Source organism: Vibrio splendidus, from assembly GCF_001557875.1.
Classification (GTDB): domain Bacteria; phylum Pseudomonadota; class Gammaproteobacteria; order Enterobacterales; family Vibrionaceae; genus Vibrio; species Vibrio splendidus_F.
Map to the genome: position 1 here is coordinate 173,014 of NZ_LNRF01000008.1, position 52,047 is coordinate 225,060.

The 52,047-nt window shown below is 41.2% G+C and carries 40 protein-coding genes and 3 pseudogenes (1 of these 43 only partly in view); 12 read left to right on the forward strand and 31 right to left on the reverse strand.

Annotation, left to right across the window (positions count from 1 at the left end; all coding sequences use genetic code 11):
• From ATB74_RS17760 to ATB74_RS17770, 3 genes are all read right to left on the reverse strand, one after another.
• Positions 1 to 2,434: the 5' portion of an ABC transporter permease gene (locus tag ATB74_RS17760; protein WP_060982753.1), read on the reverse strand. 20 nt of this gene lie to the left of the window's left edge; 2,434 of the gene's 2,454 nt are visible here — the first part of the coding sequence; it begins with the start codon at positions 2,432 to 2,434; its stop codon lies beyond the left edge, outside the window.
• The gene (locus ATB74_RS17765) at positions 2,415 to 3,086 is read right to left on the reverse strand and encodes an ABC transporter ATP-binding protein (protein WP_017060385.1); all 672 of its coding nucleotides are present in this window, start codon (positions 3,084 to 3,086) and stop codon (positions 2,415 to 2,417) included. Before ATB74_RS17765 ends, ATB74_RS17760 begins: the two co-directional genes overlap by 20 nt.
• Positions 3,087 to 3,208: 122 nt before the next feature.
• A complete protein-coding gene (locus ATB74_RS17770; RefSeq protein ID WP_060982754.1) occupies positions 3,209 to 4,582 on the reverse strand; it encodes an MATE family efflux transporter in 1,374 nt (457 codons plus the stop codon).
• 533 nt (positions 4,583 to 5,115) lie between these two features.
• On the opposite strand from ATB74_RS17770, the gene ATB74_RS17775 reads away from it, so the two are divergent.
• Both ATB74_RS17775 and ATB74_RS17780 read left to right on the forward strand, forming a co-directional pair.
• The gene (locus ATB74_RS17775; protein WP_061019303.1) at positions 5,116 to 6,531 is read left to right on the forward strand and encodes a cytochrome c peroxidase; all 1,416 of its coding nucleotides are present in this window, start codon (positions 5,116 to 5,118) and stop codon (positions 6,529 to 6,531) included.
• Positions 6,532 to 6,713: 182 nt separating this feature from the next.
• Entirely contained in the window at positions 6,714 to 8,144 is a 1,431-nt protein-coding gene (locus ATB74_RS17780) for a DUF2867 domain-containing protein (RefSeq protein WP_061019304.1), read from the forward strand.
• A 258-nt stretch (positions 8,145 to 8,402) separates the two neighbouring features.
• On the opposite strand, the gene ATB74_RS17785 is transcribed toward ATB74_RS17780, so the two are convergent.
• The 3 genes from ATB74_RS17785 to rsuA all read right to left on the reverse strand — a co-directional run bounded on the left by ATB74_RS17785 (position 8,403) and on the right by rsuA (position 11,151).
• Positions 8,403 to 9,062 (reverse strand): DUF2913 family protein, encoded by a 660-nt coding sequence (locus ATB74_RS17785; protein ID WP_010441495.1) that lies wholly within the window; start codon positions 9,060 to 9,062, stop codon positions 8,403 to 8,405.
• Positions 9,062 to 10,357: a Bcr/CflA family multidrug efflux MFS transporter gene (locus ATB74_RS17790; RefSeq protein ID WP_432215308.1), complete on the reverse strand. Its 1,296-nt coding sequence runs from the start codon at positions 10,355 to 10,357 to the stop codon at positions 9,062 to 9,064. The genes ATB74_RS17785 and ATB74_RS17790 overlap by 1 nt, the downstream gene beginning before the upstream one ends.
• Positions 10,358 to 10,455: 98 nt before the next feature.
• On the reverse strand, positions 10,456 to 11,151 hold the full coding sequence (gene rsuA, locus ATB74_RS17795; protein ID WP_017060380.1) for a 16S rRNA pseudouridine(516) synthase RsuA: 696 nt from the start codon (positions 11,149 to 11,151) through the stop codon (positions 10,456 to 10,458).
• Positions 11,152 to 11,248: 97 nt separating this feature from the next.
• On the opposite strand from rsuA, the gene ATB74_RS17800 reads away from it, so the two are divergent.
• From ATB74_RS17800 to ATB74_RS17815, 4 genes are all read left to right on the forward strand, one after another.
• Entirely contained in the window at positions 11,249 to 12,991 is a 1,743-nt protein-coding gene (locus ATB74_RS17800; RefSeq protein WP_061019305.1) for a DEAD/DEAH box helicase, read from the forward strand.
• A 161-nt stretch (positions 12,992 to 13,152) separates the two neighbouring features.
• Positions 13,153 to 13,551, forward strand: coding sequence for a PepSY domain-containing protein (locus tag ATB74_RS17805; protein WP_061019306.1), 399 nt, complete (start codon positions 13,153 to 13,155; stop codon positions 13,549 to 13,551).
• A 27-nt stretch (positions 13,552 to 13,578) separates the two neighbouring features.
• Complete coding sequence (locus tag ATB74_RS17810) at positions 13,579 to 14,238, forward strand: response regulator transcription factor (protein ID WP_017060377.1); 660 nt, start codon at positions 13,579 to 13,581, stop codon at positions 14,236 to 14,238.
• A gap of 160 nt (positions 14,239 to 14,398) precedes the next feature.
• Positions 14,399 to 15,745 (forward strand): ATP-binding protein, encoded by a 1,347-nt coding sequence (locus tag ATB74_RS17815; protein WP_061019307.1) that lies wholly within the window; start codon positions 14,399 to 14,401, stop codon positions 15,743 to 15,745.
• 77 nt (positions 15,746 to 15,822) lie between these two features.
• Here ATB74_RS17815 and ATB74_RS17820 read toward each other — a convergent pair whose 3' ends face one another.
• Positions 15,823 to 17,130: an LssY C-terminal domain-containing protein gene (locus tag ATB74_RS17820; RefSeq protein WP_061019308.1), complete on the reverse strand. Its 1,308-nt coding sequence runs from the start codon at positions 17,128 to 17,130 to the stop codon at positions 15,823 to 15,825.
• A gap of 14 nt (positions 17,131 to 17,144) precedes the next feature.
• Positions 17,145 to 17,873, reverse strand: a complete 729-nt coding sequence (locus ATB74_RS17825; protein ID WP_060982761.1) for a glycosyltransferase family 2 protein — start codon at positions 17,871 to 17,873, stop codon at positions 17,145 to 17,147.
• Between the two features lie 367 nt (positions 17,874 to 18,240).
• Between ATB74_RS17825 and rplY the strand changes: the two genes are divergently transcribed.
• Positions 18,241 to 18,519 (forward strand): 50S ribosomal protein L25, encoded by a 279-nt coding sequence (rplY, locus tag ATB74_RS17830; RefSeq protein ID WP_048658383.1) that lies wholly within the window; start codon positions 18,241 to 18,243, stop codon positions 18,517 to 18,519.
• A gap of 1,183 nt (positions 18,520 to 19,702) precedes the next feature.
• Here rplY and ATB74_RS17835 read toward each other — a convergent pair.
• The 5 genes and pseudogenes from ATB74_RS17835 to ATB74_RS17850 all read right to left on the reverse strand — a co-directional run bounded on the left by ATB74_RS17835 (position 19,703) and on the right by ATB74_RS17850 (position 26,997).
• A pseudogene (locus ATB74_RS17835) lies at positions 19,703 to 20,041 on the reverse strand (hypothetical protein).
• Positions 20,042 to 20,132: 91 nt separating this feature from the next.
• A pseudogene (locus tag ATB74_RS24150) lies at positions 20,133 to 20,231 on the reverse strand (IS5/IS1182 family transposase); the annotation flags it as partial.
• Between the two features lie 556 nt (positions 20,232 to 20,787).
• A complete protein-coding gene (locus ATB74_RS17840; protein WP_061019309.1) occupies positions 20,788 to 21,855 on the reverse strand; it encodes a hypothetical protein in 1,068 nt (355 codons plus the stop codon).
• 113 nt (positions 21,856 to 21,968) lie between these two features.
• Positions 21,969 to 23,204, reverse strand: coding sequence for an RHS repeat-associated core domain-containing protein (locus ATB74_RS17845; RefSeq protein WP_061019332.1), 1,236 nt, complete (start codon positions 23,202 to 23,204; stop codon positions 21,969 to 21,971).
• Between the two features lie 10 nt (positions 23,205 to 23,214).
• Positions 23,215 to 26,997, reverse strand: coding sequence for an RHS repeat protein (locus tag ATB74_RS17850; protein ID WP_061019310.1), 3,783 nt, complete (start codon positions 26,995 to 26,997; stop codon positions 23,215 to 23,217).
• A 462-nt stretch (positions 26,998 to 27,459) separates the two neighbouring features.
• On the opposite strand from ATB74_RS17850, the gene ATB74_RS24155 reads away from it, so the two are divergent.
• Complete coding sequence (locus tag ATB74_RS24155; protein WP_151407716.1) at positions 27,460 to 27,648, forward strand: helix-turn-helix domain-containing protein; 189 nt, start codon at positions 27,460 to 27,462, stop codon at positions 27,646 to 27,648.
• A 1,086-nt stretch (positions 27,649 to 28,734) separates the two neighbouring features.
• Here ATB74_RS24155 and ATB74_RS17855 read toward each other — a convergent pair.
• From ATB74_RS17855 to ATB74_RS17875, 5 genes are all read right to left on the reverse strand, one after another.
• Positions 28,735 to 29,853 carry an FAD-dependent monooxygenase gene (locus ATB74_RS17855; RefSeq protein ID WP_061019311.1) on the reverse strand — a complete coding sequence of 373 codons (1,119 nt, stop codon included), beginning with the start codon at positions 29,851 to 29,853 and terminating at the stop codon, positions 28,735 to 28,737.
• A 795-nt stretch (positions 29,854 to 30,648) separates the two neighbouring features.
• Positions 30,649 to 31,845, reverse strand: a complete 1,197-nt coding sequence (locus tag ATB74_RS17860; RefSeq protein WP_061019312.1) for an EAL domain-containing response regulator — start codon at positions 31,843 to 31,845, stop codon at positions 30,649 to 30,651.
• Positions 31,838 to 32,698, reverse strand: coding sequence for a helix-turn-helix transcriptional regulator (locus ATB74_RS17865; protein WP_061019313.1), 861 nt, complete (start codon positions 32,696 to 32,698; stop codon positions 31,838 to 31,840). Before ATB74_RS17865 ends, ATB74_RS17860 begins: the two co-directional genes overlap by 8 nt.
• A 259-nt stretch (positions 32,699 to 32,957) precedes the next feature.
• Positions 32,958 to 35,276 (reverse strand): ATP-binding protein, encoded by a 2,319-nt coding sequence (locus ATB74_RS17870; RefSeq protein WP_061019314.1) that lies wholly within the window; start codon positions 35,274 to 35,276, stop codon positions 32,958 to 32,960.
• A 16-nt stretch (positions 35,277 to 35,292) separates the two neighbouring features.
• Positions 35,293 to 35,601 (reverse strand): Hpt domain-containing protein, encoded by a 309-nt coding sequence (locus ATB74_RS17875; RefSeq protein WP_061019315.1) that lies wholly within the window; start codon positions 35,599 to 35,601, stop codon positions 35,293 to 35,295.
• 192 nt (positions 35,602 to 35,793) lie between these two features.
• Between ATB74_RS17875 and ATB74_RS17880 the strand changes: the two genes are divergently transcribed.
• The 3 genes from ATB74_RS17880 to ATB74_RS17890 all read left to right on the forward strand — a co-directional run bounded on the left by ATB74_RS17880 (position 35,794) and on the right by ATB74_RS17890 (position 37,367).
• Entirely contained in the window at positions 35,794 to 36,387 is a 594-nt protein-coding gene (locus ATB74_RS17880; protein WP_279626303.1) for a TfoX/Sxy family DNA transformation protein, read from the forward strand.
• Between the two features lie 322 nt (positions 36,388 to 36,709).
• Positions 36,710 to 36,952, forward strand: coding sequence for a hypothetical protein (locus ATB74_RS17885; RefSeq protein WP_061019317.1), 243 nt, complete (start codon positions 36,710 to 36,712; stop codon positions 36,950 to 36,952).
• 121 nt (positions 36,953 to 37,073) lie between these two features.
• On the forward strand, positions 37,074 to 37,367 hold the full coding sequence (locus ATB74_RS17890) for a winged helix-turn-helix domain-containing protein (protein ID WP_061019333.1): 294 nt from the start codon (positions 37,074 to 37,076) through the stop codon (positions 37,365 to 37,367).
• 31 nt (positions 37,368 to 37,398) lie between these two features.
• Here ATB74_RS17890 and ATB74_RS17895 read toward each other — a convergent pair whose 3' ends face one another.
• Entirely contained in the window at positions 37,399 to 37,656 is a 258-nt protein-coding gene (locus tag ATB74_RS17895) for a hypothetical protein (protein WP_228614421.1), read from the reverse strand.
• Positions 37,657 to 37,866: 210 nt separating this feature from the next.
• Here ATB74_RS17895 and ATB74_RS17900 point away from each other — a divergent pair, with 210 nt between their 5' ends.
• A complete protein-coding gene (locus ATB74_RS17900; RefSeq protein ID WP_244270926.1) occupies positions 37,867 to 39,009 on the forward strand; it encodes an RNA-directed DNA polymerase in 1,143 nt (380 codons plus the stop codon).
• A 24-nt stretch (positions 39,010 to 39,033) separates the two neighbouring features.
• Here the strand turns inward: ATB74_RS17900 and ATB74_RS24160 are convergent, their stop codons facing one another.
• The 12 genes and pseudogenes from ATB74_RS24160 to ATB74_RS17955 form a co-directional block, all read right to left on the reverse strand.
• A complete protein-coding gene (locus tag ATB74_RS24160; RefSeq protein WP_155645154.1) occupies positions 39,034 to 39,174 on the reverse strand; it encodes a hypothetical protein in 141 nt (46 codons plus the stop codon).
• A gap of 192 nt (positions 39,175 to 39,366) precedes the next feature.
• Positions 39,367 to 39,858: a hypothetical protein gene (locus ATB74_RS17905; protein ID WP_061019318.1), complete on the reverse strand. Its 492-nt coding sequence runs from the start codon at positions 39,856 to 39,858 to the stop codon at positions 39,367 to 39,369.
• Between the two features lie 95 nt (positions 39,859 to 39,953).
• Positions 39,954 to 42,533 (reverse strand): Ig-like domain-containing protein, encoded by a 2,580-nt coding sequence (locus ATB74_RS17910; RefSeq protein ID WP_061019319.1) that lies wholly within the window; start codon positions 42,531 to 42,533, stop codon positions 39,954 to 39,956.
• A 201-nt stretch (positions 42,534 to 42,734) separates the two neighbouring features.
• Positions 42,735 to 43,403, reverse strand: coding sequence for a hypothetical protein (locus ATB74_RS17915; RefSeq protein ID WP_155645155.1), 669 nt, complete (start codon positions 43,401 to 43,403; stop codon positions 42,735 to 42,737).
• Between the two features lie 442 nt (positions 43,404 to 43,845).
• Positions 43,846 to 44,877 (reverse strand): OmpA family protein, encoded by a 1,032-nt coding sequence (locus ATB74_RS17920; protein WP_061019321.1) that lies wholly within the window; start codon positions 44,875 to 44,877, stop codon positions 43,846 to 43,848.
• 196 nt (positions 44,878 to 45,073) lie between these two features.
• A complete protein-coding gene (locus ATB74_RS17925; RefSeq protein ID WP_061019322.1) occupies positions 45,074 to 45,871 on the reverse strand; it encodes a LysM peptidoglycan-binding domain-containing protein in 798 nt (265 codons plus the stop codon).
• 1 nt (position 45,872) lies between these two features.
• Positions 45,873 to 46,904: a hypothetical protein gene (locus ATB74_RS17930; RefSeq protein WP_061019323.1), complete on the reverse strand. Its 1,032-nt coding sequence runs from the start codon at positions 46,902 to 46,904 to the stop codon at positions 45,873 to 45,875.
• Positions 46,904 to 47,626 carry a hypothetical protein gene (locus ATB74_RS17935; RefSeq protein ID WP_061019324.1) on the reverse strand — a complete coding sequence of 241 codons (723 nt, stop codon included), beginning with the start codon at positions 47,624 to 47,626 and terminating at the stop codon, positions 46,904 to 46,906. Before ATB74_RS17935 ends, ATB74_RS17930 begins: the two co-directional genes overlap by 1 nt.
• Positions 47,627 to 47,636: 10 nt before the next feature.
• Entirely contained in the window at positions 47,637 to 50,387 is a 2,751-nt protein-coding gene (locus ATB74_RS17940; RefSeq protein ID WP_081090142.1) for a TcfC E-set like domain-containing protein, read from the reverse strand.
• Complete coding sequence (locus tag ATB74_RS17945) at positions 50,387 to 50,902, reverse strand: hypothetical protein (RefSeq protein ID WP_061019325.1); 516 nt, start codon at positions 50,900 to 50,902, stop codon at positions 50,387 to 50,389. The genes ATB74_RS17940 and ATB74_RS17945 overlap by 1 nt, the downstream gene beginning before the upstream one ends.
• 69 nt (positions 50,903 to 50,971) lie before the next feature.
• Positions 50,972 to 51,490: a hypothetical protein gene (locus tag ATB74_RS17950; protein WP_061019326.1), complete on the reverse strand. Its 519-nt coding sequence runs from the start codon at positions 51,488 to 51,490 to the stop codon at positions 50,972 to 50,974.
• A gap of 384 nt (positions 51,491 to 51,874) precedes the next feature.
• Positions 51,875 to 52,047 (reverse strand): annotated as a pseudogene (locus ATB74_RS17955) (IS5/IS1182 family transposase); the annotation flags it as partial.

Below are 52,047 nucleotides of genomic sequence, written 5' to 3' on the forward strand. Positions count from 1 at the left end.
ATTTCATCGGGGTGTTCCGAATCATTCTCATCACTGGCAAAGCACCAGCCAACATCAATGCAGCCATGGCCCATGCAAATGTCTGTAAATAGTCCCAAGGAATCACTTGTAACTCGAGAGACCAGCCAAAAGACTGCTTAATAACGATATCAACAATCAAGCTTGCTAACGCTAAACCGAGCGGAATCGCAATCAAGGAGGAAATAAGCCCAAATACAAACAACTGTAAGCTACCTGTCAGAATCAGCTCTTTCGCCGATACACCTAAACAGCGCTGCAGCGAGATATGCCTTTGTCGAGACACTTCACCAGCAACGGTTGCAAAGAAGATACCAAAGACTGCGATAACCAAGGTAATGTTACCCAACGTATCAGCGATCGCGAACGTTCTATCAAACACACGCATTGCTTGACTGTGAATATTGTTGTTATCAAAAACTCGCTCAGAACCAAGCCTGAATACACTTTCCAGTCGGCTGCGAAGTCCTACTGAATTAACATCATCTTTGAGTATAACGCCAAGGCCCACATTGCCGCGCCCTGCAAATCCATACAGCCAGTTTCGATGTGACATCATGACCTGATGGTAAGGGTTCCCATAATCGTAATAAACACCGACAACCTGCCAACCGGAACCAAGGTTGTCATAAAGGTCAATGTAGTCGCCTGGGCGAATCCCCAACTTAAGAGACATCGACTCACTGATCAACACACCTTTCGAGTGATGTAAGTGATACCAATAATTCGGAATACCTAATTTGATGGTCAACGCTTCTAGTTCACCTTCAGAAGGACCAGTACTGACCACTTGAATACTACCCACTGGAGAAGCTACGTCTTTCTCCCAACGCCACCAAACTGAGTCCACTTCTGGTTGGTCTGACAGCCAGTTACTCATGCGAGCAGCGGCATTGTTGGTTGGGTAGATGTAAAGATCTGCAGCCAAACGCTGTGTTAGCCATTTATCAGTGGTATCCCTAAAGCTACCGACCATGGTTTCTACACCAATGTTTGCTGTCAGCGCCAGCATAAACGCCATTGTTGCTACGCCACGGTAGCTCATACTTGACGCAGCATCAGCAAAGAACCAGCGAGCACGAACCCAGCGCAATGAATAAGAGAGGCTATTAAATAGCTTCCACATCAAGAATGGCGTAAACAGAGCCACACTGACGAGCATCAACGCGATAATCGCAAAACCAGACTCTTGAGTCTGAGGGGCTTGATACACAGCGACAGCTGCAACCAAGAAGCCACACCCAATCAATGCTTGCCATGTGAATTCTGTACCCGCAAAACGCATCAAAGATAATCGAGAGGTCAAACGAATAGGTTGTGATCTAAGCAAACGAACCAGCGGCCAAGCACACGCTAAGAATGCACCAAGTAGTGCCATTAACAAGCTGTAACCGCTCCATCGCCAATTCCAGTCAATCGTTAAACCAACATTGGCATCATATAGGTCACCTAAGCTTGAAGATACTGCCGGTAACAATTGATTAGCCAACATGACACCGAATACATTACCGCAGATCCAGCTCAGTACTACCAATAGCAACAATTCTAAACAAAGCGCTTTCGCCAGTTGCCAGCCCGATACACCTGTTTGTCTTAAGATTCCGACTAACGGTTGGCGCTGAATAAACGACAGCGACATCGCTTGATAGAAAATAAACAAGCCAACCACAAACGACAGCATACCCATCGCTTTAAGATTTAAGTGAAAAGCACTGGTTAGCGACTCGAGTTCCGCTTTAGAACTGCGGGTGATCGTCAACCCATTCGGCAACATATTTTTTAGACGCTCAAATTTCTCAGTAGACATGTCTGAGCAAGCAATCACTGAAAGTCCTGCACTGCGTTTAAGCATGCGGAGCAAGGAAATATCTGCTATTAATCTGGTGCCATTAATCAGGTTGTTTTGATCGACAACCACAGGACCAAGCTCAGAGCCATCCATCAGAGGAATGTAATCACCGTTGTTCCACTCCATGTGTTCAGCGAGATCATCACTTACAAGGATTGGATATGGCGGTTTCATGAGGTTTAAAGTGGTGAGATCTTTTAACGCAATACCCGGCTGCAACTGAAGCATAGAAACAGGGTCTATGCCGATAAGCATGAAGTTCGCGCCGTTTTCATCAGTGATACGATGGTGGTCAAAAGGAGAGCACTGTTGAAAGCCTTCACGGCGAAGCTGGATATAAAAACCTTGTGGAATCTTATTAGCGTTGTGTTTTGGTCGAATACGGTAAGGAAGAGGATTCGAAAAGAGTTTTTCGCCATGTGCATAGCTTTGCTTGGCGTGTTGATTGATAGCAGTAACACCAACCAAAAGTGATACGCCGAGGGTTAAACCAAGCCATACCAAAATAATCTGCAGTGGGTAACGTCGATAGTGACCGAGTAGTGCCTTAACTACGGGCCATAACATGCAGTTGCCCTCCTTGTAGACGGATCCTGCCATCCATGTGCAGTGCTACTTTTTCACTGTGTGTCACCAGCAACAAGGTACATTCTAATTGGCGAGCCAAAGAGGTCAGCAAACGCATTACAGCTTCTGCATTACGCTCATCTAAACTACCGGTCGGCTCATCGGCCAGCAATATTTTTGGTTCCATATACAGCGCACGCGCAATTGCCGCACGTTGTTGTTGGCCACCAGACGCTTCTTCAGGGTAGCGGCCAAGCAAAGGCATAAGGTCTAAAGCAGAAAGAATCTGCCTCCAGAGGCCTTTGTCTTCAGGTAAGCCTTTTAACTGACGGCAAAAACGGATGTTATCGGCAATATTTAGCGTTGGCAGCAAGTTGAACTGCTGAAAAATATGGCCAATGTTGTTTCTACGATAAGCAGTGCGATCACGCTCGGTTGAGTCGTGCATATTGAAGTGAGGGAAAGCGATTTCACCTGAATCCGCTAGGTCTAAACCCGCGATAAGGTTCAGTAAAGTACTTTTACCTGATCCGCTTTCTCCCATTAATGCTAGCTGGTCACCTTGGTTTAATGTTAATTCAGCACCTTGCAAAACAGGGTGAAACTCCCCCCCATCGACATAGCCTTTACATAGGTCTGACAGCTTTAACATTAAACAGCTCGCATTAGTTAGAATTTGGAAGGAGAATCTACACTAATTCCCTGTTAGGAGGAAGTATTTTGAAAGATAGATCACACACCAATGATAAAGTGACGTGATTGGTGCGCCCTACTTCAACTTCCTATCAAGTTTTTAATCCATTTTCTTGTTTTCATGCGATAGAGCGACCCGCCCCACTTAATCACTTCTTCAGTTAGGAAAAGCAGATATACCCACTCAGGTGGAAACTTAAGATAAATAGCAGCAATGGCCGCCAGTGGAATGCCAATCACCCACTGAGCAATCAAGTCTTGATAGAGGCAGAACTTCACATCACCGCCCGCTCTCAACACACCAACAATCACAGTCAACGGCACAGAGCGAATAATAATACCTACACTCAGAATCAGAATAAACTTTTCTGAGAGGGCTCTGGTTTCTTCAGTCAATGCGCTAAAGGCATTGAGTATTGGCGTTTGAACGAAGTAGAGAAAAACGGCCACTACGATACTGGTTAAGAAACACAAAATCGTTAAGCCTAGCGCTTGATAGTAAACCGCTTCATTGTTTTTCGCGCCAAGTTGATTACCCACCAGAACCGCTGCCGCGTTCGAAAGGCCAATCAATAAACTCAATGAGATAGATTCAACTGGCGTCATTACTGAAAGTGCAGCTAAACCTTGAACGCCCGATTGTCCCATGATCGCGTGGTAAGCAAACAACCCACCCGCCCATGCTAAGAAGTTAAACGTGGTCGGCAGAGACAACTTCAAAAAGCGAACCACCTTTTCGATCGAAGCTGCCGCTTTAATATCGCAGAACTTAAAAGCTAATAAATGCTTAGAGAAATAGAGATAACCAAACAAAGTCGCGACTTCAATTGCACCACTCAGCACCGTTGCAATTGCTGCGCCTTTGATTCCAAGCGCTGGAAAACCCAAGTTACCGAAAATCAGCACCCAGTTTAAGAATACATTAGACAGGATACCGATACCGCTGAAGAAGGTGCTTAGCCCTGGTTTGTGCATCGCTCTCAAACCCACAGCCATACTGCTTACGCACGATACCGCTAACATGCTAAATGAGGTAATTACGATGTATTCAACGCCTAGGTTGATGACCTCTTGAGAGTCGGTAGTCACGCCCATAATTTGTGTAGGAAATGAAACGAAAAATGCAATGGTCAGTAACGCAAATAGGGTCGAAACCAGCCACGTCAGTGCGGTGCTTTCTCTCACACCTTGCCTGTTACCCGCTCCCCAATATTGAGCAGTAAGAAGAGCGCCGCCGGTGGTGACACCCACCAGCATAATGGTCGTCACGAACATCGCTCGGCTCGCAACACCCACAGCCGCAATGTCTGCTTCGCCAAGTTGGCCCAACATCAACACATCCACTAAGCCTCGGCTTGAAAACATAATGCTCTGCAAAGCAATAGGCAAAGCAATCGCAATAAGCCTGCGAACAAAATCACCTCGAGTATGATGAATAATTGAAGAGAGCAACATAGAGATACCTAAACGGAACGTATTGATGAATAAAGGAAAATATCCCACCATTATATCAACGTTCGGTTTTTAACCATACATAAATAACACGGTGAACATGAATTCCCGCATAGCATCCTAATTTATGCATCATTTACTTGTTCAAATGTCAAAACTCGATTAGCCAGACAATAGTGACGTCACCTTGGTCCTTGCTCCCTTGCTAGCCGAACTAGCAAAGTACATTCACTCAGCCGCTCTCTCGAACAAAGCGAAAATCATCAAGTCAGCATTATTAATACGGGTGCACATATCAAAAAACACATTTGCCGCATAGACAGGTAAATTGATTGAAATCAAAGTTAGTAGCGATCGGCATCCTGTTGTATTTGTTGCCATTTTTAACAAACCAATATAACCACATGAATTAAATGGCTTTATTTCGTTAAATTATTCTCCATCTAGTTATTCGATTAATATTGATTCCTTTTTGTCATTTCATAAAGTTTCTTAAATTCAATAACTTCCTAGCCAATTCACTAGGGAGTTAAAAAATGAATAATAAAAAAATAATATTTAGTTTAGTTGGTTTAGGGATATTGGCTTATTTAGGCTCGGTGTATTGGGTCGACAAAAATGACCAAAAACTGGCCGAGCAAAACTTGGCGCAATTCTCATCACTCGATGAGTCATCTCTTGATTATCAAGCGATGAAAGTACTTACAGATAAGGGATGCAGTTATTGCCATACAGGCGACAGCGAGATGCCTTTTTATGCGAACTGGCCAATCGCTAAAAACCTGATGGATAAAGACCTTCAATCTGGTATGAGACACTTTGAAATTACTCAGTTGTTCAATGGGGTACAAGGTAAAGAACCGATATCTGAAGTGGCATTAGCTCGTATCGAAAAAGTTCTTTATGACGATTCCATGCCACCAAAAATCTACCAATCGATGCACTGGTCAGCAGGAATTTCGAAAGAAGAGAAACACACGCTTCTTAGATGGATTCGTCACACTCGTGCCACTCTTCACGCCAACTCACCGGTGCATGACGAGGGAAAAAAGCTCGCTTTGCAGCCTATCTATTCTAGCTTTGACGTTGACGAAGACAGGGCTAAGTTAGGTAAGGCCTTATATCACGATACGCGCCTGTCTGGAGATGACACCGTGTCTTGTGCATCATGTCATGGCCTCGATACGGGTGGAGTAGACAATCTCGTTGGCTCGATTGGCATTCATGGTCAAGTGGGCGGAATCAATGCACCAACCGTCTTCAACTCAGTGTACAACAAGCTCCAATTTTGGGACGGTCGAGCAAACGACCTCCAAGACCAAGCTGGCGGTCCTCCATTCAACCCAATTGAAATGGGTTCTGAAGGTTGGGATCAGATAGTTGACAAGCTTAGCCACGACCAAGAATTAGTGGCTATGTTCGACAAGACCTACGAAGGTGAAATCAGCGGCCACACCATCACTCACGCTATCGCTGAATTTGAAAAGACATTGACGACACCCAACAGCCGTTTTGACCAATACTTAACGGGTAACGTCGATGCTATAGATAGCCATGAAAAATATGGCCTGATGCTTTTCAAAAAGTATAGCTGCGGTACATGCCATGCGGGTGAAGCCATGGGCGGTGAAACCTTTGAGGCAATGGGCCTAAAAGCGGATTACTTCTCTGACCGTGGTTCTGACATCACACCAGAAGATATGGGGCGTTTCAACGTAACGGGCATCGAATCGGACCGACACAAGTTTAAAGTCCCTACACTGAGAAACATCGAGCTGACTGCGCCTTACTTCCATGACGGACAGGCAGAAACTTTAGACAAGGCGATTTTCGACATGGGTAAGTATCAAGTAGGTGTTGAAATGAGCGACCAAGAAGTTGATGCGATTAAGGCATTCCTCAAGACACTCACTGGTGAATATAAAGGTCAAAACCTTAGCCCAACCTCATAAGCAATACCTTATGTCGCTCGTTCTTAGATAAAAGAACGGGCTACTCTGGAAGTTCAAAGCCAATAGGTTAATTCTATTGGCTTTTTTACATCCATCACTGGTAAATTGGTGTATAAGCAAGTTAACGCAGTTACCTTGAGTAACGTGTCCGGACTTTGAATAGCACATTACATGGAGTAACAATGAAGAAAGTACTGGTTTTAGGCGCTTCTGGATATGTTGGTTCGCAACTCCTCCCTCTTCTGCTTGAGCAAGGCTATCAAGTCACGGCAGCAGCAAGGCATATCGACTATTTAAAGGCACGGACCGAGCCTCACGAAAACTTATCACTAAAGTATCTTGACCTGGCTGATCAAGCCGCGACACAAGCCTTAGTCCCCGATTTTGATCTTATCTTCTTCCTTGTCCATGGAATGGCAGAAGGCCACGACTTTATTGATTACGAGTTAAACCTAGCTCGCAACTTTGTCTCTGCACTTGGCCCTAAAAACCAGCACGTTATCTATCTAAGCTCGCTGCAGCCTCAAACTGGTGACTCAGAGCACCTTCAAGCGAGAAAGAAAACCGGTGAACTACTTCGTAAAGGGCAGGTACCGATAACCGAACTTCAAGCAGGCGTGATCATAGGCCCAGGCTCTGCGGCATTCGAGATCATGCGAGACTTTGTGTACAACTTGCCGATTATGATTGCGCCAAAGTGGGTCGATTCTAAAGCAAACCCTATCGCATTGCAGAACCTGAACCACTATCTGCTGAAGCTAGCACAAGACACGCCTATAGAAAGCCAAATCTTCGAAGTTGGTGGGCCGGATATTGTCTCTTACCGAAACCAGTTTGCTCATATTGCCAAAACTGCCGATCGTCCACTCAGGCTATGGGCGACATCGCTACTGACACCAAAGATTGCTTCATATTGGTTAGGCGTGGTGACTTCTGTACCGTCCAACATTGGCAGAGCGCTTCTCGCAGGCTTAAAACACGATTTTGTCGCCAGTTCGACCACCATTAGAGAGAAGTACCCACAGAAGCTTATCTCGTTCGAGAATATGGTTGAGCAAGCTATTCATTCTGAAGGCAACTTCGTAAAGAGTAATGTGTGGGGTTTTGACAAAACCGCCTTCAAACGCTGGCAAGCTGGGTATGGCTATTACCCGAAGAAAACAGGCGCAAGTATCACCTCAAGTGCATCACTAGAATCGCTTTGGCATGTTGCTCAGCAAATCGGAAGCCCGAAGCAAGGTTACTTCTTCGCTAACACTTTATGGCGCACACGCGAATGGTTGGATGTTCTTTTCGGTGGCGGCGTACCTGTTCGTCAAATGCCAGAAGGGCCCAACCTAAAAGTCGGTGACAAAATCGATTCATGGAAGGTCATTCGCTGTGAAGAGAATCAGTTTTTATCTCTGCTTTTCGGTATGAAAGGCCCCGGTTTAGGGCGACTCGAGATTACCGTCTCTGACCACGGTGATTTTCGCGAGCTGAACATCTCGGCTTGGTGGCATCCAAAGGGCTTTCTAGGATTACTGTATTGGTTTGCGATGATGCCAGCTCACCTGTTTATTTTTAAAGGCATGGTGAAGGCGATTGAGAAGCAGGCTAAAGAGCAGGATTAGAAGCAGGTTCGAGATTCGAGTGTCGAGATGCGAAAAGATTAAAAGCAGATACGGGATTCGAGTAACGAGATGCGAAAAGACTAAAAGCAGATACGGGATTCGAGTAACGAGATGTGAAAAGACTAAAAGCGGATACGGGATTCGAGTATCGAGATGCGAAAAGACTTAACAGAAAATTAGCGACACGCGCGATGAGAGGCAAAAAAGAGCGGATAATTCCGCTCTTCGTATCTTTCATCTCGTATCCCGAATCCGCGACTAGCCAATAACGCTAATTGGGATCTCAGCCAATTGGTTACCTTGGTTAGCAGGGTAAACGATGTATTCACCGTGATACTTCACTGCAGACTTATAGTCCGTCACTTTGTGAAGCATAAAACCTGCTTCCATCGCAGCTTGGATAAACTCAGCGTGGTTACCACGAACAAACCAGTTCATTGGCTTAACCATCAACTCACCGTCGAAAGAGTCGTCACACTGTTTGCCACACAAAGCAAAAGAGTGCTCACCATCGGTGAAGAATTGGATCTTGCCGCCAGTCGTTAGCTCGTCTTCACTCGATACGCTCCACCCCATCTCGTACATTTTGTCCATGAACGCTTCAACATCACTGTCTTTTAGCGCTTTAGGCTCTTCGCCTTCAGGGAAAAAACGTCCGTAAAACGCAGAAATACGTTTAAAGGTAAAAGTTAAATCAGAGTTGTTGCCTTTTGAGCGACCCTGTTTCTGCCAGCGAACCAAGTCCGGCACAATCACACGATCATAAGCTTGAGACTTAATCGCTTTTGTTACCCAGCGAACAAGGTAAAGATTGTTCGCGATAGGCGCATCGATCGCTTTACCTGACTTATGTAGAGCGTACAGTTCGCCTAACGCATCGTTCACTAACTTCTGAATTTCAATATAGTATTTTGACATTATGCCTTCTTTCCTAATGTCCAATATAGTAATGCTGACAGTATTGCACATACTGCCATCACCATAGCCATTGGCCCTGCAGTGTCACTTGGTAGCATTGCAACAATTGCCCCCACCACAGAACCTGTACCAAATCTTAATGTGCCCGCAAGCGAAGACGCTGTGCCGGCCATATTCGGGTATCCGCTTAAAAGCAGTGCCATTGAGTTACTACCAATAGTAGACAGTGTGCCGATAAACAGCATCACAAACGGCACAATACCCCACAAACCGATATCCAGCATCCAACCGACGAGTAGGCCTAGGCCCGCAAACAGTTGAATGGTTAAGCCCACTCTAAGCATAGCGTGAGAGCCCACTTTCTTAACGATTCGACCATTGATGCTCGTCATCAAGATCATCGCAACAATGTTCAGGCCGAACAGGTAGCCAAACAGATCAGGGCGAACACCATAGATATCAATGTAAACGAATGAGCCAGCCGTTAAGAACGCAAACATGCCTGAAAAAGAGAATGCACCAGAGAAAATCAGGCCCATCGCCGTTGGGTTCTTACACAGTCGAGCATAGTTACGAATCGTTGTTTTAAAGCGCAGTGGTTGTCGCTTTTCTGCGGGGAGCGTTTCTGGGATCTTCATCGATACCGCTAAGATCACGATCACCGCAAAAATAGCCAGTACCCAGAAAATTGAGCGCCAGCCGAACCACAACGCTAAGTAACCGCCAATCATCGGAGCAACCAATGGCGCAACTGTCATGACCAAAGTAACGAAAGACATGGTTCTTGCGAAATCTTCACGATCGAACATGTCTCTTACCACCGCTTGGATGATAACGGCCGCAGCAGCACCAGCAAAACCTTGAGCGGTACGGATGTAAGTCAGCGCTTCAATGCCGTGTGTTGTCGCACTCACCATAGACGCGATAGCAAACAAGAACACACCAATAAGCAGTACTGGCTTACGACCGTAGCTATCTGCCAACGGGCCATGCAGCAACTGCCCCAACGCGAAACCTGCGGTATACGCTGTTAGCGTGATTTGTACTTCACCCGCCGTAACACCAAGATCTTTGGCGATCGTTGGCATCGCTGGCAGATACATATCAATGGCTAGCGGAGTAAGTGCACCAATCGCACCTAGAATCAAAAACAGCACTAAGCCTAATTGAGGGGTTTCTGGTTGGGAGCTTGGGCTCTGTGGGGGCGATGTTTGCATAACTCTCCGGCTAAGTACTAGGTTATATTTGTGCACGAGCATGCACACAGTGATACACGAATACGCACAGTTATACACGAATATGCGCACAGCAATAATGGCTGAAACAGTCCTAGTACCAGTCAAAATAATCAGCCGACGCTATCCTTGGTCGGCTACATCCACTATAGAAAGGATTACTTCCAGATAGAGTCGACTTCTTCTTGCGTTAGGTAGCGGTATTCACCTAGCTCTAAAGATTCGTCCATTTCAATTTCGCCAATACGTTCACGGTGCAGCGCTTCTACCTTGTTACCAAGTGCAGCAAACATACGTTTAACTTGGTGGTATTTGCCTTCATGAATCGTTAGCAATACTTCGCGTTCTGCACGAACTTCTAGGTGTGCTGGAAGTGTTAGGCCATCTTCGCTCTTAAGCTGAATGCCTTCTTTGAATTTTTCAACGTAATCGTCTTCAACCGGTTCAACCAACCACACACGGTACGTCTTTTCGCACTTATGCTTTGGTGATGTGATACGGTGAGACCACTTACCATCATCAGTAATCAACACAAGACCCGTTGTATCAATATCTAGACGGCCAGCAAAGTGCAGCTTGTCCATTTTGATTTCATCAAGTAATTCAAACGCGATACGATTTGCGCCATCTTCATGCGAACAAACAAAGCCTTCTGGCTTATAAAGCATGATGTAACGTGGGCCGTGAACATTCAGTTCATTGCCTTGCCATTCCACAACGCACTCTTCAGTTACCTTGAGTGAACCGCTTTTTTGAATGACATCATTAACTGTCACTGCCTTGGATTTTAATAAGTGTGTTGCTTCTCTTCGAGTGACGCCTAATGCATCGCACAGAAATTTATCTAAACGCATGAATACCTCAACTAATCTAAGTCGGGTATTATAGTCACCTTTGCTCAATTAGTTGAGCTATTTCACACTATTTGTTTTCCACCTTACAAGACGCGATATGTATACACTCCGCCCGTACCAAGCTGATTCTGTAAAATCAGTGATTCATTACTTCAGAAAACACCAAACTCCGGCCGTTCTCGTGCTTCCGACGGGGGCAGGAAAAAGCCTTGTGATTGCAGAACTGGCAAGGCTTGCGAAAGGCCGTGTACTGGTACTTGCTCACGTAAAAGAGTTGGTTGAGCAGAACCATGAAAAGTATGAAGGCTACGGGTTGAAGGGTTCGATCTTCTCTGCGGGTTTAGGACGTAAAGAGACCGACCAACAAGTCGTGTTTGCTTCGGTGCAATCTGTGGTGCGAAATCTTGATTCATTCTCTAACCAATTTTCACTATTGGTGATAGATGAGTGTCACCGTGTTCCCGATGAAAAGACCAGTAGCTATCAAAAAGTAATCACTCACTTGCGTGAGAATAATTCTGGCATCAAAGTGCTTGGATTAACGGCTACCCCGTATCGTCTTGGGATGGGTTGGATTTATCAATACCACACTCGTGGGCAAGTGCGCTCGGAAGAACCAAGATTCTTCAGAGATTGTATTTTCGAGTTACCGATTCGCTACCTGCTCGACGAAGGCTTCTTAACACCAGCTCGCATGATAGATGCGCCAGTATTGAGTTATGACTTCTCACAATTAAAACCCGCGAGCACGGGTCGATACAAAGAAGCCGAACTTGATATGGTGATCGAACAATCAAAACGAGCGACACCACAGATTGTCGATCAGATTATTCACCTAGCCCAAGACAAACTAGGCATCATGGTATTCGCTGCGACCGTTCGACACGCGCAAGAGATCCTCGGCTTATTGCCAGAAGGTGAAGCTTCAATTGTGATTGGCGATACGCCGACACTAGAACGCGACCAAATAATCAGCGACTTCAAAGAACGTAAAATCAAGTTCTTGGTTAACGTATCGGTATTAACCACAGGTTTTGATGCGCCACATGTCGATTTAATCGCGATTTTGCGTCCGACAGAATCCATCAGTTTGTATCAACAAATTGTTGGCCGCGGCTTACGTTTGTCTCCCGGAAAGAAAGAGTGTTTGGTGCTCGACTACGCGGGCAACAGTTACGATCTATACCAACCTGAAGTGGGCGACCCTAAACCCGATTCAGACAGTGAGATTATCACCATCCCTTGCCCGGCGTGCGGCTTCAATAATAACTTTTGGGGCAAGTTAGACAGTAATGGCTTCTTGCTTGAGCACTTTGGTCGTAAATGCCAAGGCTACTTTACCGATGAAGACACGGGCGAACGCGAACACTGTAATTATCGCTTCCGAGCGAAATATTGTGGTGAATGTGGGGCCGATAACGACATTGCCGCGCGTATTTGTCATGAGTGCGACGCAACCTTAGTCGACCCAGACAAAAAACTTAAAGAGGCACTGAACCTAAAAGATGCTTTGGTATTCGAGTGTTTAGAAATGGACCTCAACGTGCTTAAAGACGATAAAGGTAAATCACAACTTAAAGTCACCTATCGCGGTGAAAACCAAGCGCAAGTGCATGAGTTTTGGTCATTAACCACTAAAAAGCAGAAGCAGAACTTCAAAGACCAGTTTGTTCGCCCTCACCTTGCCGACAGACACCGCCCTTTTGAAGAAGCGTCACCAACGAAAGTGGTTGCTCACCAACACAGATTCCGGCCACCTCAATTCGTGATTGCACGAAAAGTCGGACGCTTTTGGAAAATGAGAGACAAGATATTCGAAGACGAGCTTCAACAACGCTAGATATTATGTTCTTAACACTCAATGGTTAGTCAGCAGTTATAAAGTCTTTAGCCAATAAGTTTGAAGTTTTTAGGTTCAAATTCTCATTATTAATCAGGTTCACTTTCTGTTCAGAATTACTTTTTTATACTGAACGCTATCAACCTTCTCTAGGATTCGCTATGTTTAGTAAAGCTATGATTTCTTTGTTTTCTATAAGCTTAGGCTTATTTGTTTCCGCTGGTGCATGGGCTGACTCACACCATAATGGTCATGACTTAGTACAAGATGTCCATAAAGCAGGAACACGTATTGAATTTGAAGAAGATCAAGACGAAGTCTATGAAGCCGTACGAGAAGGCTACATTCGCCCTTTCTCAGAAATGTATGCAGCGGTTGAAAACGATCTTCATGGTCGAATCATTAAAGTCGAACTAGAAGAAGATGATGATATTTGGGTGTATGAGCTAAAAATTAACTTCCAAAACAACATAATCAAAGTTGAATACAACGCCGAAACGTTAGAAATGCTAAAGATTGAAGGTCGCAACTTTAAAAACGCCATTAAGCACAACGAATAATCATTACCAGAATTAAGAAGAACAATTATGAAAATTTTAGTCGTTGAAGACGAGCCTCGTTTGGGTCAACAAATTATTGAAACTTTAGAGGGTGCTGACTGGGTTCCAGAGCTTTCTCAAGATGGTATCGACGCACTCTACCGTGCAACGTCAGAAGAATGGGACGCGATTGTCCTCGATTTAGGCCTGCCTAAGCTTGATGGCCTTACCGTATTAAAAGGCATTCGAGACGAAAACATTAACACACCAGTGATTATCTTAAGTGCTCGTGACACCCTAACTCAGCGTGTTGAGGGTTTGAATGCAGGTGCAGATGATTACCTAACTAAGCCATTCGAAATGGTTGAACTTATCGCCCGTATTCGTGCTCAACTGCGCCGTGCTTCAGGCAGCGCAGCACCTATTCTTCAAATCGGCGACCTAAGCTTAGACACACGCAGTTCTAAAGTGTTGTGGCAAGGCCAAGCGGTTAGCCTTACCGCGCTGGAATATAAAGTCGTTGCATACTTCATGCATAACCAAAACAAGGTTATCTCGCGCACAGAACTGGTTGAGCACATCTACAAACAAGACTTCGACCGCGACTCGAACACGGTTGAGGTGTTTATTGGTCGAATCCGTAAGAAAATAGCACCAAAGATCATCAAAACCGTTCGTGGCCTTGGCTACCAACTGAATGCTGAATAGCCCTATATTTAATTAAACAAAAAATAGCTAGTTAAACTAAAAAATAGTTAACTTGGCTTAGAGCAATCGTCAATCAAGCACACTCACCCATTAAGTGGACAGCCTGTTCTGATCATCGCAATACGATAAGTCACGATGAGCAAAGGCAGGCTGGAAATGCATGAATCTAAAGAAACGAACACTTAAAAACATCAGTCTAAAAAGCCGCCTGCTCCTTGCTGCGGCTTTTTGGCTAGGTGCGATGATATTAGCGGCAGGAGTAGGGATTCCAAAACTGGTTAACGACTACCTCGTCGATGACATGAAACAGCAGCTTGGCTTAACCATGGATGAGTTAACCGCCAATATCGAAACCAATGACAGTGGTAACCTGATCATGGCAGAGCGTCTGTCTGATCCTAGGTTCAACCAGCCCTACAGTGGTATTTATTGGCGCGCTGCTACCCAAGATCAGATCATTCGATCTCGCTCGTTATGGGACAAAGACCTCACCATTAAGCGTTCCCCAATTCACAAGTCAGTCAAAGGGCCAGAGAAAGAAAAACTGATTTACATCGAGCAGGATATCTATCTGCCAGAGCTCACCGACCCTGTCACAATCACCATTGGTATTGATGAGGACCCATTAGAGTCGACACTGGCCGAGCTTACTGGCCAAGTTTGGCTGATTCTAATGCTCTTGTTTGTTGGCGTGCTTATGTTGATCGGAATTCAAGTCAGTTGGTCGTTATTGCCACTCAGCAAGATGCAACGTGAACTGGTAATGTTAAGAAACGGCGAGCAGCAAGGATTAAGCGATAACTACCCTAAAGAGGTTTCTCCGCTAGTTTCTGACCTCAATGCCCTACTCTTCCACTATCAAGAGTTATTAGAGCGAGCGAGAAACCATGCAGGAAATCTATCTCATGCGTTGAAAACACCGCTTTCAGTTCTAAAAAATGAGATAGAGCGACTTCCAGAGGATGACAAAGCACTGCTGCAACAGCCCATTCATCAGATTCAAAGCCAAATAGATTATCACCTTGGCCGAGCGCGTATGGCGGGTGCAATGAACATTCTTTCTGTGAAGTCTTCACCTTGCGAGCGTGTCGAAGCGATCTCAATGGCGTTTGATAAAGTGTATGCCGCCAATGAAGTCACCATGATTAACGAGCTAGACTCTGAGATTGAAGTGGCGGTAGAAAAAACCGATCTTGATGAAATGGTCGGTAACCTACTCGAAAACAGTTACAAGTGGGCGAGCAGCATTATTCGAGTCCATGCAAATGAACTCGACGATGGCAACATAGAATTGGTGATTGAAGATGATGGTCAAGGCATTCCTGAAGAGAAACTTGAGCAAGTGACCAAACGTGGCGTTCGACTCGATGAAACCACACCAGGAACAGGCTTGGGGCTTAACATCGTGAATGAAATGGCGCACAGTTACCGAGGCAGCTTAACGCTCAGCAAGAGCTCAATGGGCGGATTAAAAGCCTCTCTGGTGCTTAAAATAAGTAAAGGCTGAACAAGCTAAGTAAAAGTTAAACACAATAAGCCCTAGCGTAATGCTAGGGCTTAGTTCTATCGACCTTATATACAACTCTATATATCGTTCACAGCAACATCCAAAACTTGGGAATCATCACTCAGGGTCGTTGCTCCAATCATTAAAATTCTACCATCAGTATAATAATCATGATCTTCATCGATCACTTCCACAGTTGCCAATGGATACTTATCTAACTCAATATCCGGCAATAACGTCCGGATCTGATTAGCGAGCCTATCTCGCTCTTCATCAACATTAGGGTCAATGTTATGAAGTATGGTCACAATACCTGAGTAAGGGGTGACTTTAAGGCCATCATCATAGCTGATTGCTCCTAACCACTGAGGCTGATTAGTTTGAATATCAACACCAGCACGCCACCAGCGGATATGACTACGCTTCATCAAATTACCCGGCAATTGAAAAGCCATATCTTGCGGCTTGTCTCGCCAATACAAATCGGACACTGGCGGCGTTTTGTCTCTGAGCAATGCGAGATAACCAGCCCATTCAATCTCATTTCTAGAAAAGGTTAGATTCTCTACCCAACCTAATTGCTGCATTAAATCTCTTGGGGTTGATCCAACATAAATCACGTTGATCGCTTGTGCTGAATAGAATGACGATTTCCCTGGGAATGCTTTATAGGATACCGAATTCCAGTCTACTTTGTTTATTTGAGCCGTCTCTTGTTGATTCTGAAAATCATCCGCTTTCCAGAAAAAGTGGGCGTAGTTCGCAAACAATATCCACGCTAACAACAGCGCACTCGACTTAAGAACCAAGCGTCGCCACTTCATTCGATAACCAATAATAGTGAAAACCAATACCGCGAACACACCGACGATCAAACTATTATGCTCAGAGATAAATATCTTAAGGCTATTAAGCCACGGAAAGTTTTCAACGCCGTGCGCCAATAACATACCCCAAGCAATGAACTGCCCTCCACCAAGGGCCAAGCCGATAAACGCCAACACACTGAAATTGCGCCACGGTACACGATGCGAACCCGCTATAAATGGCACTACCCAAGCGATAGGCCCTAATAAGCGAGCAAAAAGAATGATGTATGTACCTTTACGAGCAACCAAATAGCGGCAGCGCGCAATTAGTCTCTTGGTTTTAGGGCGAAACTTAATAAGCCTTCGTTGCGCCTTAGCACCGTATCTATAACCAATGAAATAACTGAGTTGGTCGCCAAGCAAACCACCTAGCATTACCAAAACCAACGCCATCCATGCACCTGAATACAGTTGAAAGCCCGCTGCGATAAAAAAGGGCTCTCCCGGTACAAATAGGTTTGGGCCAATGAGAGCATCACCTAATGCTCCCAGAAACAGCCCTAGTCCATCAAACATAACAACCTCAATGCTTACTGTTCTTTGTAGTGACCAAACTTGTAGTTCATCTCGTTGTTACGCATTTCGCCTTTAAAGAAGCGTCTTACATTGGCTTTAAGATAAGTAGAGCCTGTCTTCACAACGCCATCTTGATCTAATCGACGTGGGTCAAACCCAAAAGTCATATTTAGGAACCTAAAGCGCCATGTCTTACTTGCACGTTTGACGTAGTCACAATCTTCACACAGTACGATCTCTTCATCGAAACCGCCGATTTCTTCATGTGCTCGTTTCGTCGAGAAAATACACGCGCCAATCGCCGTAGGGAAAAAGAACTGGGTAGTAAACAGGCCTGCGTTAAATAGCCCGTAACCAAACTTGTGCACAAGCGGCAAACCTTTCGAACTCATGTACACACCTGCAACCTCAAGCTTGTTCTCTTCTAGTTCATAAAGCGCTTTTGCAAGGAAGTTTCGAGGCAAGCTCACATCGGCATCTAAAAAAAGAATTCTGTTGTACTGCGCCAATGCTGCTCCTGTGTTTCGGCCAAGGCTCACACCACGGTTTTCCATATGATGAACAGTCAATTTTGGCAAAGCGTTTTCATAAGCTTGTGCCACTTCTCTGGTGTTGTCTTCACTGTTTGAGTCGACAACAATCACTTCAAACTCTTGGTGGGTTTGCACGCTCAACTCTTCCATTAAGCGGCTAATGCGTTTCTCTTCGTTTAGCGTAATTACGACAATGCTTACCGGTTCCATATTTTCACCTATTCATTCTGCTGTTTAATTAACACTAAGATTAACGAACTAAGCCTTAACCAAGTCTTAGGCAAACATTCATTTTCCGTTCATTAACTTGATGATTTAGCGGTGATATAAATAGATAAGAATGGCGATGTAAAAGGGGTTAAAATGCACTAAACAAGCGTTAGCGAACGTTTTATCTCCAAACGAACCCATTATTGAAGGAAATTCACTTTGAGGTGGGCTTCTGACTTGCTCATATTGGAATGTGATGTTAGTATCCGCGCTCGCTTAAGCATGAACTTTTATGTTTAAGCATTACCACACACTCAAGGTCGCATTGAGGTGTGAAGTTAATTTTTACTAATTTGAGAGTAAAACTATGAAATTTGAAGCAGTAGTACGTACTGAACTAGGTAAAGGTGCGAGCCGCCGCCTACGTCACGCTGGTAAATTCCCAGCTGTAATCTACGGTGGCGAAGCTGAAGCTGTAGCTATCGAACTTGTTCACGCTGAAGTGATCAACCAAATGGATAAGCCTGAATTCTACGAAGCAATCACTCTACTGATTGACGGCGCAGAAGTTAAGGTTAAGCCACAAGACGTTCAACGTCACGCGTTCAAGCCAAAAGTTGAGCACATGGACTTCATCCGTATCTAATTCCCTACCAAGGAATAAGATTGGATTAATCCAGCCTTCTGCATAGAAAAGATAATCGATCTTACCAGTCGAGAAATCTAGAAATTCGAAACCCCGATGCTACCAACATCGGGGTTTCACCGTTTTTGAGCCATCAAAAACGTCGTAAATCTCGCGCAATACACTGAAAATAATCAAGTTTCCTCTTCCCCACTTTATCCCGTTCTTGCTTGGGTGGATTAAGGGTGGACGAAAGGTGGACTTATACAGTAGTTTTTCTAACAGTAAGACTAGACCGCTTTTTCGCTAGGTTCAACACACTACTCAAACAAAAAGACAAAACCGACTAGCATCTAGAATGTTACTTGTATGGCCTTGTACGCACTTCAAAACGAATATCGTCATCAATAATGGGACGACTCCTTTGGCATAACTAAAAATCGCTGAGAGCCGCCTAATTACATTCCTGTGTATTGGACAAGACGTTACCACCGCGTAATACACTCTAGGCTAATCAAACAACACTGAAAGGCGATCAAGAAAACACTTCTGGCCTTTCGTTCATTCTTAACACCATCTTCCAATCCAACCCTTCAACTCTCATTTAATGACATAACACGCCAGAACTAGCCATTAGCAAGTAAACCTACTCATCCAGTATTAAGAACTTTAAAGGCCTATAGGCACTCACTGATCCGCACACTCACTTTCAAAACATAACACTCGGCTTCTCTGGCCAAAAATCATGGATTCGGAATCCGAATAACAACTCGAACACACATACAAAACCATAAATATTAAAGCATTTGGGGCCAAGAATTTGTGATGGTGGGGCTCTGGTCGCATCACAAGCATAAACTCCCGCAAACCCCACCCTCGCGCACTCTAGGTGACACTTTCAGTTCACCTAGAGTGCACGGATTTAAAGAGCTAGGGAGAGATTTTATTGACAAAGTAACGTTGACACTTTTTTGGAAGAAATCTCAATCCAAATTCTAGTGCTAATTATTAAAAATAAACGGCGTTTTGAAGGAGAAAAAAACGAGTAACTCTAAGATTTTCAATACAACTCGTATAATAAAACTCGTATAAGTGAGGTTGCCGAGGCAAAATTGTAGCGGATATCCGAATTCGCGAATAAAAAGGAGGAATATTGAGATGGTTGCAGTTATGAAAAAGAAGCGGCCTGATTAGCCAAACTTCCTTAGGCTCTTCTTTCTAGAATACTCGTAATGTCTTTTTTGAGTTCCTCTGAAAGGCGTTCGAATTGTTCTGGTGCAACCAAGCCTTCCGCACATATTTACATGAGCTGGATAAATGCACGGCTTCGAGAGTGGCCATCAAAGATAGACTTCATTTGCTTTTGAGATTCTTTAGAGTGCTGACACATAAAGTTGAACCTTTCCCCTACAGGCTCTGATTCATCAGTAATCGTTTTGATAGCTTCATCTAGTTGACGAGCACAAAACACTTTCGCTGCTTCACTCTTTATTTCGCAAAAAACTTTCCAATCAGACTCTTTGATATTCGTACCAACCTCCATAAAGTGTAACTTCTTAGGGTATAACATTACTGCACATATAGGACGGGAGCGACACGATTACCCAAGAGTAAACCAGAGCGCTGTCGTGATAGCTGAATCGACGTGGCCTACCGAGCTTGTTTTGTTTGCTTCGCACCCGACCACTTATCGCTTCTTGATCAATCCAAAAGGTCATAGAGCCACGGTTAATGAGTGATGGGTTGTATTGCTTACAAGAAACATTACATAAAGTACATTGTGCGTTCGATTAATATCAGCGTGAGTTTGTTTTACAACAGAGAGTTATCAGATCATATTTTTAACAAGGAGCCACACTCTGATGTCTACGTAGCTTTGTTGCGTAATTAAATTTAGAGATAGAGCCACACCATTTTGTATATTTCTTAGTCAATACGACACGTTTCAGGCATACCTAACCCAGTAAGCTTGTTTAACGCTTTTATCATCGCGTAAGCACAGGATAGATCGCCTTCACTAATCCACAACTAAAGTTGAGGTTATTTCCAGAGGTAATAAACCAATGGTCAACTCACTTACTAACTCAGTAACCTTCAAATTCATTACCTTAAAAAAAAACCGTTCACTCTTAAGTGAACGGTATTAATCATTATTAAATACTAATTACAAAAACAGCTTTATCATATAACACTTAGTTAAAATATTTATCCTTTATTACATCAGGCGTAATAAATAATAAACTCATAACTAGTCTGGCAACAAATCTATAGTAAAAATATCCAACTAACCTACATATCCGAAATACAAATCTTACCGATGAAAGAACTACTATCATCATCACAATCAAAGAATTTTATAGTACTTTCATTACCATACTCATCAAAAAATGTAACAGAATTAGTGATTAATTCGCCACCGAGTCCATAAGTAGGATAATTTGCATTAAGGGTCGCGACTTGGCGATAAATATTAATTCCATCCCCTTCAGCATCAATATATTTAAACTTATAACCTTTATCAACTAAAATATGGGAAAAATAATGTACTTTGGGCTCCCCCGCAATAATATAACTGTTAGAAATATAAGTAAAACTCCCAATTCGATCTTTTTCCTTTCCTTTATTATAGTTAACTATCTTTGGTAACTCATCTTTTAATTCTAAAGTTGCTGTAGATTTACCTTCAAATGAGAAATTACCATCATCATCTAAAACTATAAAGTTACCAACTTTAGTATCTTCCGTGCTCCATTTTATATTAGAATCCTTAAAATCATCGGCTTTCCATACTAACGGCCTGTAAGTCTTTACATTAATTGAATAATCGTTAGTCTGTTCAGAACAAGTATCGTCAGTCTCACCTGACGTCAAAGTTATTTCAACACAAATATCTATATCCAAGCCGGCTTCATCATTACTAACTCGAATATATCGTTCAATAAACCTCTCTTTACTGTTTTTAACCAAACTCAACAAATCAATATTATCTTTACTTTCTCTTGATTGGGAATACAAACCAGGTTTATAGCCATTCTTCTCTCTTTCAACAGTAATACCAAAACTACTCAAAGGGAGACGAGTTCTCGACTCAAGCAAACGTAAAGATTCAACTTCATTTCCTTCCGCTATATCATAGAAAATAATCGCTCGAACCTGAGCTCGATTATTAGCATAAACTTTTCCTTCTTGAGTGATAATAGACAAACTATTTATAGCAATATCTGGAGGCACTGGCGGACCAGAATGAGTTCCCGTTTCCCAGTGCCAATCACCGTTTGGTGGTAAAGAAATAGCAAAAGCATTCGGTAACACGAATGTTGACAACAAAAAAGCAGATATTAATCTTATATTTTTCATAGGTAACCCTTATTTATTAATTACGACTTATTTTAATTATTTCACTTTATAAAACTAATTATTTAGTAGTCATCGTAAACCTCCCCACTATCTAAACATGCCCTTTATCACGTTTAATCTGAACCAATAAGAAGCCCATCACCAATAGTTTCACCAACAAAACGGGAATAAAAACCTTGTCTTTGATTAATACCTTGTTGTAATGCATTAATTACTTGAGGTGAATGGGCTGCAGAATTCGACACAAAAACAGAAGAAGATTGAATAACCTCTGAATCACTTGAGATACTGTTGCCTTTTGTTTGAGCAATAATTTGATCTGTGATTGACCAAGGATCTCTGATAACAGAGAGGGCTCGAGCAGACCAATCTAACCTCATATCAAGTTTTTGTTCTGATTTAATCCAACTATACTTTGTTTTACCAAACGATTTTCCAGTAAATGAGGTCACCATTTTAGGTTCCCAACTATCGATCGAGTTAATTATCCCTTTAGATAACCCACCACCAAATTTAATAATTGAACCCCACAATTTAAGCTTTTTATCGTCTTGTACCGTTGCAGTCATCACAAGTGAAGAACCAATAACTCCGACCATATCAGCTGATAAACCTACAAATTTTATTTTAGGAGCTTGAGATATTTGTCCCAATATATTTTTATTAGAAAAGCCTGTAATTTTAATAAATTTTTTAGATCCCCATGCTTGGTTCGCAAAAGACACCCCACTCCCAGACCTAATAGTTGAGGCAATACCACTTACTCCTCCAACTATTGCTCCGCCTAAAAAGAGGGCCGAAGAAGCAATGCTTAATGCCTTTGTTGCAGGGCTTGAACTATCATCAATAGCCGCCACCGTCATATCTAAAGCGCTGCCAACAGCCCCTAATACACCTCCAAGTACACCTGATGCAATAGCAAGTGTTGCTCCTCCTGTAACAACGGCCGAAACTGCAACGGCGACACTGAGCATAAAGCCAAACAAACCAAAGAAAAAACCTCTAAAATTAAATTCTCCCGTAGGATCAAATTGATTAATTGGATCATTAACACAATAACTATATCCATTAATCCCCCCTTTCCCATGAGGCGATTCTAAGATATCAAATTGCAAAAAACTCTGTGAGAGTGGATCATATACGCGATAGCCATTGCCTGTATGATAAAGTCCTATATGGGTATCTAAACGGTGTCCATGATAGCCAAATTGTCCTAAATCAATAGATAAAGGGAGCGCTTTGTCAAATACCATTGCATTCACAGGAAACGCTTTGTATGACCACAATGTCGCCCCGCTAACACAAGCTGTTTGTTTTAAAAAATCACGTCGAGATAAATTTTTCAACATTGAATTATCCTCATCCAAAAGGTAGATATGATGAGCTAGTATCAATTACCTGCTCCCTAGTAGAACCTAAGTTACTGTTCGTTCCGTCAAGGTACCTATAACTTGCTTTAATACCTTTCAAATCTGTACTAATGGTCAGTGCGTTACCACTGTGCGCCCCTGAGAAAGCCATTGATTCATTGGCCCTCATGATTGCAACTAGCTCATCATGGTGATAATAAAGTTGGGCAATATTCCCTAATGCATCAACGGAAACACTTTGCATTCCAATCGCATCGTAGTGGTACGTGCGTATTACTTTTTCTTGAGCATCTCGTATCTCAGACAACTGGCCATAATTGTTATAGCTGAGTTGATAGTCTCTCTGCGATAAATTCACTCGATTACCAAGTGCATCGTATTCAAAAGATTGGTTGGAAAAATCCCTATGAGTATTGTAAATATTGAGTAATCGAGTCGGCATATCAGTATCGAATATTCGACTTTCAGTATTCACAACTCCATTTTGATACTGTGTGGTTAAATCCGTAATATTGTCAAAATGGTCATAATAAAACTGCTGCTTTACGACTTCTCTTCCCACGACATCTTTCGGCGGGCTCACTCCTTCGCTTACAAACTCAGTAATTCGGCCAAGTTGGTCATAATCAAACGTTTCTGTTTGAACAGCTCCATTAATTGTGGTTTTTCGCTCGATAATCCGCATAGACTGGTCATAGGAAAGTTCCATTTTTAACGTCTCTTGACCATTACGAACCCAACGACGGCTACTTTCCATATCATTAATCCCGTAGCCCAAATACATCTCTATTTGATCATTCCCATCCTCATAATGCTGCGAGATAAGTCGATCAAATTGATCATAACTAAGATCAATGACTGCTGTTGCATCGCGACTTCCAAAGACAAGTTGTTGGACACGGCCAAAGTCATCATAAGTAAGTGCTTTCGTGTTTCCGGTAAAATCGCGCATAGACAACAACAACCCTTTTGCTGAATATGAAAACGTGGCGTTTTCTGTTGTCGCACCTAAGCTTGTCACCGTTTTTTTACTTGGATTTCCAAATGCATCATACTCATATTGACTGCTTGTCATTGATGCCATATCACTTACAACTAACCCACGTTTGTTATAATTAAAGCTTCGCGTTGAGGATGAATCATTACTAATTTCTTGCTTTGTAACTAACCCAAGCACTGGATGATACGTGTATGTCGCCGAATGGCCATTTGGCAGAACGACGCTTTGATAGCGGTTTGAATCATCATAATCTTTGTACTGATAACGCAACCCATTCATTTGCCTTTCAATCAAACGGCCAAAGTCATCGTATTGATTACTAATAATGGTCGTATGGGTATTTTCATTATCACCCAATAGCCCCTCTCGAGTATGAAGCGTTAGACTTTCTTCTTTGGTTCTTTTGTCATAGCTCATTCTATCGACAAATGACTCTGAAGCGTTCTTACCCACAAAGCGAGTTTCTTTTTCTATCACACGATCAAATGCATCATATTTAAATTCGATTACCGCACCACGACTTGTTTCTGTTCGAATTAAACGGTTTGTTAGATCATATTGATAAGGAATTTGATAGAGAAGTTGGTCTGCTCGATCAAAATATTGCTCTAAAATCGTATTACCCCACGCGTCTTGATGAGAAATAACGCGCCCTTTTCCTTCAATGCCTTTCGTATGGGTGCGAGATGCATAATCAAATTGGTTTATTTCTACCGCTCCAGAGGGATAGATAGTGCGATTAATGTGACCATACAAATCATATTCATAACGCGTTGTTAACTCTAATGATCTCGTACCAAGGTTATCGTATTGCGTTGTCGAAATCTTCTGGCCAAACCCATCATACTGATTGGTGTAAGCTAATATGGTTGTACTATCAATTCTTGTGGCCATTGAAAGGACATGACCATTAGCACTGTAAGTTTGAACGGTAGTTTCCCCCTCAGAATCTTCAATATTTAAAACATAATTGTCACTATCAATGTAGCTCTGATACGTTTTTTCAGAATAAAGGCTATTCGATTTAAATAAGCGCTCTTTGTTTATTTGATTCAACTCATCGTAATTAACTTCAACTTCTACACCTTCTGATTCTTTTTTATAAATAAGTTGGCTATCCACAAAATCATAATGTTCAGTATTAGAATAATGTAATGACCCATTTTCAGTGAGTACTTGGTAAACAAGATGATCCTGCTTAAAGTCATACGTGTAGGAATAACACATCGGAGTCGTACCAGAAACCACAGAAGATTCCTCTCGTTTCTTCCCGTAAACTTCAATATCTTGACGATTTTCATAAAACTGATAATTAGTTTTCTGCCCGTTAATCTCTTCTGTCTTCAGAACGTAAAAAACATGGTCATCTAATAACGAAGGTAATGTCTTATAGGTAAATTCCTTTTTATGTACTACATTTCTTCCTCTATCTAAAATACTTTGTGATAAGGGAATGTTTTTAAATTTATTCTGTGAACTTAGCTCATATTCACTAATTGTCGTTATTCCACGCTCATCAGTGTGTTCTATATTATTGCCCCATTGATCAAACTGATAAAATTCCAAACTTTTACTCGTTGAAGATGCATTAAAAAATGAAACGTCTTTCTTTTTTAAAAAAGTATATTGAGGAATCTGATATTCAATACCAACAGCATTATTTGCATAATACTCATAATTTACTTCTTGGTATAACACCCCTTTTGAAAGATAACGTTCTTGTTCAACTAAGTGGTATTTGGTATATATTTTTTGGATTTCAATCTCATTATCGATAGTTTCTATTGCAGAGTATTTATAATCTTGGGCTGCTTTAAAAAGCGTATCTTCCCCTGCTATATAAGCTCTATCACTAGCAAATCCAAGATAATTTTTATCTGAATAAGTATAAGTATGTGTTCGAATAGGTAATGCACTTCCTTGAGATACAATCATCTTCGTAACTTGTGGCACATACTTAGTTGGCGCGCCATCAGGCATTAAAAAACCGCGTTCATAATATGTAACCTCTTCTGAATATCCTGCTGGATAAGTTGTTTTTAGCAATAAATCCATCCCTATTTCATTGAACCATGAATATTCAAATTGAAAATACAGATCTTCTCTGTTGGGTAATGTCGCATACGCTAAACGTTTAAAGTCACCACCGCTTATTTTTCTAATTGTCGATGACTTAATCAAAGAGCCTTTGTTATATAAGGAAATTTCTGTCAGCCATTCATCTGACCATGTATCAATATTTATGCTTAATCCAAAACTATCTTCAACCTTATACAAGGTTCTTTGGAAATTATAATTTGTGTATGAAAAGCGAAGCTGGTGGCCTTTTGCACTGTATAGTCGATTCAGAGTGCCTTCCTTCCAGTCGATAAATTCGATCTCTCCAGAGGCATTAATGACCTTTATTTCACCTTGTTCAGTCCCAGGTGTAGAGACATAATGAATGCTGACATCTTTTAACTTACGGTATGGTGTTACATACTCATTCTCTGTTGAATTCCATTCAATTTTGAATTGTTGACCATTTCTCAAACTCAATACTGAATTTACATTATCAAAAGAACTAAGTGGTAATGACCAACCTCGCCCAAAGCCAATATCAGTAAAATTATTTATATTATAACCAACAGTTAAATCAAAATAAGGACCATTAAGGCGGTTACCAATTATCGATAATAGTTTTATTTGAGCAGAATAACTTCCCGTTCTATTATCAACACCTGAGTTAATGAAGTCTGGAAAATTATAGGCATTGCTTGTCAAGTTTGTCATAAAATACCAACCTAGATTACATTTTTAAATCAGTTCACCTCAACATTTTCACTGTTAATCTTATTGCTATTCAACAAACTCTAACTGCGCAATGCGGTGATGTGCAGACAGTCGCATTGAAATCAATCGCTTAACATGGCAGTTTATTAAAACTTTTATAGCAAGAGCCTATAATTGCCAATAATAATCCACTGCTAAGTACAGTGGTAATAGCAAAATCACTGAAATTACATGGACTACTACCGCATTGCTTTTGTTACTTTATGCTCCGGCTTATCACATAGGCTTTGTTGCGTAATTCAGTGGGACTAAATCCAGAACCCACGATTTGATCAGCTACATACAACCCCTCTTAGGCACATATCCAAACCTCGTTACAAAACAACCAATTGGAAGCACTACAACCAATCACTCAGTAACCGGAGTTATCCGACCTTTTAGATTGATGTAGAAGTGGTATGCATGAAAAAGAGGCGTAAAGCACAAAGTGGTAAGGTTCCAGTTAATGCTGACCAGAAGCGTACCTACAGAGAAACCACCGAAGCGATGGGTATTCGAAGAACAACGTTGGAAAGCTGGGTGAGGCAACTCAGAGCCGAAAGAGCACGAAAGTTACCAAACGCTTCTCCAATCATCTGGGATCACAGATAAATCCGTGACCTTAAAAAGAAACTCAAACAGAGTTATATATTGAAACGGCTTTGTGAAATGTTGGGTACACCGCAGTAATTATCATTATTGGGTGAATAATTGTAAGCCACTGTGGTCAGAGTGTGTAATGGTAGGTTCCGAAATTCATCGAGTTCATGAGCTTTCCATTGTTCCGCCAGGGCGAGAAGCATTAATGACTAGTGACAGCAACGACCATTCCACATAGTCATTATCGAGCGAGTAACTTCCTGAATGAGCTGGACCTAGTTGTCAGCGACCAAAACACATATATAGACAGCTAGAACATGCTCTTATACCTAACATACTAAACCGTCAGTTCGCTGTAACTGTCCCAAATCAAGTTTGGTGTAGCGATATGGCCTAGACATTAACAGGGTGGCGCACTGAATAGAGAGGCGTTAACCATGACTAATTCCAGCCGAGGAGGGGGTATCTTCGGTGATGTTCCACTCGGACCAAGATTACAACTATACGAGTAAGAAATATTGCCAGAATCTGTAGAGATATTGGATATCGATTCAGCCGTCGAGGTATCTGCTGGGATTAACAGCCCTAGGGAGCGAGTCGTTAGGAGCTTAAACAGTGAATAAGTACCAACGAATAGCTATAAAAGTTTTAGAAGGAGCATCAGGCAATAATAGAATCTAGTTGGCTATTACAATCAGCATCGTTCACGCCAATACAATGGTGGATTAACACATAATGAGTCAGAGAGACAGCGCTCGTTTACCCATAAAGTCGTGGCAGTTTAACTTAATGACTTCAGCCGCCGAATCAGTAAAAAAGCATGATGAATATAGCCCTCTCTCAACCTTAATATACAAAACGCCAGATGAAGTACATCGGACGTTTTTGTCCATTAATCATCGACTCACATAAGGATGGGCGAGCACTTACTCCGTTATTATAAAACTCTTCTCAATTATAATGTCAGCCTATACTCCAACAGCCAAATTAAATGTTTTTTGGTTAATATATTAGCCCGAATATTTGTTAAACCATCAATAATTACAGGTATTGAAAGTGTGTGTGGGGGGGAGACTAGCAAAAATAGTCCTGACTCATTCAAAGTTCCTTCAATAATTTGCACCAACTCACTACATTTGCAGGCCCTTTTAAACGAATCATATTGTTGCGAATTAATCGGCCTATCGGCGAACGTCCTAGTGTCGCTAATTTAATGATTTTATTTGATTCGTTAACAACCCATGCAACTCTCTCAGACCTGATTTTTTTATAATTATCTAACGCAACCTCTAAAGGTGAATGTTCCAAATTGTCTGCTAAACAATTAATGTCTTCTAAAGACATGCCAACACCCTGTTGTAAACTTGGCGGACAACCATGAAGTGCATCTCCAACCAGTACAACTCGATCAAATACAGAATCGGTATTTTGCACACTCTTTAGTTGTCCCCGTACAATTTTTTGCTCTTCATTTAACCCTTTTACACATTGCGCAACAGGAGTGTCATAGTTCTCGAAAATACTTGTTATAGCCTCAATGCTTGGCTTACTTGAAAACTCACCATTTTCATCGTTTATTTGACCATAACAATACACTTCACTCTCACTTATTGGGTATATCATGAACGCAGAGTCATGCCCTATATAATAGATGGGCTGAAAGCCTGGCTTTGGTTTTTGAGCAATAAATCGCCAGTTCGTGATTTGGTGGGATCGAAGTGGTACATCAGGTTGAACCATTTCTCTTACTCCAGAACGAATACCATCAGCGGCCACTACCAAATCATATTCTTGAGTTTCACCAGAATTAAGGGTTACAACAGCTTTTGTACTATTCTGGTTAATTTTTATGGGCCAAGTATTTAACTGTATTTCATCGAGCATTCCTTCTCGTAAAACGGACATTAAGTCGTCTTTTTTTAACGCTACAAAGGGGGCTATATTGAGCGGCGCTTTGTGTAATGAAGCAACTGCCAATGTTTTTCCTGATGAGAGAGCATATTCAACTTGATCAACTTGAAATGCGTACTGTGTAACTTGATCACTCAAATCTAAATATTTAAGCTCAAGCATTGCATTAGCAGGCAAGCAAATTGCGATACCTTCACTTTCTAATGTTGATGACTTTTCTATGATGTCAACACTCAAATTTTGTGATCTTAAGCGTCGATATAATGCACACCCCGCAATCCCAGCACCAACTATTAATATACGCATTTAATTTCCCCTTTATTAGACAATGTATACGACTTTGATTCATAGGGATTATTAGTCCTCTAAAGAATGCCTAGATACTACTTATTTAGTTCATTTTAGCCTCACAGAATTTCTGCAGCGATTTCTGTTAAAAACTATAAAGGTGGTGACCAATTATCGATAATGGTTTTATTTTAACAGAATAACTTCCCACTCTATTATCAACACCTAAGTTAATAAAGTTTGAAAAGTTATTGGTATTGTTTGTCAAGTTTGACATAAAATACCAATCTAGATTACGTTTTATATAAATTAATCTCAGAATTTTCACTATTGCCTTTATGACTGAACAATAAAATCAAACTATGATACTAGTTACACACTAGCACCATAGCCAACTGCTTAACATGGCATTTTATCAACCATTCGACTGAATACGCCTAATAGCCTGTAATAGTAAGCCACTGTTAAGTAGTGTAATAATAGTTAAATCACTGAAATTCGCTGGACTACCGTGCTGAATTTGTTGGTTCACGCTATGGTATCTTCATCACCCCCAATCCAAAGGTCAGAGAACTACGCTTAATGAGTGATTATTTTTTGTAATAAGGCTTAACCATCAGGCTACTTGAGGTAGCGAATATAAATATTTGTATCGCAGATTATTGATTTAGTTCTATATAATTATGTAACAAAGCCTTTACAGTAAACAAAATGCAAGAACAAGCCAGTAACATGCATTACTGGCTTACTAAAAATTGTCAACGTATTTTAAGACGAGACACTCTCGTGTTTCCTAGTCGAGGGGTATCAAGTTTATTTTAGAAAATCGTACGCGACATGAGCTAACTCTTTTTGCTCTGCGAGCATCTCAACCACAATTTCTGGTAGTGATGGAACCCCATGAAGAAAACCTTGCTGGTTAAAGCCGCCTTGAGCTTCCAGAAACGCACAGGTGTCTTTGTTTTCAACACCCTCATAGATAATACGCGCGTTTTTAACCGAAACGAGCTTCTTAACTTCGTCGAGCTTCTGTATATAATCAATGTTGTGACAAAGTCCCCATGTAATAGTTTTATCTATCTTTATCTCACTAATAGGAAATTTGATAATACGTTCAATATTCGATGCTTCCATCCCAAAGTCATCTATAGAGATCTCAAAACCCTTCAACCTAAGTCGTAAAATATTGGCCAACAATTCATTTTCAATATTGCCTGAAAGACCCTTTTCAGTCAGCTCTACAACGATAGTATGCTCAATACCCTGCTGATAGATATCAAGTAGGTTATCGACAACAGATTCGTCAATCAACAAATTAGGATCGATGTTAATTGAGAACCTCAACGATTGATCCAGTTCACTGAAATGAAGGTGATAATCCTGAATGAATTTATTTATCACGATATTGGTAAAAACCTTTTGCTTTCCTAGCTCTTCAATTACTGGCAAAAAATAGCTCGGTGGAAGTAAGGCCCCTTTTTTATCAGACCATCGTGACAACACTTCAAACCCCGAAATTACATCTATATCCGAAACAACTTGCGGCTGATAAACTAGGTTTATGGGAAAATCGTCATCGATGATTGTCACACGATGACCAAAGCTAGGCTCACCTTGAATTATGGTTTCAACCGCAAGTGTTTTATCAACCAACTCACTTATTTGGTTAGCCCAAATAGGCTTTTCTAATGAAGCGACAACATTTAACTCATAGAGTTTCCCAAGCATACTCACCGAGCTAACAATGGATTTATCCAAACCTGAAGTAATGATTATTTTAGACTCAATATTTTGTTGAGACATCATACTCAAGAGTTCAAATCCATCGCCATTGGGCATCATGATGTCCATAATCACCAAATCAAATGATGCGTTTTGCATTTTTCTCATTGCATCGAACGCATGTTCTGCAAACTGTATGGATGTTTTTTTATTAGATAAAGAGACCGCATTTTTAATAACTTCTCTAGATAGTTCAACATCGTCAACAATCAATACTGTGTTATTCATCCTCTTCACCTTTATAGTTTGCAATAATATTCATCCAAGAGCGTTGCGATTTTATCGTCTTTGAATTCAAGTTCATGACCTTCATTGATCTATCGTCACTTCTTACACTTCGATACTCACAGCCCAATGAAAAGAACAGGTCAAAAATCCTCTTGTTTTTCAGTAGTATATAAAGCTCTTTATCGGGGTTTAAACTTTGTAGATACTTGTACGCCTCTCTGCCCATTGTATCTGTAAATGACGAATAATGAGTACAGTTAAAAGTAACAACTAAATGTGCTTTATCTTCTTTAGATACTAAGACTTGCTCAAAAAAATCTGCTGCAAGTTTATAGTTAGCACTTAATAAGTGTCCGATCAATTGCCCATTAACCGTGACGAGCGTTAACTCTCCAGAATATTGATTTATTATTTTTTCAATAATTGCCTTTCGACTCAGACCTAATTTTTTTAAGTTACTAAGTAGAACGTTATCTTCATATTCAAAGATGACATCAATTAATTTTTCTATTTTTCCAAGAAAAAATGAATTATTTGAGTTGATCGTCGTAACTTGCGTTTGAACGTACATATCCATGTCAATATACCCGTTGTTATTAAATTTATTCGTTAACCCTGTGAGAACTGTTTGTGAGTCGTTTGCTTCCCAAACATCAAATATGTTGACTCCCACGAGATCCAGTAATTCGTTTTGACGCTTTAAGTGGGGAGTTGTTACTCCCCTTTCCCAGCGGCTTAGAGTCACAACATCTAGATTATTAAAGTTAGAGTTACTTTTTTGAATCGCATCAACAAAATTAGTTTGTGACAAACCATTGTTAACACGAAACGTGCGGATAATATTTCCAAACATAGTTTTACTTTCTTATTCGTTATTGTGATTTAGCTTATTTTTAATTAAATATGAACAAAAGCTAAGGGCAAGTAGTGATTGAATAATTTTAAAATGCCAAGTCACACTCAGCACTTATTGGGAGATGGTTATTTTCATAACAGTTTGAGAATTGCCTTTGATGGTAATGCCCTTAACTCTCAGAAAAACAGATGAAAGTAACGAGTGAAGTTCTGAAGATGGCTAACCCTCAGAATATAGGTAAGAGTATTTAACTAAGTTAGCAAGTACTACCTGATAGCGCGCACTGAAGCTTTAGCTTTAAATCGCTCGGATCGAGCGGTTTGGTTAGATAACACGAAAAATATTGGTTCATTCGAGACTCTTCTTGAATGGTGGCTCGTGCCGTAACGGCAATTATAGGTAACGATGGCTTAAGCTTTTCCAACTCAGAAGCAAGCTCAATACCATCCATAACCGGCATAGAAATATCCGCAAGTACAACATCAAAGTCATGTTCAGTAGCGAGCGCTAAACCCTCCAAACCATCATTCGCGGTCATGCATTCAAAACCCAGCGCGTTTAAATGAAACTCTAGAATTTCTCGGTTAAACTCAACATCATCAACGATCAGAGCTTTTTTATTTGTGCAGTCTAGTCCCTGCCCAATATTATCTATTTGCTCTACAACTCCGTTAGAACATTCAAAAACATTCATAACTTCTAGCGCTGGAAGTGCAATAACAAAAGTACTGCTTACGCCAAGCTTACTTTCAACCCGCAACGTGCCGTTCATTAACTCGACAATCGTTTTAGTGATAGCCAACCCCAAACCAAAACCAAACTGTTGGTCATCTCTATTGACCTGTTCAAAACCATTAAACACCGTATCCAATTTATCTGTGGGAATACCGCACCCCGTATCAGTTACTGAGATATTGAACACTTTATCGTCGGTCGAAACTTCTATTGTCACGCCCCCCTTGTTTGTAAACTTCAATGCATTCGAAACTAAATTACTAATCGCTTGTTTTATACGAAGCTCATCAATCAGCAATGTTGTCGAAGCATCGACATTGCTGAAAATATCAAGCGATAATTGCTTAGACTCGCTAAGGGGCAAAAACGTATTTTCAATTTCGCGAAGTAAACTCATTACCGACAGGCATTTAGGGTTTAATGAATAGCTTGCTGCTTTTACTCTTTCAAAATCCAATAGATCATTCACAATACCTAAAATGGTATTGCTCGCACTCGAAATACCGTTCAACTGATGGCTATGTGCGTCAAAATGCTTGCTGTGAGCCAACATATGCGTATAACCAATAATCGCGTTCAGTGGAGTGCGAACCTCATGGGACACATTTGAAAGCAGCACCGATTTCTGTTTATTCGCCTCACTGGCTTCGAGGGCAGCTACCTCATACTGTTTCGTTCGCTCTTCGACTTCATATTCAAGCCCTTCAATTAAATTTTGAATCTGGCCCCCAGCCTCAGAATAAGCCTTAGAAAGCTGCTCAATTTCATCTCCATTACTATGAACCACATGTGTGGCTTTATTAAAATCACGCTGCTTTAGATATTGAGCTTGTGCGATCAATTTAGAAACCGGAATGAGCAACTTATTAACCGCAATTGAATTAATAACTAAGAATAGCCCAAGCAAAATGATATAGGCGAGCAACAAACTTTTTAATAACGAGTTGTCTCCAGACAAAACTAGCTCTTTGGTGATCACATAACTAGAACGAATCACATGTTCTGGCGTGACTAAAATCAACTTCCATTTTGTCACACTATTTTTCACGAAGGTAACATTATAAACACCGCTTAAGCTAGTAACAGTAAAACTCCCCGTATCATGGGACATAATATAATTCACGGCACTTTTCCTAACCTCCTGGTCAAAAACGATCGTTGACATCAACAGCTCAGTGCTTTGTTTTAAATTCGTAGCAACGAGCTTGCCACTGTCATCAACTAAAAAATATCGATATTGGAAAACATCGAGCATATTCTCAAACATTAATGAACGAGAGAAGTAGTCTAAATCAATGTCAAACCTTAACAAAGACTCATTCCAACCTTTTGGTTTGATATAAATAGAAAAATTGCTGACAATTCCACCTTCTACCTCTTTATCAATATATAAACCTTTATATTGATACATTTGACTAAGATCAACGAAAACTGAGCGGCTTACAATATCATTTTCGATGATAGAGACTTCTTGACTGCGGTTAGTTTCAATAAACCGTATCTCTTTTATAAAGGGCTTAAGCTTAGTGTTAATATAAGCCAGTTGTTTATTACGCAATGCCTCGTTTTGCGACTCATTGCCAACATCATGAGCAAAATCGACCGCTACATGCACCACTTCCTCAGTGATCAGCTCAACCTCTTTATCAAGGCCTACACTTTGAGCTTTCACAAAGGCAAACAGAAGCTTTTTGTTATTCCCAGTAATGCTATCCTTTATCTCTTCAAATTGGTTTTGTGAAGAACTCTGAACAATTTCGCTAGCGAAGTACGTAAGCAATGCAACAAATAGAACCAATATTATTGCATTGACGAAAATGATTTTATTTTTAAAAGACATGTTTCTATTCTCCAACTTAAGCTTCACAAAGGTGAATCATTGCGTTAGACATATCCATCAAAATTTTCTTTCCGGCACTTTCATTAATTACTACGTCGTAATGCTCCAACTTCAGGCAGATTCTTGCAATCTCCATAGCCCCGCAAGATAACGCAATGCCTTTAACTTTATGGGCGAGTTCTCGATTGGACTCACGTCCTTGAAAAATATCATCACTAACCTTGTGTAAACTCCTAATGGCAATCTGACGAAATCTAACTCCAATATCCGATTGAAAGTTACAACCCGTCGCCATAAGAAATACATTTGTGTCGATGCTATACATACCTAATTCTCTCACCTTCATGACACCCTAAATTTTGAACGCCTGTCACAAAACTGATATGGCAGATGGAGAATAAAAATAACCAATATGCCCAATGGCATTGTCTATTTTTTAAGTTGGCTTATGCCATATTCACCAGGGGGGGATATTTGGAAAATAGATCACACTATTTACAATTATCGAGTGAAAATAATGGCACACCTTTTCAGACAGACTTTTAGACGCTTGGAACAACTAGGGCGGGTGTCTATAAAACAAATATTTGGCCTTACTGCCTTCTATGTAGATAACGTTTTGCTCGTTCTACATAAAAGTGGGGAACTGTACCTCAGAGGAACATCGGCACAAGAAAGCTACTTTATTTACAAAGGCTACCCCAAGGTGAATGCAGGTACACTGGGGGTAAGCCAAAATGCGGATTACTACAAGCTGCCAGCAAACCCTTGGAGCAAGTATTCTTTGACTCTATGCGAAGCAGAAGTCGCGCTAGACCAAATAAAAAGATCACGTAGCAGTTACCTTTCTGTTCCCAAAAGGCTCAAAGACTTACCCAACATGCGATTTTCAACAGAACAACTTCTTGAGAAAGCGGGCATAAACTCCATTGAGAAACTCAGAAGTCTAGGTACGATTGGTGCTGTAAAGGCTATCCAACAACATACCTGCCATAAGCCAACCATCGAGTTAATTTGGTCGTTAGAGGGTGCGATCCAAGGTATACACCGTTCGCAACTGCCAACGAACCTAAAAAAAGCCTTGCGCACCCAAGTTCAAAGTTATTGTTAATACAAAGCTATCGTTATGTAAATTCCAAACGCGGTTAGTTTTATACCATGGCTATTAAGCTAGGGTTTATTAGCTAAACCGCCTGTCCTTAAGTGATTTCCCTCAAGCTGAATCTTGTTAACTTAGCGTACCCATTCACTTAATAGTTCGCTCCGTTTTAATTCGCATTGCCTTCCTTTATTTTGGTTTCCTATTATCTCTTCGGTTTAAATTCACAATTCAATCTCCAATACAACTCAATTTATAACTATTTATTTTACAATCTGCCCCACTGGCACCAAACTAGGCATATCAACAAAACATCTAAACAAGGTGCTTAAATATGCGTTCGTTACTCTTTGCTTCAACAGCAGTATTATCAACTATTGTCTCTTTTCAATCGGCTGCCGCAAATGTCTCTGTGCGCTGGACAGGGAAAGTTCCGACTTCTGACTGCGCCTCAAACCCTATTAGCAACCAAGTCGCGTTCAACTCACTAAGTGAACGCTGCAAGCTAGAGCTCAAACAAAGTGAAACAACCACGACGACCAAAAAAGAGAACAAGATGGTCTCATTTGACCTGTAATTCAAAATAATAAGCCATTAGGTAGGCATAACATCCCGTTTAATATTCAATCCGACCTTGTCTGTAAGTACAGCAGAGAAATAATACAGGTACGATGATTAAACTTGTTGGTTGTTTGTTTATGAAAATCACTTTGCATTACGGTTCGCTCAGGCTCTCTATTGAGGGTTGTCCCACAATAAAAACCATTCAACTCACACTCAGCGAGTTTTTAGTTCTCGAAGAGTTGCTCGCTCATCAAGGGCAACATTTAACAAAACACCACCTGCTCAAAGCCGGTTGGCCCAATTCGTACGTTTGTAATAATGCATTGAATATGGTGATCATGTCTTTAAGAAAGAAGCTTCTTAGGCTAGGTGGATGGATTGAAATCAGTACTATTCATAGAGTGGGCTATAGTCTACATATAAATTGACGATATATGTGTTTTGCCGTGAGTTTGCGCGCTATCCCCCTAAAAACCAACGTCGCCAACCCACAACTTGTCTTTGAATATTCCCGATACATTCAGTCAACACAGCCAGTCCGCCGTGAGACAAAAACTTCATTTCCCAAGCTAATAACAGCAGTGCCGAGATAGTTTCTAGCGAAGCATTAACCTCCATCAGCAACTTTGCAGCCCGCTCTTTTCCAACCGTTGTTGACTTGCTTTGTAAATTCGCTAGCACTACGTTACGAATCGCGGACGTTATTTCCTTAAGCAATTGCTCACCAGTTGTAAACCGAAATGCTCTGGGAAAATGCTTATGTTGGTTCCAATATAACTTATACAATTTCTGTAAGTCATAGTATATTCGATTATGTTTAAAAGGTTGCCCCATCATTATCCCTCCTCAATTCGTCACAAACTTGTCTCTGAGTTACTCCGTAGTGCGCAACTTGCAGGTCGTAGCCAACAAAAGGCCACACAGACATTGCAGTTACCAACACACTGCCACGAGCTCTGTCATGCCATACTTAGCGGCACCTATAGCCCTGAACCCTACCAACACTTCGCCGTTACCGAACCGAAACTCAGAGAGATTTACGCTCCTTCATTCAAAGACCGTATTGTTCAAATGTGGGTGTGTAGTCATTTAACTCCACTAATGGAAAAGCGTTTTATTGACGACACTTACGCAAACCGCAAAGGTAAAGGAACCTACGCGGCTATAGAAAAAAGCCAAAAATTAATGCGGCAACCAAAGCACCAATGGGCTATGTCGTTAGATATATACAGCTATTTTAACCAGATAGATAAATCCCTTTTACTCAATAAAATAGAACGGCTTATTGCCAATGCCACCATTCACTCACTTAAACAACGTTGCCTTATTGAAGTAACCAAGAAAATTATTACTCATGATACCGCACGTGAAGCTCTTACCCGAACCGGGGATCAGTCTCTTTTGCACGCCATCCCGAAACATAAACGGCTTATTCACAGCCCAAAAGGAACAGGCCTGCCGATAGGGAGCGTTACAAGCCAATTAATGGGCAATTATTACCTCAACGACCTAGATCATTTTATTAAGCACGAGTTAAAAGTAAAAGGTTACGTGCGTTATATGGATGACCTATTTTTACTTGCCGACTCTCCTAAGACCTTACGATTCTGGCAGCAAGAAATTAAGTATTACCTTAAAGAACACTTAAAGCTTAAACTGCACCCAACTAAGGTTCGCCTTGATAAAGTTACACATGGTTTTGACTACTTGGGTTATCGCATTTATGGACACCACAAATTTATACGCCAATCTACAGTACAATCGCTCAAGCAACGATTGTGTTACTTTCGTTCTTTACTTGAGCCAAATAAAACGTTTTCAAACGTGCATCCACCCGAGCGAGGTCAATGGCAACGATGGTACCGAGCAGGCAACACGCCCCCATTAGGGCTTCCTTTATATCGCGCAATGCTAAGCACGATTAATAGTTATTACGGGTTATTAAGCCATGCTAACCACTGCAGATTACGTAAGTCGCTTTACCATCATCACTTCGGTGAATTAAAAACACTCTTTATTCCTGCGAATGCAAACTATACCAGTGTTAAACTCCGTTCTTGCCATTTTTGATAAGGCGACACCGCTGAGTATATGTCAGCCTGATACGCACGAGGCGTAGTTCTGATTGGATGGGTTGTTGCTGTTGACGTTGCCATTGTTGAGGTTCACGTTGTAGTAGTTGGAACCATTAGGCGTCGACGACCAGTAGTTGTTGTTGGTCGCCCAACCCTTCACGTTTGCACTTATTGTTTATACGGAGTGTTGCCTTTCGACTTGCTCCCCTTTATTACCTTTTAAGGCCATAAGTGCCGATAACATACCAGGGCCCGCTCACCAATGCCTTAACAAAGGTGTTCTCTAGGCGCAGCAAAGCTGCTATGTTCCCTGTTTTTATAGAGTGTCACCTTATCAAAAATATTACTGAGGTTATCTCTCAGTCCAACGAATAACATCAAACAGCAACTTACCCTCGGGGTTAGAGGTGTCCGGTGTGCATTCGTCTAACTGGCGTACTAACCATTGTGGCATCCAAACTTTAGAGAAACTGTTATCTGTTTTTAGTCTGGGATTTAAGTCAGACCGTCCATGTGCGGGTAAGTCGTTTTTGTGCGATAGATACCACTCTTCCCAATTAGACATATCGGCACAAAAATCAATACTGATGACGCCTTTTTTGTCAGGATACACGCCTATTTTCGCAAGGCTACTTGCGGGTAACCCACCCGATAGAACACATTGTGAACCGATTTTTTTCACCACTTTAGCCGAGACTTTTAAAGCAGGCAAAGAGGGGCGAGTTTCCACCCACTGCTGCCATGCGTAGAGCGCTTGGTCATAAAAGCGAACAAATATGCCTTCATGAATACCGATAATTTTACCTTGTTGCTGACTCAGCTTGAGTTTTGTTTCAATATCCATCTCTATCCTTACTGAGTTTAAAAATAAACCTTTAATTTTTTAAAAAGAAAAAACGGCCCTGCGGGCCGCAAACTCTAAACGTTGAACGTTAAACCCTAAAAACCTGATACGCACGAGGCGTAGGTCTGAAAGGATGGGTAGCTGCTGCCGACGTGGCCATTGGTGAGGCGCACGTTGTAGTAGCGGGAACCATCAGGCGTCGACGACCAGTAGTAGTGGAAGGACGCCCAACCCTTCGCAGCAAACATATTTGAATAAGTGCTATAAAGACTCACCAACTCATCTTTCGTTGCTAAACGCCAATTACTCTTACCTAGGAGGTTAATGTTGTTATATTGAGTACAAAGTTGGTCGGCCTCAGAGTGATAGAAACGAGCAAACACACCGCCGCTAGGGCCTTCGCTACCAGACTCCGTGTAAGAAAGACTATACCCAGCGTAGTCTATAGCCTGTAAAAAGGGGACACTTGGGTTTCCGGTATACAGCTTTCCGCCGTTTTCCGCCACTTTGATGCAGTCACCCGCGGCGTTTGCTTTATCATCATCGCCGACTTGCCCCCCACAAACATGGGCATTAAACGTCACTTGGCTGGTTGAATCAGAAAGTATGCCATCTGTGGTGGTGTAAGAAGAGGTGACATCAAACGTCATTGTGGTTTTTGGTGTCTGGTATTTGGGATCCCATTTTACGCGGGATTTTTGCTCGCCCTGAGCATCGGTTTCTGTCGTCTCTACCTGCAAAAGGGGGGTGACTGTCTCCGACGTATCAGGGTGCTCGCCGCTACTTACCTCTGACGTAACCGAATAACCTTCTAGCGGGTTGTCATAGGCATCTTTCAGGGTTGCCGTTACCTGGTTACCTTCAACTGAGGTGTAATTAGCGTTGTTGATCGTCGCTTCCGATGTCACACCTGCGGTCTTTTCATCACCGATAAATGTTACTTCATGAGTTTGAGTCACACCGCCGACATCAAAAGTTACGGTCACCGTCTCAGCTTTCGTGCTGGTTAATGTAAACTCAGCAATACCTTGGCTATCGGTTGTTTGCGTCTCAGGATAAAGTGTTGCGTCAGCACCAGTGACCGATGCACTGATTTGCGTATCTGGCCTAACTTCATCGCCCAGTTTCAGCTCCACAGAGACCGTACCAACATCGGTACCATTCGCCACTACCTCTGTACTTGAGTCTGGTTGCACCTGAATCAAACCTTGCTTGAGACATGTCGCATAGTAATAGCCTGTCGGACTAAGGGCTCCCGTCTGAACGCTGCCACTGTCAGACAAGTCTACCCACTTAGCCTCTTCAGCCACATCGTCATAAGCAAGGTACGTGTATTCCGCAGGCCAATTGTGCAGAGTTTGCACATTGATGTTTGTTCCCATCTGCGAAAGTTCCTCTACCGTTGGCAGCGAAGCACCGCTTTGCTGACAATACTCTACCGCTGTTGGGTAACGCCCCCCTGCCATGTCGATTGCCGGCGAGTACCCTGTATCACTGAGTTTGGCATCGTAAGCTAGGCCTTGATTTGCTGCGTCAACCGCAGTAAGGGGCGCAGTAAACACATCCGCCAAATAAGGAATGTCTCCCCATTTACCTGACTGGTTTGGGTCTACAACCTCTACACGAATCAAACCCATATCATAAACGCCATTATGATCACTGACGGCAAAACTTATGTAGTGATAGCCCGGCTTTGATGCTTGAAAGACGATCTTTTTGTTCCCGGTGTTCAGCGGATCTTTAGAGGCTGCTTCGGCGTTGAATGTATTAACGTAAACTAATTGATAATCATCACCATCATCAGATGTTACAAATTCACTGATGTCGATTTCTATTTCCGTAGAGACGTTAACAGCATCGGGATATTCAATAGGATCATTAATCGTAAAGCCTTGGTTCGCCTCATAGCCTACTGCGATATCCAAAACACCCATTAATACTAAGCCGTTCCCTGAATCTTCGAAGGTATAGAGCACACGGTCAATGCCGGTAAAACCTTGCGGCGGTGTATATTCCAAGACCTGATCATCTGTATCATTTATTTTAACTGAACTAGAACGAGCGTACGGCAGTGTAAGCTCCGTTAATACAAACTCGTCACCTAATGTAAAGCCGACTTTATCCAGTTCACTTTTCAGTGAAATGCTCACATCTTCGTTAATCAGTGTTGTCGCGCTCACTGGAACCAATTCGGTTGAGCTAGGATCGCTACTTACCGCAATGCGTGCGATCGCAGAGTTCGAATCTTCTCCACTACTATTATCACTCATTGCCATTGGCGCTTCAGCCACACGCCCCATTGGCGACAATGTTCTAGGGGTCACATGATACCGATAATCACACACCTTGGTATCAGAGGCCTGAATTACAAACCCAGTTTCTGTCATACTTTCTACTTGGCAGCTATTATCGTTAGACAAGACCTCTACTTCACTCAGCGCAAAACCACCGCCAGTAGATGAAAAAACCTTTGATGATAGGTCAACTTCAAATAATTCTGAATAACCAGTTGAGTAAGTGGCATTTTGAGCTGAAACTGTTGCTAATTGAGTTTCAGAAGACTGCCCGGTACTACTTTCGCCGCCATCGCCGCCACACCCAACAAGACCAAGTGTTACTGCAAAAGCTAAGCTCGGACCTATACCGCACCTCAAGTTTTTATTTAAGTCGTTCATAGTTTTTCTCACTAATTTCTTCATACATTTTTAAATTTCATATTACCCTTGGCTAACAAAAACACATCAGGCATATGTTATTTTTTATAAATCAAAATGCCATATCTGTTATTTTTTAAATTTATCAAAGAGCAACCACCCCAAATTAAAATCAACCAGTTAAAATAGATATTTAATAATTTATAATATAATTAGCTACTCTTAGTGAATTAACTTTATTCCATTAGAGTAACTCTTATCATAAGACGTGACAGTCACATTAAGCTGCTCTCTTTGAACACCGCTCAATAGAGAAAACGTTTTATCTCTGCCTGACATAACAGTGAACTTTTGCTTACATTGCACATTATTATCGACGTTACATGAATTAACATCGACATAAATTAACGTATTACTCTTATTATCGATGCGTAAATCCTCACCTTGATTGTAAATATTATAATCAAAATTTGGCATTGTCGTTGGGATAATATAAACCGGTGAAAAACCATAGTTTATCTCGACGCCGTGAATATTCTCTCCCTCTTCTTTATGACGACTAGGAGTAAAAGGCAGCATAAACATCAAATCTTTGCTGTTATCGCAAGACATGTTGTGACATAAACTACGAATACCCACGTCTTTCTCTTCACCAGGTTTTAAAACTAACCTTGGATGCGTAAGAGATATTTTCCAATCATTCAGGTTATTTCTTGTATAACGATGGCGAACGATCTTGTCACCATCAACCACTTGAATTTCTTCTACTTTTCCATTAACAAAAATCGGGTGAGGCTCGTCATTAATAAGTGTCACGACACCATTGCCCTTTTGATCCGCGACGACTATCATTTTATCGACATTAAAAGCATTGGCTGCGGTAGAAGTCATTGCCGCACTAATTACGAATACTGTGAATAGATTAGATTTAATTCTCATGTTTCTCTCTACTAAAAATGATATATTTATTGATGTTACTCGTCTATTTTACTGAGTGCGTATATAACACCAAGCGCGAAAAGAATTAGTACATACATGTTTAAAATATTTGATCCGATCATTACTCCGCTCTCTTATATTTGACCTTCATGTATATAACTGAGGTATTAATTGGCATATTTACGAGCCCAACCGATAAAAGGTGAGTAGCTCGATTGGTGAGGAGTATCGCGCGTTCAGGTTTGAAGGTATTGGGCATTTCTCAATTTCTAAGATGCGGGATGCGGGATGCGGGATGCAAGGTGTCAAAAATGAAAAGATTATAAAATTTAAGATGCAGAAAACAGTAAAAAGGGCACAATTGTGCCCTTTGTATTTATGTCAACATAATCATCTAGTTATAAGCAAATCTGATATTAACGCGACGGTTTTTGGCACGTCCAGCATTAGTATTATTATCTGCGATTGGGTTGGTCTCGCCATCAGAAAAGACATTCATTCGATCACGACTAATCTGTGCGTTTTCAAGATATTGAGCAACACTACTTGCACGCTTTCCTGCTAGCTGCTTATTCAAAGTTTCCGAACCTTCATTGTCAGAATGGCCAACGATAATCACTTGCAACTCTTGCCTCTGTTTCATCAATTGAATGATTTTATCTACCTTAGAGGCCTGTACTTTTGATAACTCATAACTCGACACCGCAAACGAATCGATGCCAACGCTAGTAGGTAGCACTAAAGGTACTTTATTTGTATTTTCGACCTCTTCTGACTCTTCTTTTAGTTTGCTTTCAACAACGGTAGGTTCGATTAGTTGACTAGGGCGCTGACTCTCAATAACTTCATTCGATGTTTCCTTACCCAATCCAAATCGATATTTTAGCCCTAACAGTGCGCTGTGGTTATTAAACAACCCAATCGAAGGTGAGTTATCACCTACTTCGTGAACGTATTGGTAGCTAGAATTCACCTGCCAATGTCTTGAAATATTGTATGCTAAACCTAATTCACCCATTGGCGAAACGCCTGAGTCACTCTGCTTTCTGCCCGACTGATTGCTTTTATTGTCTAGATTCCAATATGCAGCACCGATTTTACCAAACGCAGACCATTGTTCTAAAAACACCCAGTCATAACGAACACCAGACTGGATGATACTTGTCTCAATGTCTGAGGCATTGTTGTTAGCATCAAAGGTGTCCCAATGTTGGTAACCGAGGTCAACGCTCCAGTTCTTGTTCCATTGATAGCCACCATAGATACCGAGAAGCCAACTGTCTTTCATCTCATCAACATCTTTAACTTCATCTGCAAAGTTATAGCCGGATTGTAGCCCGACAAATACATCGCTTTGATTTGGCTGAGCGTATGCGGTTGCTGATGATATTAATGCTGTACAGATAAATAAGTAATTTAATTTCATAATTCTACTTTCTAACTTGATGAATTGAAAGGTAAATTCTAGACAACCTTAAAGTAAACTAAATAGCATTCCTAAAATCGATTTTTAACAGGTGATATTTAGAGACAGTCAATGTTTTATATCTACGAAAAAAAAACACTGACCAAAATGGCAGTGTTTCTGTTTCAAGGAAGGAAATTTAATATAAACAGACAATTTACTCTAAACAGACAATTTTGGGATAAACTATTTTCTCACCAGGGTAAATAAGATTTAAATTACGGTTATAAAGGTATTGATTTGCTTCGACCAATTCATCCAATGAAATATCAAATGTTTTTGCTATTTTTAGTAAATGGTCGCTAGAAGCTACTCGGTATTCAATTAAACGCTGCTGACACGATGGGGCTTTCTTAATTGGGATAATAGCAGCCAATTGGGTTTCCGCCGTTGTTACTTGGGTCGGATCTTCAACAGGCTGTTCGACATTGGGCCTTGGATTAATATCTGAAAGGCCCTCTGCCGCTTCATTGCTTGAAAAACGATAAACCAATAATGCATTAAACGCGTATAGATCATCTTGTTGACGAACCAAATCAAAGACGCCTTGGTAACCAAAGTCGGCATACCAATTTTGACCCAAATGATACTTAAGACCAAGTGATGCCGTTAAATTGGTATCATCACTAGAAAGCGCCCCTCCGACTCCTGCATATAATGAAGCAAAATCACTAACAGGTAACAGTAAATCTGTTTCAATCATCACCGCTCGGAGGCTATCTATTCCAGGGTCAGAAAAGGCAGAAAAATCAGCATAGCCAAGTTCAAATAGTACGTTTTCATTAATGTTATATCCAACCGAAGCCTTGTAACCAACCGCTTCAGTCTGTCCCATGTTGTCATCAAATGCAGAAAGCGTCATGCCGCCACTCATCTGAATAGGCAGATCCTCTGCTGACGTACTAATGGATAAGACCACAGCGACAATCGATGTCATTAGGTTTATTTTTTTCATATTAAATACCAGGCTCCAACATGATCGTAACTTCATCAAAATAATCACCGGAAACAGCTGAGCTGCCCTCGATATCGTAATCAAAGTCCAACGTGAAGTTGATGCTTGTTTTCACTCCAGCACCTTCTGAAATAGCCGTGGTTTGATTCCTTAATTCCCCTTCATTGATTAAGTTACGAGGGTCACACTGAACGCAATTTATGCTATAAGGAATAACCACACCAGGGCTATTTGAATTAACCAATTCGTATGACTGTTGGGGCATGGTTAAAACAATTCCGTCATTAAAATAACCGTTCGCTGTGATATCAAATGACGTCGTCGATGTTATTCTTTTACCAATTGTGTCGTAGTCCGGCGTCATGACACCATCTCCACTTACAAAAACGCTGTCGAGTTGAACAGGCTGATAATCAAATGAAAACACCATCACTTCATTGATGTTACGATAAGTCATAATGCCGTCATTTTCGTAGTAGTAACGAATACTTATCGGTACTGAGGCAGAATATAGCCCCTCTGGTAGTCCACTTAATGCCGACACTATTTCACTTTCGTTAATATCGAAAATAGGTCTCAGGAAAATAAATGGGCTCGATTTTTGTTTATTAATCAATCGAACAGAAGAAACACAGTTCGCACCTTCAACAGTAACAATTGGTAATGACACTTCATCAACTGTGCACCCTCCACCCACCGTATTCGCTGACTGCGCAAATTCAATTCCAGTGGTATTATATTGAACTCCTGATATATGGACCGGTATAGCAGGCGAGGTATTCCCGTTCCCGCCAGTTAATGTCATCGAAGTTGGGGGGGTGCCCGAAAACGTCGCTGCCGCCCACGCTTCTGAAGCCTGCAGCATAGAAGGAGTTTCCCACTTACTTGGCAGCATTTTACCGTTGTAACGTGTCACATTGTCCCAGCGAACACCACCAGCCTTCACTTCCGCGCGAATTTCAAACGCTGCTTGAGCCATATTTGTCGTCATTAATGCAATAAATGCTGCAATATATAGGATACGTCCAGACATTAGATTTTTCCTCTCGTCACCGTTTCTTTCTTTGAATAGCTTTTGTCGTGAGATGTCACGGTGATGGTCAACTCGTTATTTTGCATAGTTTCAGTTAGAGGAAACGTCTTATTTCTTCCCGAGACAACAGTAAATTTTTGTTTGCATTGGGCTGTATTTACAGCGCTACATGCATCAACAAAAAAGTTGAGCATAGTATTACTTTTATTTTCGACTCTCAGGCTGCCACCGTTATTGGTCAATTCGTAAGCATAATTCGGCTGTGTTGTAGGAATAATATAAACGGGTGCGAATCCGTAATTAATTTCCACACCACTCACTACTTCATCAGGCCTGTATTTACTTGGAGAAAAAGACAACATAAACATCAAATCTTGCGAATTATCGCATGCAGCGTTGTGGCATAAACTACGTATGCCAACGTCTTTCTCTTCTCCGGGTTTCAAAACCAATTTCTGGTGAGTTAATGACACCTTCCAATCGTTTAAGTTGTCTCTTGTGTACTGTTTTTTTTCTACCTGCTCTCCGTCAACAATATTTATCTCATCAACCTTCGCTTGGACAAATATTGGTTGAGACTCGTCGTTGGTTAACGTAACGATACCGTTCCCTTTATCATCAGAGACAATAACCATTTTATCTACCGTAAAAGCTTGTACACTTATAGATAACAATATGGCGGTGAGTGATACTAAATTTAATAGAATTTTATTGGATTTCATTTCGCTCTCCTTAATTAGCTTGTGCGACAGGGTATGTAATGGCGTTGGTGCGATAAAATCGCTTTGCCAGCAATTTTAACTGATCGATATCTCTTTTATGAAGCGCTATTGTTTCCGCCATGTTTATAGATTCATGAGCTATATAGATTGCCTTAAACGAACCGACTTCTTTCTGAATAACTCGATAACCGTGTGACTCGAGCTTTTTAAGCGCTTTATTCAGTTGAGTCGAGCTTTCGTATGCACCTAAATACATCGCTTGTAGCCGTTCATCTGCATCAATCAAGTCTATCTGTTTGTCTTGAGCTATTGGCAAACAATAGTTTTGCCCAAAGTTCATCTGATTTGTTGAAGTAAACTCATAAGGCAATAAGCACTGGCTTTCTTTCGCTGACAATTCAAAGTCCATGCCTTCCAGTACAGTTACTCGATAAACACCATCGGCCATTTCATTAACTTCAATACAACCTTCTCCATGACACTCTACTTCTGTAATCGGTTGTTCTGAGATGTCATTAAAAGCACTGACGAACGAAACTATTCGACTGACTCTTGGCTCTATAGAAGCAACCGTTCCTGGGTGTGTAAACACGGTTACATTGCTATCACCAGAGTTATAAAGGTCAACGCTCTCTGAATCAAAATTCGCGCGATATTGACTATAAGATTCCAAAGGCACAATGGTTTCATCGCTATATACGATGAACTTACTGTTGTTTTTCCCTTCTTTTTTAAGAGAGAAGTAACCCTTCTCATCAAGCGCCTGCTCTGTGTTCTGCGACTGATGAATATCGACAAGCGTATAAGATGTTGCTGCTTTATCGGTAATATAAACACCGTCAGTTGTCACTATTTGTGTACTAGACAAACCTGCATTGATACCATTCGTGCCATTAGTTGACGTATGGGCGGAGGCGTTCATTCGAGCGTATTTAGTCGTGCCGCTTGTCGCCAATAATGCATCTTGATACATATCATCTTGTTGTCGATTGTAGGTGTTGCTCACCTCAAGCGACGTATTAAATGAGTCTGAGTCAATTAACTCATTTCGTCTTACGGTTGTTTTAAATTGATTAATGTCATCACTATCACTCGTCAGTCCCACGATGGTTTCTACGGTGTCTGACAACGGAACACTCCATAACAAATTAATTGATGTGTCGTCCGTTGCCTCAGAGTAATCGACGTTAATATTAACTCGAGAATCTAAAACTGTGGGCGTGCTGTAACCAACGGAAATAAACTGCTGTTCCTGTTCATCCGAGTTACCTAAATTGTCTAGCAGCTTGTCGTTATTAAGCGAGTAAACCGCATACACAGATTGCCCACCACGGAAGCTGTACGAAGAATTCAACGATAGACGTGAATAATCGGCATATCCGTACATATAAGAAGCAACTGGATCTCCAAGCTGATTATCTAAAGATTCGTAAGAGAGACTTAAATAAGGGATACCAATATTAGCGTTCAAGTGAGATGCATCTTCGAATTGGCTGTAAACGGCTTCGGTACTCAAATCCCAATCAATCAGATTATATGCACCACCAACGGAGTACATGGTGCCACTATCCGTTACCAATCCGCCCAAGCCTATTTGTAGTGAACGGGAGAGTTGGTAGTTAGCTAATGCCTTGCCAAAAACATCATCTTCAATGTTTTGAATGCCATGTTCCATGTAGTCGTAATGGCTTCCTGAAAACATACCGGCACTAGCAACGAAATCCACTTCCCCTTGAGTCAGAGAGTCACTTTTGGTGTTATATACTTGATAAGTCTGGGTATTGATAACTTGTCCACCACTCGTCACTTCCAGCACGACTTCATAGCGACCTGATGGTAACTTGCTGTAAGGAATTGAGTTTTGCCCTTCTGGTACGTTATCTTGAAAAATTAATCGACCATCGCGGGATACTTGTACTCCACCACTTGTTGGTGCATAAAAGCTTAAAACTTTATCGTTATTATGCCCACCTACTAGTAACTTTTTAGAGGTACCTACCGTAATCGAGTTTTGAGCAACACGAGCAGTGTTATTCAAGAAATCGGTAGAGTTAACCTCTGGCTCAAATTCAAAATGGCCCGCTTTCATTGAGTAAGAATCGACATCTAAGTGATACGCCGCTTCATACAATTCAGAACCGTTATCACTGTTATTTGCATTAAAATCCGTCTTGAGGTATCCGTAAGGCAGTCCAAGTGTCGTTTCATTATTTAAAGAAACGATTGAGTCTTGATCTTGATATTCACTCACGTACAGATCAAATGAATTGATTAACCCATTGTGCTGGCTCAGAGGCGAGTGGTATACCAGTTCCTCATCGATGTTCGAAAATGACAATGCCTGTGCGGATACAAAAACATAGACTTCTTGATCGTTATAGTTATGAACAATTTCAAATGTTTCTGGGTACAACTTACATTTATCGAGCTTACCTAAACACTCAGACTGATCTTGTATGCCAACCATTAATTGTTCTATGATTTTCTGCTGGTACTCAGCCGACACTGCATTATCATTTAAATAGTCAGATACCTGTGCGATCGCTTTTTTATTATCCGAGTCTAATTTTAACGTGTTAAACGACGTTAAAAATGGGATCGGTGAAGTAAGGGAACCATCTAAGTTACGCATACGGACCGTTGATTCTTTCAATTCAAACAGTTCTTCAAAACCTTCTGGAATATTTTGGCTATAACTTGAATAAGAATACAAAGGCATTAGCATTAAAATTGCCATTGTTGTGAGTTTGAACCTGAACATTATACATCTACCTCAATATTGAACTCTATCTCACCATTACATCTCTCCGGTTGGCCTGTTGTGGTGATATCTTTAAATGACTTAAAATTTAATACAATGTCATGCTCACTGTACTTATTATCGCCATCATTTAAATTGAAATTTAAAAAAGAGACGGATTCTCCCTCCGATATGCTTTGCCCATCAATCGTTAATTGAACGAAATCATCCTGAACATTGCTCACTCCAGAGTAGTCAGTACAAGTTGACGTATTTTTCGTCAACGTTGAAACATAAGGAATATCCGAAGACTCAAATGGAATATCTGTTTCAATTCTTAATGTGGTATTAACGTCATCAAACTTTGTTTTATCTTGCTTTGATGCTAACTCCAAAACTGCAGGAACAAACTCAACAGAAGTAATTGAGTTTGTATAAAGATTTCCTACGTCTAGGCTCGTGGTAATGTTAAGCACTTTAAAAGCGGCATCAGCATTCATACTTATGCAAGCCAATAGTATTAAGACTTTTTTCATATTAACTACCGTGCAGTAAGATAAGGCTCGTAATTATTACGAGCCTTTAAATCGGAAATTTCCTACAAATTAAACAAGGTCAGCCATAACCGTTAGCGACGCTTGTACAGTAGTTCCACCTACTTCAGCTTCAGGTAATACAGCAGTCTGCTTAATTTTAGTTGAAATAGTCTCTACACCAGGAACAACATCACCAACGACCACTGGTGCACCATTTACTTCAACTTCAACAGCTTGAGACGGGTTTGCGAGACCGTCAAAAGTTACTGATGCATCAACTAGAGTCCAGTTAGCTGAAGCTAGTGCACCTACAACAGGAATCTCGGCATCGGCATCACCATCATTTATGTGAGACTCAAGTACGATAGTATCTGATTCAAACACACCGTCTGAGCTTGCAGTGATAGCACCGTTAAGCGCTGTTGTATCACCTGCTAGGCCAGTGATAACAAGAGCATCTGATGCGCTAGTTGTTGGAACAATGCCGCTCCATAGAACAGTAGCATTTGAAGCTGCGTTAGCACCTGCGCTTGCTGCCATACCCATAAGAAGAACTGATGCTAGTACATTTTTTTTGAAATTAAACATTTTACTTTCCTTAAAATTAAATGGTTTATTATCCTTCTCTGCGCCAAAGAATATAAACTCTCTTCGCTGACCGGATGAGACGTATTATGTCCAATTGTTTGTAATTTGCATTGAGCAAATAAATTCCAAAGAAAGATAAAATGCCAACCATAGAAATTTATTACCACATTTAAGCCTGGTTAAGTAAGTCAAAAAAGATCCAAAGCTTTAGAGGGTAGGTTTGCATTATCCCCCTGTACTATTAGCTCCTCATTAGCTGCAGCCCATATTCTATTGTCAATGTTATCTTAATCGAATAAATATCTCCGTTATGACTTATTAATTCACACCGGCTTTGTTGTGTAATTAAATTTAAAGATAGAGGCACCCCGTTTCGCATTCTTTTTAGTCAATATGACAAGTTTCAGGCTTACCTGACCCAGTAAGCTTGTTCAACGCTTTTATCATCGCGTAAGTTTCACCCACCTGTGCATTGTAATTTCTTAAGCTCAGTTGCCCTCCTAGCAACTGTTTAACTCGATACATCGCTGTTTCTGAGAGTGAACGTTTGTGGTATC

Coding starts and splice junctions, on each gene's coding strand:
- ATB74_RS17765 (WP_017060385.1), bottom strand. CDS start 3,086: ATGTTAAAGCTGTCAGACCTATGTAAAGGCTATGTCGATGGGGGGGAG.
- ATB74_RS17770 (WP_060982754.1), bottom strand. CDS start 4,582: ATGTTGCTCTCTTCAATTATTCATCATACTCGAGGTGATTTTGTTCGC.
- ATB74_RS17775 (WP_061019303.1), top strand. CDS start 5,116: ATGAATAATAAAAAAATAATATTTAGTTTAGTTGGTTTAGGGATATTG.
- ATB74_RS17780 (WP_061019304.1), top strand. CDS start 6,714: ATGAAGAAAGTACTGGTTTTAGGCGCTTCTGGATATGTTGGTTCGCAA.
- ATB74_RS17785 (WP_010441495.1), bottom strand. CDS start 9,062: ATGTCAAAATACTATATTGAAATTCAGAAGTTAGTGAACGATGCGTTA.
- rsuA (WP_017060380.1), bottom strand. CDS start 11,151: ATGCGTTTAGATAAATTTCTGTGCGATGCATTAGGCGTCACTCGAAGA.
- ATB74_RS17800 (WP_061019305.1), top strand. CDS start 11,249: ATGTATACACTCCGCCCGTACCAAGCTGATTCTGTAAAATCAGTGATT.
- ATB74_RS17805 (WP_061019306.1), top strand. CDS start 13,153: ATGTTTAGTAAAGCTATGATTTCTTTGTTTTCTATAAGCTTAGGCTTA.
- ATB74_RS17810 (WP_017060377.1), top strand. CDS start 13,579: ATGAAAATTTTAGTCGTTGAAGACGAGCCTCGTTTGGGTCAACAAATT.
- ATB74_RS17815 (WP_061019307.1), top strand. CDS start 14,399: ATGAATCTAAAGAAACGAACACTTAAAAACATCAGTCTAAAAAGCCGC.
- ATB74_RS17820 (WP_061019308.1), bottom strand. CDS start 17,130: ATGTTTGATGGACTAGGGCTGTTTCTGGGAGCATTAGGTGATGCTCTC.
- ATB74_RS17825 (WP_060982761.1), bottom strand. CDS start 17,873: ATGGAACCGGTAAGCATTGTCGTAATTACGCTAAACGAAGAGAAACGC.
- rplY (WP_048658383.1), top strand. CDS start 18,241: ATGAAATTTGAAGCAGTAGTACGTACTGAACTAGGTAAAGGTGCGAGC.
- ATB74_RS17840 (WP_061019309.1), bottom strand. CDS start 21,855: ATGAAAAATATAAGATTAATATCTGCTTTTTTGTTGTCAACATTCGTG.
- ATB74_RS17845 (WP_061019332.1), bottom strand. CDS start 23,204: ATGTTGAAAAATTTATCTCGACGTGATTTTTTAAAACAAACAGCTTGT.
- ATB74_RS17850 (WP_061019310.1), bottom strand. CDS start 26,997: ATGACAAACTTGACAAGCAATGCCTATAATTTTCCAGACTTCATTAAC.
- ATB74_RS24155 (WP_151407716.1), top strand. CDS start 27,460: ATGAAAAAGAGGCGTAAAGCACAAAGTGGTAAGGTTCCAGTTAATGCT.
- ATB74_RS17855 (WP_061019311.1), bottom strand. CDS start 29,853: ATGCGTATATTAATAGTTGGTGCTGGGATTGCGGGGTGTGCATTATAT.
- ATB74_RS17860 (WP_061019312.1), bottom strand. CDS start 31,845: ATGAATAACACAGTATTGATTGTTGACGATGTTGAACTATCTAGAGAA.
- ATB74_RS17865 (WP_061019313.1), bottom strand. CDS start 32,698: ATGTTTGGAAATATTATCCGCACGTTTCGTGTTAACAATGGTTTGTCA.
- ATB74_RS17870 (WP_061019314.1), bottom strand. CDS start 35,276: ATGTCTTTTAAAAATAAAATCATTTTCGTCAATGCAATAATATTGGTT.
- ATB74_RS17875 (WP_061019315.1), bottom strand. CDS start 35,601: ATGTATAGCATCGACACAAATGTATTTCTTATGGCGACGGGTTGTAAC.
- ATB74_RS17880 (WP_279626303.1), top strand. CDS start 35,794: ATGGCACACCTTTTCAGACAGACTTTTAGACGCTTGGAACAACTAGGG.
- ATB74_RS17885 (WP_061019317.1), top strand. CDS start 36,710: ATGCGTTCGTTACTCTTTGCTTCAACAGCAGTATTATCAACTATTGTC.
- ATB74_RS17890 (WP_061019333.1), top strand. CDS start 37,074: ATGAAAATCACTTTGCATTACGGTTCGCTCAGGCTCTCTATTGAGGGT.
- ATB74_RS17905 (WP_061019318.1), bottom strand. CDS start 39,858: ATGGATATTGAAACAAAACTCAAGCTGAGTCAGCAACAAGGTAAAATT.
- ATB74_RS17910 (WP_061019319.1), bottom strand. CDS start 42,533: ATGAACGACTTAAATAAAAACTTGAGGTGCGGTATAGGTCCGAGCTTA.
- ATB74_RS17915 (WP_155645155.1), bottom strand. CDS start 43,403: ATGACTTCTACCGCAGCCAATGCTTTTAATGTCGATAAAATGATAGTC.
- ATB74_RS17920 (WP_061019321.1), bottom strand. CDS start 44,877: ATGAAATTAAATTACTTATTTATCTGTACAGCATTAATATCATCAGCA.
- ATB74_RS17925 (WP_061019322.1), bottom strand. CDS start 45,871: ATGAAAAAAATAAACCTAATGACATCGATTGTCGCTGTGGTCTTATCC.
- ATB74_RS17930 (WP_061019323.1), bottom strand. CDS start 46,904: ATGTCTGGACGTATCCTATATATTGCAGCATTTATTGCATTAATGACG.
- ATB74_RS17935 (WP_061019324.1), bottom strand. CDS start 47,626: ATGAAATCCAATAAAATTCTATTAAATTTAGTATCACTCACCGCCATA.
- ATB74_RS17940 (WP_081090142.1), bottom strand. CDS start 50,387: ATGTTCAGGTTCAAACTCACAACAATGGCAATTTTAATGCTAATGCCT.
- ATB74_RS17945 (WP_061019325.1), bottom strand. CDS start 50,902: ATGAAAAAAGTCTTAATACTATTGGCTTGCATAAGTATGAATGCTGAT.
- ATB74_RS17950 (WP_061019326.1), bottom strand. CDS start 51,490: ATGTTTAATTTCAAAAAAAATGTACTAGCATCAGTTCTTCTTATGGGT.